The sequence below is a fragment of the Undibacterium sp. TC9W genome, from assembly GCF_049339865.1.
In the GTDB taxonomy this organism is placed as follows: domain Bacteria; phylum Pseudomonadota; class Gammaproteobacteria; order Burkholderiales; family Burkholderiaceae_D; genus Undibacterium.
In genome coordinates, this window is record NZ_JBMPPJ010000003.1 from 57,103 (window position 1) to 114,773 (window position 57,671).

The following is a 57,671-nucleotide window of genomic DNA, read 5'->3' on the forward strand; positions in this document are numbered from 1 at the left end:
GGCACACCAGACCGCAATATCTTTGTCTATGCAGCAGGTGGTTACTACTACCCCGGCCAGAACCACGACAAACTCAAGGATGAAATGCGCAGCTATATTGACCGTGGCTATACCGTGGTCAAGAAAAAGATAGGTGGAGCGTCGCTCGATGAAGACTTGCGCCGCATTGACTCCATCCTCAGTGTGCTCGGTGACGGGCAAAAACTAGCGGTCGATGCAAATGGCCGCTTTGACCTCGACACTGCCATAAAATACGCGAAGGCACTCTCGCAATACGACCTGTTCTGGTATGAGGAACCGGGTGACCCGCTGGATTTTGAATTGCAGGCCACGCTGCGCAATTACTACCCCAATCCCATGGCGACCGGAGAAGACCTGTTCTCGATGCAGGATGCCCGCAATCTCATACGCTATGGCGGCATGCGTGCTGACCGCGACTGGCTGCAATTCGATTGCGCCCTCAGCTATGGCCTCGTCGAATACCTGCGCACGCTCGATATGTTGCGCGAGCATGGCTGGTCAGCCAAACGCTGCATTCCCCATGGCGGCCACCAGATGTCGCTGAATATTGCTGCTGGCCTGGGCCTTGGTGGCAATGAATCCTACCCCGATCTGTTCCAGCCCTATGGCGGTTTCCCGGATGGTGTCAAGGTTGTCAACGGCCATATCCTGCTGCCAGAATTGCCAGGCATAGGCTTTGAAGGTAAGGCAGATTTGTATGCGCAGATGCGCAAGCTGGCGGAGTAATTGGCTTGCAAAATGATCAGCAATACCAGCGCCAGGCAGCCAGCATCTGACGGGCGTCCGCACTGCCAGCCAGCAATTCGTCCAGATCCAGAGTGACTTGCGCACGTGCGGCGGCTGTCAATTCATAGGTGTCATCAAAAGCCTGTTCATCCAGTTCGCGTATGGTATTCGCGACACAGGCGATGGCGGCAAAGGCTGTCAGCAAGTCTGGTGCAAACAGCTGGAAATCAGGCTTGCCACCGGCCAGGGCAAAATACACTTGCCCTGATATGGTATCGAGCATGAAGGGATTGCTGCCTTCGGTCGCCACCACCAGCCAGTGCTCTTGCCACTCAGGCAGACGCTGGCCGGTATTGCCATGCCAGCGATAGCAAGCCTGGCGGGACCACAGGTTTTTGAGCACAGGTATATCGACAGGATTACCACCCGCGTTCAGTGATAGACCAGTAGGCCCGACTTTTTCATGGACTATTTCACCCCATGGGCCTATCTGTTCATAAAGGCTGGCAACAATCACAGGCAGGGCTACTTCACCCTGCCAGTCACTTGCTGCTTGCGGGCGTAATTCTCCCCAGGGTGACAGCAAGTCACGCAAGACAGCAATAGTGATCGTGCCTATTTTGTCACCCCATCTTCCTTGAACATGGTTTTCAAACCACGCAAGGCCTGGCGTATGCGCGACTCATTTTCAATTAAGGCAAAGCGCACATATTCATCGCCATATTCACCAAAACCTATGCCGGGTGAAACGCAGAGCTTGGCTTTTTCCAGTACCTGTTTGGCAAATTCCAATGAACCCAGGTGACGATAATGCTCAGGGATGTTTGCCCAGATATACATTGATGCCTTTGGTTTCTCTACCATCCAGCCCAGTTCATGTAAGCCTTTGACAAGCACATCACGACGGCGCTGGTACTGGTCGCGTATCTCATTGACGCAAGTCTGGTCGCCCTCGAGTGCGGCAATCGCCGCCACCTGCACGGGCGTGAAGCTGCCATAGTCGTGGTAACTCTTGATACGGGCGAGTGCTGCGACCAGTTCCTTGTTACCTACCATGAAGCCTATGCGCCAGCCGGCCATGTTATAACTCTTGGACATCGTGAAAAATTCCACGGCTACGTCGCGTGCCCCGGGCACCTGCATGATGGACGGGGCTTTCCAGCCGTCGTAGGTGATGTCGGCATAGGCAAGATCATGCACCACCAGGATATTGTGTTCTTTGGCCAGCTTGACTACGCGCTCGAAAAATTCCAGCTCCACGCATTGCGCGGTCGGGTTCGATGGAAAGCCAAAGATCATCATCTTCGGCTTGGGATAAGTCTCGCGTATTGCTCTTTCGAGCTCGGCAAAAAAATCCACGCCAGGGCTCATGCGTATCGAACGTATATCGGCACCGGCGATCACTGCACCATAGATGTGGATAGGGTAGCTGGGATTGGGCACCAGCACGGTGTCGCCCTTGTCCAATGTCGCCAGCATCAGATGTGCCAGACCTTCTTTCGAACCTATGGTGACGATGGCTTCGCTATCAGGATTGATATCGACTTCGTAACGGCTCTTGTACCAGTGCGCAATAGCACGGCGCAAACGGGGTATGCCCTTGGAGGCAGAATAACCGTGGGTGTCAGGGCGTTGTGCCACTTCGACCAGTTTTTCTACGATGTGTGCAGGGGTTGCGCCATCGGGATTACCCATGGACATATCAATGATGTCTTCGCCACGACGGCGCGCAGCCATCTTCAGCTCGGCAGTGATATTGAATACGTAAGGGGGCAGGCGGTTGATACGAGCGAAAGAGAACTTTGTTGCAGGCACAGGCGCGCCTTCAACAGCAGAACCCCGGCCCGGCGGAGTAGTTGTATTTGTCATGATCTAAATTGTACGTAGCCCTTGTAGTCCATACAGACTGCAAGAACGGGCGCCCGGAACCGTCCGAGCGACGTTGAAGCGATTTGCCTCGCGTTTGATTGTAGCTAGCAATCTGGATTTCAGCAAGATGCGTTATGCTTGCTAAAACAAATTTGTCGCTATTCAATCAATTCGAAAAAAGTGGAGCCGTAACATGAACTTATTCCAGGAAGGCATATTGCAGGCAGTCCCTGTCCATGCCGTTTATCTCAGTCTGAATATCAAGGCAGGTGCTGATGCCGTAACTGTCAAGAAGGTAGTACGCGATCTTGCTGACAAGACCGATGGCCAGAATCTGGTCATCGGTTTCGGTGCCAGCCTCTTGCAGTTATTAGGCAGTGAGATCACAGGCATGAAAGAATTCCATGGCATAGAGGGTAGCCGCATGCGCCTGCCTGCGACACCTGCCGCATTGTGGTGCTGGTTGCGTCAGCATGAACGTGGCGACCTGGTGCGTCAATTGCATCAACTTCTGTCTTTGCTGGCACCGGCATTTGAAGTACAACAGCAGGTCGATGCCTTCAAATACAAGGAAGGCCGTGACCTCAGCGGTTATGAAGATGGTACCGAGAATCCGCATGGCGATGCAGCCATCGCTGCTGCTTTTGTGGCGGGTGATACGCCTGGTTTGGCAGGTTCGAGTTTTGTCGCCATCCAGCAATGGGCACACAAATTTGATCGTTTTGATGCCATGGCAACAGCAGATCAGGACAATGCCATAGGCCGTCGCCGCAGCGATAATGAAGAGCTTGAAGATGCGCCAGAATCTGCCCACGTCAAGCGTACTGCACAGGAGGATTTCACACCTGAGGCCTTCATGCTCAGGCGTTCCATGCCCTGGTCTGCACAGGACAAGGCCGGCTTATATTTTGTCGCCTTTGCCAATTCCTTCTACCCGTTTGAAGTGCAGTTGAAACGTATGTCGGGTGCAGAAGATGGTGTCACTGATGCCCTGTTCCAGTTCACCGTGCCGCAGACGGGCAGCTATTTCTGGTGCCCGCCCATGCAGGACGGCAAGCCAGATCTGCGCTTATTGAACCTCGTCTGACTCCGGCGCTTTTAACAAGGCGAGGAAGCCTTCCAGTGGCAAGGGTTTGGAGAAGTAATAACCCTGGAAGGCATAGCAATTATGCGCAATCAAAAATGCTCGCTGGGCACTGGTTTCCACCCCTTCGGCAATCACATTCAAACCTAGGTTAACGCCCAATGAAATAATCGCGCGGACGATGGTCGCATCGTTTTCATCGTGGCTGAGATCGCGCACAAAAGACTGGTCTATCTTCAACTGGTTCAGCGGCAGGCGTTGCAAATAGGCCAGTGAAGAATAGCCAGTGCCAAAATCATCCATGGAAAAAGCAATACCGAGCTTTTTCAATTCGTGCATTTTCTCGGTCGTGGCATCGACATTGTCGAGCACGGTACTCTCGGTGAGTTCTATCTTCAGGCGGGTTGGGTCTATCTTGTGACGCCGTATGATTTCGCTGAGGGTATCAACAAAATCGACTTGCTGGAATTGTTTGGCACTGACGTTGACCGCCAGGGTCAGGTGGCGGGTGTCCTTGCTGCTTTCCCATTGCTTGATCTGGGCACAGGCGGTTTCCAGTACCCATAAGCCGATAGGAATAATCAGGCCGGTTTCTTCTGCCAGCGGGATAAAGTCAGCCGGTGAAATAAAACCACGGTCAGGATGTATCCAGCGCAGCAGGGCTTCTGCACCGATGAGCTTGCCTTCGGAATTCACTTGTACCTGGTAATACAACTGGAATTGATTATTCGCCAGTGCCACGCGCAAATTCGATTCCAGCAGCATGCGCACTACGAGTATGGCTTGCATGGCCGGGTCAAAAAAGCGCACCGCATTGCGGCCTGCGGTCTTGGCTTCATACATGGCAGTATCGGCGCGCTTGAACAAATCCTTGACCGTGATATCGCCACCTTGGAACAGGCAGACACCTATACTGCTGGAACCATGATGTTCAAAGTCGGTGATCTGGTAAGGCTGGCTGAGTAACTGGCGTATTTTTTCGGCGATGCGGTCAGCCTGGCGCAGGGCATCTTCTTTTTCTATGCTCAGTTCTTCGAGCACCACGACAAATTCATCGCCACCGAGACGTGCGACGGTATCACTGTCACGCACGCAGGTTTGCAGGCGGCTGGCAGTTTCTATCAACAGCAGGTCACCCGCATCATGACCACGGGTATCGTTGAGGGTCTTGAAATTATCGAGGTCGATAAACAGGATGGCGCTATGATTGTCCTTGCGGTTGCTGACCGAGATCAGGTGTTGCAACCTGTCCATCAGCAAACGGCGGTTCGGTAATTGCGTCAGCGGATCATAAAAAGCCAGATTGCGTATCTCTGCTTCATAACCTTTGTGACGGCTGATGTCATTGAAAGAGCCTATGTAATTGCTGACTTCGCCACGGCTATCGGTGATCGCCGTCAGGGTCACCATTTGCGGATAGATTTCACCATTCTTGCGGCGACTCCATAGCTCGCCATGCCAGTAGCGGTGCTCTGCCAGTGAGAGATTGATCTGCTCAAAAAAATCCCTGTCCTGCTGTTTAGTCTTGTGCAGGGGCGGGCGTTTGCCTATCAGGTCTTCTGTCGTATAGCCAGAAATGCGGGTGAACGCCTGGTTCAGTCTCAGCATGATCCAGTTGGCGTCTGTAACGAAGATACCTTCCTGTGATTCAAAGGTGCAGGCAGCAATGCGCAAATCCTGTTCAGCCTGTTTGCGTTCGGTAATGTCGGTGATAAAGCAATGCCATAACATCGAGCCGCCGGGCTCAGGCTCTGGCAAGCCATCCAGATACAGCCAGCGCACCGTACCATCCTTGCGACGCATGCGAAACTCACTTTGCCAGGGAGCCAGGTTCCGCATGGCATCGCGTATCAGTTCGGTGCCCTTTTCTATATCCTGCGGGTCTATGCGTTCAAACAAATGCAGGGCATCGTCCCTGACTTCTTCATGCGTGACTTCAAGCATCTGCACAATGGCATCACTGGCAAAGGGAATGGCGGCACTATGGTCGGGTCGTATGCGGTATTGCAAGACCAGGCCGGGCAAGCGCGAGGCAACCTTGTTGATGCGTTGATAAGCTTCTTCTATTTGCCGGGTAGCGTCTATGCTTTCTGACTGCAGTGCAGTGATGATCAGGGTGATCAGCACCATGGTCGTCATATACGCCCACAGTATCAGCAGGTTGGCCTGGCCACCGTCATAGAAGGGCCCCATGCTGTGCGAGGTTGCCCAGGCCGAGAACAAAGACGTGATCAGCACTGCGCAAGAGGCACCGGTAATGCCAAAGCGCATGGCTGCCCAGATCATGATGCCCACCATGATGAAGGTCAGGTGCAGGTGGCTGTAGGGGGACGCAAAGATCAGCCAGTTGGCCAGTGCAAACAAGAGCAGAAAGCCAAAGATTTCCTTGCTCCGTCTGGAAAAGCCAGACAAGGATTTCAGTGAAAAAGACAACAACAGTGGTGCTGCCAGCAAGGCACCTACAGTGTCCCCTGCCCACCAGGTCAGCCAGACCGCCGCCGGATCAGCGTTCAGGCCATGCAGCCATAGCGTTAGCGTGCCGCCGCTTGCCGAGATGCACATGCCCAGCATGACAGCTATGCCAAAGCCAACGACATCGCGCCGCCGGGAAAAATCACGCCTGAAACCTTGCTTGCGCAATAGCCATTTGCTCAGTATTGGCCCCAGCGTATTGCCTACGGCAAGGCTGCCAGCTACCAGTACGCTAAAGCCTGCCGACATCTCCAGCAGCCAGGCGGCAAGAAACACGGCGACAGCAGCCAGCTTGCCATGGCGCAGCAAGCCAGTGATGGCGATGCCGGTTGGCAGCCAGATCAGGCTGACGCTGGGATTGACATAGGGGATGGACAAACCGACACGCCCGGCACCAAAGTAGGCAAGCATGATCAATAGAAAATGTCCCAGCCGTATTTCCTGGCGAAAATTTCTGGTATGGGCAAATTGCTCAGGCTTATACATGGATAAAGACTTTAAAAGACTTGAGCAATTATGCGGCAAAGCAAGACTGACGTTAGTTAACTTTTGATAAGTCAACATTCTTTGTCATTCGTCTAATCCTGACAAAAATACATCAAGACAGTCTCCCTTAATCTTAGATCAATATCCGCGCTCTTTCAATTTACCTTTGAATTTCAAATTTTGCCGAATTTTTACATCTTGAATTTTTACATCTTGTTTACGCCCCCCGTTTAAGTCTTTACGAATTTTTTACAAGCTTCTGACTATGCTTCACTGTGTAAAAACGAAGGAGTAAAGCATGGAATATCTGATGGAATTTTTATATCTCGCAGGCATGGGAATGTTCTTCCTGCTGATCTGGGCTTTGGTGCTGGCCTGCGACACTTTGGGAGCAAAAGCATGAATCCCTTCTACATCCTGGGCACGGTGGTGGCTGCCGCCCTGTTCGTCTATCTGATCGCAGCCTTGTTGAATGCCGAGGAGCTGTGATGACTACGCAAGCAATTGTTTTATTGGTATTGTTTCTTGGTGTGCTACTGCTCTTGTCTTATCCTTTGGGTCGCTACATCGCCAGGATAGCGGATGACAAGGCCACAGTACCTGGCATGGGCTGGTTGCGCTGGCTGGAAAAAGGCTTGTACCGTGTCGCAGGCGTTAAAGCAGAAGCAGGTATGGGCTGGAAGCAATTTGCTGTCGCCTTGCTGGTGTTTAATACCCTGGGCGCATTGCTGGTGTATGCAGTGCAACGCCTGCAAGTCTGGCTGCCTTTGAATCCGCAAAACATGGCGAATGTCAGCATGGATTCATCCTTCAATACCGCGGTCAGCTTTGTCGCCAATACCAACTGGCAAGGCTATACCGGTGAAGCAACCATGAGTTACCTGACCCAGATGCTGGTGCTGGCTGGGCAAAACTTCTTTTCCGCAGCGACCGGCATAGCAGTTGTGTTTGCGCTGATACGCGGTTTTTCCCGTCATTCAGCCACATCCATAGGTAATTTCTGGACTGATATCACTCGTTCCACCCTGTACCTGCTGTTGCCATTGTCGGTGATATTTGCCGTCTTCCTCATGGGCCAGGGCGTGATCCAGAATTTCTCTGGCTATAAAGATGTGCAGTTGATTGATCCTGTCACTTATAGCCAGCCCAAACTGGGGCCTGATGCGCAAGCTTTGAAAGATGACAAGGGAGCACCCGTCATGGAAACCCTGACGGCGACTACCCAAACCCTGCCCATGGGCCCGGTGGCTTCGCAAGAAGCGATCAAGATGCTGGGCACCAATGGTGGTGGCTTTTTCAATGCCAATTCGGCTCATCCTTATGAAAACCCCAGTTACCTGAGCAATTTCATGCAGATGATCGCCATCTTCCTGATACCTGCTGCGCTATGTTTTGCTTTTGGCCACATGGTCGGTGATATGCGCCAGGGTTGGGCGGTATTGACGGCAATGACGGTCTTGTTCGTGGCAATGACGCTGACAGTGATGTTGTCTGAGCAGCAGACTCACCCGGTGCTTGCTTCCATGAATATCGACCAGGCTACTTCAGCCCTGCAAGCCGGTGGCAATATGGAAGGCAAGGAAACCCGTTTCGGCATCAGCGCCTCCAGCCTGTTTGTGGCCGTGACGACGGCAGCGTCCTGCGGTGCAGTGAACGCCATGCATGATTCCCTCATGCCTATCGGCGGCCTGGTACCTATCGTACTCATGCAGTTTGGTGAAGTGGTGTTTGGTGGCGTAGGCAGTGGCCTGTACGGCATGTTGATCTTCGCGATATTGGCCGTGTTTATCGCTGGCCTGATGATAGGCCGCACTCCAGAATACCTGGGCAAGAAAATCCAGGCATTTGAAATGAAGATGACTTCCATCGCCATCCTGGTAACACCGGTATTGGTGCTGGCTGGCACAGCCATCGCGGTCATGTCGGAGGCAGGCAAGGCCGGTATTTTGAATCCAGGTGCCCATGGTTTTTCTGAAGTGCTGTATGCCTTCACTTCTGCTGCCAACAACAATGGCAGCGCCTTTGCCGGCTTGAGTGCGAATACGCCCTTCTACAACATCATGCTGGCGATCGCCATGTGGTTTGGCCGCTTTGCCATGATCGTGCCTGTGCTGGCGATAGCCGGTTCACTGGCAGGCAAGAAAAGGCTGGAAGCCAATGCCGGCACCATGCCCACCCATGGTCCCATGTTCATTGCCTTGCTGGTTGGTACGGTGGTGCTCATCAGTGTGCTCAATTATGTGCCTGCCCTGGCCTTGGGACCAGTGGTTGAACATCTGCAACTGATCGCGAAATAACGCACGAATTAATTTAAGCAGTCTGAGTGACAGCCGCATCTGGAATGCGCTTTCATTCAGACCCGCCAGTAGTTTAAGGGGATTAACATGTCTAGTACCAGTGTACAAAAGTCGATAGACAGCAAAGTCAATACAGCCGCCAAACCTGGCGCTGGACAAGCTGGCGACGCCACATCCAGCGGCAAGCCACGCTTGTCGCTATTTGATAGCAGCCTGATCATGCCTGCTGTCATCGATTCATTCAAAAAACTCAGCCCGCGCACGCAATTGCGCAGCCCGGTGATGTTTGTCGTGTATGTCGGCAGCATCATCACCAGCATGCTGTTCGTGCAATCCCTGATGGGTCAGGGCGAAGCCAGCCCTGGCTTTATCCTCGCCATTTCCATCTGGTTATGGTTCACCGTCCTGTTCGCCAATTTTGCCGAAGCACTGGCAGAAGGCCGCAGCAAGGCCCAGGCCGCTTCCCTGCGCGCATTGAAGCAAACCGTGATGGCAAAAAAACTGGCGATACCAAAACACGGCACCACCTGGCTGCCAGCACAGGCCAATGATTTGCGCAAGGGCGATGTGGTTCTGGTCGAGGCCAATGACGTTATCCCTATCGATGGCGAAGTCATAGAAGGTGTGGCGACGGTGGATGAAAGCGCCATCACCGGTGAGTCCGCTCCTGTGATACGTGAATCTGGCGGTGACTTTTCTGCCGTCACTGGTGGTACCCGCGTCTTGTCTGACTGGCTGGTAATGCGGGTGACATCCAACCCTGGTGAAGCCTTCATCGACCGCATGATTGCCATGGTAGAAGGTGCCAAACGTCAAAAGACCCCGAATGAAGTTGCCCTGACCATTTTACTGGTGGCCCTGACCATTATCTTCCTGGTGGTGACCGTGACTTTGCTGCCTTTCTCGCTGTTCAGCGTTGATGCCGCCAAGGCAGCGGGTTTTGCTTCTGCCCCTATCTCCATCACGGTGTTGATCGCTTTGCTGGTTTGCCTGATTCCCACCACCATAGGCGGCTTGCTGTCTGCGATTGGTGTGGCTGGCATGAGCCGCATGATGCAGGCGAATGTCATCGCCACATCTGGCCGTGCGGTTGAGGCTGCCGGTGACGTTGATGTGCTGATGCTGGATAAGACCGGCACAATCACTCTCGGCAACCGCCAGGCATCTGACTTTTTCCCTGCACCTGGCGTAACCCTGCCACAATTGGCAGACTCTGCCCAACTGGCTTCACTGGCTGATGAAACACCAGAAGGCCGCAGCATCGTTATCTTCGCCAAACAGCGCTATAACCTGCGTGAACGTGAAATGGCCAGCCTGAATGCGACTTTCGTGCAATTCACGGCCCAAACCCGCATGAGTGGTGTCGATATTGGCAACCGCCAGATACGCAAAGGCGCAGCAGATTCAGTCAAGAAATTCGTTGAATCCCTTGGCCGCCCCTTCCCTGCTGAACTCAGCAAAACTGTTGATGACATTTCACGCCGTGGCAGCACCCCATTGGTGGTCGTCGATGATGGCAAGGTCATGGGTGCGATAGAGCTCAAAGATATCGTCAAGGGCGGCATCAAGGAAAGGTTTGCCGAGCTGCGCCGCATGGGTATCAAGACCATCATGATTACCGGTGACAACAAGCTGACTGCAGCGGCGATTGCTGCCGAGGCCGGTGTCGATGACTTTTTGGCGGAGGCCACGCCAGAAGACAAGCTCAAGCTGATACGCAGTTACCAGGCTGAAGGCCGCCTGGTTGCCATGACGGGTGACGGTACCAATGATGCACCAGCACTGGCGCAGGCTGACGTTGCAGTAGCCATGGCATCCGGCACGCAGGCTGCAAAAGAGGCCGGCAATATGGTCGATCTGGATTCCAACCCTACCAAGTTGCTGGAAATCGTTGAAATAGGCAAACAGATGCTGATGACACGCGGTTCGTTGACGACGTTCTCGATTGCGAATGATATTGCCAAGTATTTTGCGATTATCCCGGCTGCCTTTGTCGCCACTTATCCACAGCTCAAGGCGCTGGATATCATGCACTTGACCAGTCCGTCATCGGCCATCATGTCTGCGGTGATCTTCAATGCCCTGATCATCGTTTTCCTGATCCCACTGGCTTTGAAGGGTGTGAAATACCGTGCCATCGGTGCATCGCTGCTGTTGCGTCGCAACCTGCTGATCTATGGCCTGGGTGGCATCATCTTGCCTTTTGTTGGCATCAAGCTCATTGATGTCATCCTGGCTGTGTTGCATCTTGCCTGAATTTATATCGCTCAATAAGGAATCATCATGAGTACTATTACAAACAATGACGCTGGTAGTTCAATTTTTCGTCCCGCCATCGTCCTGCTCGCCGGCTTGACACTGGTTGTTGGTGTCATCTACCCCTATGCGATGACAGGCCTGGGTAAAGTTATTTTTAGCAATCAGGCAGAAGGCAGCCTGGTCGTACAGGATGGCAAGACTGTCGGGTCTTCCCTGATAGGCCAGTCTTTTTCTTCACCAAAATATTTTTGGGGCAGGCCATCTGCCACTGGCCCTATGCCAAATAATGCGGGCGCATCCAGCGGCTCCAATTTTGGCCCTACCAATGTGGCGCAAATTGATGCCATCAAAGGCAGGGTTGAGGCATTGAAAGCGGCTGACCCTGGCAATACTGCAAAAATCCCTGTTGATTTGGTGACCGCATCGGCCAGTGGCCTTGATCCTGAAATCAGCCTGGCGGCTGCCAACTACCAACTGGCCAGGGTGGCACGCGAACGCAAGGTGCAAGAGTCGCAAGTCAAGGCTATCATAGACCAGTTGGCGCAACAGCCCACGCTGGGTTTGCTGGGTGAGGCCAGGGTCAATGTGCTGGCTTTGAATCTGGCACTGGACAAGCTGAGTAAATAATTCAAGATAAGAAGTAAAAAAAACCGATATGGCCACCAATAGCGAACAACGCCCTGACCCTGATGTCTTGCTTGCCCACGTGCAGGAGCAAGAACGCAGGGCCACGCGTGGCAAGCTGCGTATCTATTTCGGTGCGTCTGCTGGCGTGGGCAAGACCTACGCCATGCTGACTGCCGCCCGCAAGCTGGTGGCCGAGGGCCAGCAGGTATTAGTCGGCGTCATAGAAACCCATGGCCGTGACGAAACCGCAGCCCTGGTCGAAGGACTGGAAGTCTTGCCACCCAAGGCGATAGCCTACCGTGACAAGACCCTCTGTGAATTTGACATAGACACCGCGCTGGAGCGCCACCCGCCATTGATACTGATGGATGAACTTGCACATTCGAATGCTGCCGGTTCACGCCATCCCAAACGCTGGCAAGATGTGGATGAATTGCTGAGTGCCGGTATCGATGTGTACACCACCGTCAATGTCCAGCATCTGGAAAGCCTGAATGATGTGGTCGGTGGCATCACTGGCATACGCGTCAATGAAACTTTGCCCGACAAGGTGTTTGATGAAGCAGATGAAGTCGTACTGGTGGATATCCCGGCTGACGAATTGCTGGCCAGGCTCAAGTCTGGCCGCGTCTATAAGCTGCAACAGGCAGAACGCGCTGCCAAGAATTTTTTCCGTAAAGGCAATCTGATCGCCCTGCGCGAGCTGGCCCTGCGCCGCACCGCCGACAGGGTAGAAGATGATGTACAAGCCTATCGCATAGAAAAGTCCATCGGTACGATCTGGAAGACTGATGCCGCTCTGCTGGCCTGTCTAGGGCCACATGGTGATGCCGACCACCTGGTACGCAGTGCCGCCCGCCTGGCCAGCCAGATGAATGCAGAATGGCATGCAGTGTATGTAGAGACGCCGCAATTGCAAAGGCTGCCATCGGCGCAGCGTGAACGCATTTTGAAAACCCTGAAGCTGGCACAAGACCTGGGTGCGGTAACCGCCGTGTTGACCGGCAAAGATATTGCCCTGGCTATCGTGGATTATGCGCATAGTCATAATTTTTCACGCATCGTCCTGGGACGGAGTAAAGCAAGCAAATGGCGATTTGCATGGCATCAAACGACGCATCTGAATGATATCGCCGCCTATGCACCAGACCTGGACTTGATCGAAGTTGGCAACAGCCGGGCTGCAGCGACAGATAATGAGAATGAAAAAAATGCGGTATCTGGCAGCACTAGCGAGTTGCCCAGTCCACGCGTACCCGCACGGCACTGGCGTTATGTGTATGCTGTATTGGCCAGTATTACGACCGGCCTGATTGCTACGCCCTTATTTGAGGTGTTCAATCTGGTCAATATCGCCATGTTGTTTTTATTGACGGTGGTACTGGTTGCCGTGAAATTTGGGCGTGGCCCCTCGGTACTTTCCACCATAGTTGGTATCGCTGTATTCGATTTCTTTTTTGTGCCACCGCGTTTTTCTTTTGCGGTCAGCGATTTGCAGTATTTGATGACCTTTGCCGTCATGCTGCTGGTGGGGTTGATTACTGGTCACCTGACTGCTGATTTGCGTTACCAGGCCAGAGTCGCATCCCACAGGGAGTCGCGTGCGCGTGCGTTGTATGAATTCGCCCGCGACTTGTCAGGCGTGTTACTGGCAGAGCAAATTTCAGAAACCACACAGATCATCATACAAAGAGCCTTCCGTGCCCAGGCAACCCTGTTATTACCTGATGATACCGGTCGTTTGCTGCCACCCAGCAACACAGTGAGTGGTCTGGACATGGGTATCGCGCAATGGGCTTTCGACAAGGTAGAAGCAGCAGGCATAGGCACGGACACCCTGCCGGCCAGTAACTTCTTTTACCTGCCGCTGGTGGCACCCATGCGCACCCGTGGCTTGCTGGCGATACAGCCAGAGAACCGTCGCTGGATCATGATCCCTGAGCAAAGGCAGCAACTTGATACCTTCGCCGCCCTGGCAGCAATCGCACTCGAACGCGTGCACTATATCGAAGTCGCGCAAGATGCCCTGATCCATATGGAATCTGAACGCCTGCGCAATTCCCTGCTGGCGGCGCTGTCGCATGATTTGCGCACGCCGCTGACTTCGCTGGTAGGTATCTCGGAATCACTGGCCATGTCCAAACCCGCGCTGGCAGATGCACAACTGCATATGGCGCAAGCCCTTCGTGACGAGACCCTGCGCCTCAGCGCACTGGTGACTAACTTGCTCGACATGGCAAGAATAGAAAGTGGTGAAGTCAAACTGAATTTGCAATGGCAGACTTTTGAAGAAGTGGTCGGTACCTCCCTGCGCATCTGTAGTGCGCAATTGCAAACACATAAAGTGGAGACCAGACTGGAAGCCGCTTTGCCGCTCGTCAATTTTGATGCGGTGCTGATAGAGCGGGTATTGTGTAATTTATTGGAAAATGCCTGTAAATATACGCCAGCAAATTCTCTCATCACTATCTCGGCAGAACTGAATGGCAGCATGCTGGAAGCCAAGGTGTATGACAATGGGCCGGGTTTGCCAGCCGGGCGTGAAGAAGCCGTATTTGAAAAATTTACCCGTGGTGAACGCGAATCTGCCCTGCCCGGTGTTGGCCTGGGGCTGGCAATTTGCCGCGCCATTATCGCCGCCCACAAAGGCAGCATGCATGCTGGACATTCTCCTGACGGTGGAGCCTGCTTTGTCTTCACCTTGCCCCTGGGTACCCCACCGGCGATGCCGGACTTGGAAGAATAATCAGAAACAAAAAAATGAATATAAGCAACCAAGCAATGCCAGTTGCACTACTGGTGGAAGATGAGCCACAAATCCGCCGCTTCGTCCGCAATGCGCTGGAAGAGGAGGAATGGCAAGTCCATGAATCTGTCAACCTGCAACGCGGCCTGGTGGATGCTGGCACGCGCCAGCCTGATCTCATCATTCTTGACCTGGGTTTGCCAGATGGCGACGGCATCGATTTCATCCTGGATGTACGCAAATGGTCTAACGTACCCATCATCGTCTTGTCTGCCCGCGTCAGTGAACAAGACAAGATCAAGGCACTGGATGCCGGTGCTGACGATTATCTCAGCAAGCCTTTTGGTGTCGGTGAGTTACTGGCACGGGTACGCGCGACTTTCCGGCGTCAGCGTCAGCCTGGTGTCAATCTGGATGGCATAGTCCAGTTCGGTGATGTCAAGGTTGATATGAAAGCCCGCCTCGTCACCAAGGCCGGGGCGATGGTGAAGCTGACACCGACAGAATTCCGGCTGCTGATGGTGCTGGTCACCAATGTAGGCAGGGTTGTCACCAACCCGCAATTACTTCGCGAAGTATGGGGACCGAGCCATTCAGAAAGCGGCCATTACTTGCGCATCTACATGGGGCATTTGCGGCAGAAACTCGAAGATGATCCGGCGCAGCCGCGCTATCTGCTGACAGAGACGGCGATAGGTTACCGCCTGCTCTTACCTAGCTAAAACCATAGAAATATTTGAATAACCGGCAGCAGCCTTTGCTTGCCGGTGGGACTTTTGCATCCTTAAATTTTGCAAATAATTTTTTGAGAGGACTCAAATGAAAAAACTAGTCATGGCAGCAGCCATCAGCACCGTCTTTTTTGCCGGATACGCCAGCGCAGATGATGCCAAGCCTGAACATGAAGTCAGCTTCAATGCAGCAGTGACTTCAGACTACCGTTATCGCGGCATTTCACAAACACGCCTGCAGGCAGCATTGCAGGGTGGCGCTGACTATACCCATAACCCCAGCGGGTTTTATGCAGGTACATGGGCTTCGACCATCAAATGGACCAAGGATGCCGGCGGTGGTGGCGATGTAGAAATTGATTTGTATGCAGGCAAGCGCGGTGAAATTGCCAAGGACATCAGCTATGACGTCGGTGTACTCAGCTATGTTTATCCATCCAATGGCCTGGCTGTGAGCGCGAACACCACAGAAATTTATGGCCAGCTTTCTTACGGCCCGGCTTATGCCAAATATTCACACTCTGTGACTAACCTGTTCGGTTTTGCCGACAGTAAGAACAGTGGCTATCTGGACCTGGGTGCGAATGTGGAAATGGCCACCGGTCTGACACTGAACCTGCATGCCGGTCACCAGCAAGTCAAGAACAATGGCGCTTACAGTTATACAGACTGGAAGCTGGGCCTGACAAAAGACTTTGGTATCGTCACAGGTGCAGTAGCCGTCATCGGCACCAATGCCGGTGAAGTGGCTTATGCTTCACCAGCCAATGGCAAGTTCCTGGGCAAGACAGCGCTGGTAGTTACAGTCAGCAAGACGTTCTGAATAGGTACTGATTAAATTTGTAGGGTGCGCCATGCGCACCGTTTCCCTTGTCAAAAATGGTGCGCATGGCGCACCCTACAAAACTCAGGCCTCGTTTTTCAACTGGCTTTATTTTTGAATATGGAACAAGGCAATCACGGTAAATAGATCGCCCTGTAAAGCTGTGTCCTCGGCATATCATTTTCTGCATCGAGGTAAATAAATTTGATCTGCGAAAGTTGCTGCGACAACTGGCTGACAAATTTCTGGTTCTGCATGCAAGCGATTTTATCTATCGTGATCAACACTGGTAAATGCTTATTTTTACTGCGTGCCAGTCTGATGCATTTATAGAGTTTCGTCTGTTTTTCTTTATTCCATGTAGCCAGTTCTGTATGACATACCAACAGATCACAGCAGGATAAAGCAGTGGCTGCATCTGCATAAAATGGCTTGGGAATATCCATCACAATATCGTTAAAGTCCGCATGTCCATGCATCAGCTCTGTAGCCATGGCATCAGAAGAAAGAGAGCTGGGTCTTGCGCCAGACTTGATCTCCAGGCGCGACCATGCAATATTCTCAGCTTCTTTCCGGTACTGGTTAAGCTGTTTTCTTTCGCAATTTTGTTTTAGCAGTAACACGTCTCTGCCTGCATATGCCCGGCGCTCGGCCAGCCTGACGGCTGAGCTTGCAGTCGCTGATGCAAAATCTGCAGTGACTATCGCCAGTATCATGGCAGAAGCAATCCTAGCAGATTACTGACATGGAGAGAGGCTGTGGAAAATTGCGTATGTACACCAGACAGCAGGTCTTGTACTGCCAGCATGACCAATATCAAGGCCATCAACTTCTGCAAACTGATGAAGAGCAGTACATAGTTTTTTTGACGAGCCCACTGCAGTGCCGGAAGTGCAATTAATATCTGTATTAAGCTTATAAAGATAAGCATCAGTATGCATTCCATCAGCCAGCCATTTATGCTGGCTTGATATAGCATGAGTGAAGACAGCGACGCCGCAGCCACTAAACAAATAGAGATGTTAAAACCCTGTTCAGTTTCTTTATTCGCTGGCTTGATTCCCATGAATATGCAGATGGCAAATATCAGCAGTGCCAGTCCAGAAATCATTTGCAATCTCAGGCCTTCTATCTGCATATAGGCAAGCACAGCAAAGCCAGACAAAGTCATACTGCTGTATAAAGCCAGTGCAATTAACAGGCGTTTCATTGCATTCAGTGGCTGGCAAAAACCTTGCTGGATAATGCCTGCATGGCCTTGATCGTCATGGGATGGGCTGCAGGGTATTCACAGACTGACAAGCCATCCTGATACGCCTGATGAAAACTGCCACCGCAAAATAAGGGATAGGGAAATAATTCTGCAGCGTCCAGCTTATTGACAAAATCCTTTACCCTGTTCACTTTATCGACGGTAGCCTGTACGTCGCTGCAACTCATGACGACCAGGGTGCGCATGCGCGGGTTTTCTGCCTGAGCAGATTTTATGCGCGTGCTCAATTCATGCTCTTGCAATTGCTCCAGTTGATCAAGGGCTATTACTAGTATGGTGACATTGGCTGCCTGCAATGCACTGCGGCTACCCATGCAGTCGCGTGCTTCTGCATCAATGACGATATCCTGATAATGAAAGCCCAGATTTTCCAGTTCAGCCTGCATGCCTTTGCCGCTGACTCTGCGCACGGTTACTGGCGTACAGTCTGCCGTACGGCGGCGGGCGCGGTTCCAGTCCAGTGATGAATGACGGGCGTCGTTATCAAGCAAAATGAGTTTGCTACCTGACAGTGTACGCAAGGTAGCGAGATTGTCGGCCACGATGGATTTGGCGCAGTCTCCCGCGCCATGTGCAATAGTGATGATCATAGGTAATTTCTTTGTGCTTAGCGCACCATGCGCAGTGTACGGACATTGTTGATAACAGGGCCGGGCAAGCTCCTGGCTTTGACAGGCAAAGGCAAATCTGCCAATCTTTCCAGCTCATGCGCGAGTTTGATTTTTCCGGCGAGGGACATGGCTGTCATGGGCAAGCGCAGTTCTTCTTGTATCAGACCCTGCATCGCCAGTGCTGCCTTGACGGGTGCAGGATTGGATTCAGAAAACAGCAGGCGTATCAGATTCTGCATTTCAGCAAACAGAGCCTGTGCTTCGGGAAAATAATCAGCGCGCATGAGTTCATACAATTGCACGAACAGATCAGGTCGCACATGTGCCGCAGCAGAAATCGCGCCCTGGCCGCCCATGCTCAGTGTATCGAGCAACATGGCATCATCACCGCATAATACTTTCAGGTGACTGCAATTTACCAGGCCCATCATTTGCGTCAGATTGCCACTGCTCTCTTTGATAGCCACGATATTCTTTTGCTTTTCCAGTGCGATGACGGTGCTCAGGTCTATATTCACACCCGTCCTGGCGGGGACGTTATACAGGACGATATCTTTCTCAGTCGCTCTGGCAATGGTCTCAAAATGCAGGCGCACACCTTCTTGCGAAGGACGCAGATAAGACGGTGCGCTGACCAGAAATCCCTGCAGATGCTGGTCATCATAAGCATGCACTTTTTCTGCCAGCGAACGTGTATCGCTACCGCTGATACCCATCAGTACAGGACAAGAATTTTTCGTCACTTCCAGCACTGCAGTCAGCAACTGTTTTTGCTCACGCTCATTCAGTGTCGCCGCTTCGCCGGTAGTGCCACAGACCACCAGACCATGTATGCCTGCAGCCATCAATTGTGTGGCTAGTTGCTGTATTTTATCGAGCTCAGGCTTGCCATTTTTAAATGGCGTGACGAGTGGAACCCAGATGCCTTCGTGGATAGACATAGTGATCTCTTTAAAGATTTGAAGTTGTCGGCATGTCCAAAATTAGCTTGCCAGTAGCGGTGTGATTTTCCCGAATTCAGCTTGCGGCAAGGCGCGCATGATGTGGCTGATGATGATATCGACCGAGGACTTGCTCAGGCATAACCATACCTTCATCTTGCTGGCATGGTCTATCGGTTTGACGCGCATGAACAAGACCAGGTCACCACAGGATTTGAGGATCAGATGACGTAATTCAGTGATGCTGGCAGTATCAACCGTGATACGCATGACGAAATCATTTTGTATTAATTTCGCGGGTGTCTTGTAGGTGACCAGGGGTTGCTGCAGCGCATAGGCGCTTTTGCGTAGGCGATGATTTTCAAATAAAAACTTTTCGCGTTTACAGGATTTTAATACGTCTGAATAATTTTCAGAGGTGTGACCGGGATGATGATTCATCGTAATCTCGTGTTGTTTGACACAAAACAAGATTAGCAGCCAAGACGTAAAAATTCTCTAAAAAACTGGGGTGCAAATCGTAAACAGGATATAAATTCTTTGCACCCGTATCTTATTATTTTTTATTACTCTTTCGTCTCGCTCAGTAATTGCTTGAGGTTCATATGCAGGTTTTCTGCCTGTATGGGCTTGTGCATTAGTGTCAATGCAGCGGCCTTGGCGGCTTCTGACAATTGTGGTGAGATATTGCCTGTGATGAGTATGGCGGGTATTTGCAGATTGAATTCTTCACGCAGCTTGGCAATCAGGTCTATGCCGTTTTCATTGGAACCAAGACGGTAATCACAGATCAGCAAATCAGGAATCTTGATTTCTTCGCTGCATAGTGCCATCGCCTCTTTGCCGGACGTGGCGGTAATGACGCGGGCATCCCAGAGTTCCAGCAAGGCACGCATGGCTGTTAATATGCTCTCGTCATCATCAATGACGACGATCAGTGCTTGCAGCAGGGAAGCGCTGTTGCTGGCCTTGCTGCGGCCATGTTTGTCTGTTACATCCTGACTGGCAGCCAGAGGCAGGCTGATCGCAAATGTCGAGCCCTGGCCAGGCTGTGATTGCAATTTGATGGGGATGTTCAAAAGTCGTACCAGTCTTTGTACGATGGCCAGGCCCAGCCCCATGCCTGCGGTGCTGCGTCGGGATTCAGATGCTGACCCTACCTGGAAGAATTCTTCAAAGATGGTTTCCTGGTCATGTTTGGAAATACCTATGCCGGTATCTTCAACGGCAATCTGCAACTGCTGGTCAAACTCCAGGCACTTGACCACGACCTGGCCTTTTGGGGTGTAACGCAGGGCATTGGCAATCAGGTTGCGCATTATCTGTTCGACGAGGTCGGCATCGCTATTGACGATGGCCATGCTGTGGTGGATTTCAAAATGCAGGCTCTTGGCGATTGCCTGGGGAGTGAATTCCACATCGAGTTTTCCTAGTACTTCGGCAATCGCAAATTCCTGCAATTGCGGTTCGACGATTTGCGCATCCAGCCGTGACAAGTCGAGCAGATTCGCAAACATGTCATCCATGGTACGTGCGCAGTTTCTGAGATTGTTCACGACAGGGCGCACAGCGGCCGGCAGTTCAAAACTGAACAGGGCGCCGAGATAGAGATTCAGCGCATGCATGGGCTGGCGCAGATCATGGCTGGCAACGGCCAGAAATCGCGTCAGTTCGCTTTGTTGCGCTTCTTGCCGCTTGTTCACTTTCAGCAAGGTCTGGTTGATTTTTTCGAGTTCTTCTTTTTGCGCCTGTATTTCCGTAGTCCTGAGCCTGATTTCAGTTTCCAGTGCCCGCTTCTGGCGTTTCAGGGCGCGCACGTGCCAGGTGTAAGCCGCAGTAATGATAGCCAGTGCCAGCAGGGTCAGCGTCAGCCAGAACCAGATGTCTTGCCCGTGGGGTGGCGATACAAGTCCAGCGACAGGCGTGGCCGCACTGGCCACTTGCCAGGGGCAGAGCAGCATGGCAAAGACTGTTAGCAGGCGGTTGCGGAAATTAGCCATCTTGAGGGCATGTGGGGCAAATTAGATGAAATAAGTCTTCAGTATACAGTCTTGAGCAAAATTCCTGCCCTGAATGTAAAAAAGCCCCACATTGAATAACAATGTGGGGCTTTCCTGCGCTGTACAGCGGTTATTTTTAGTATAGCCAGAGCTTGTCGGCATCCAGTTGCAGATAATACTCACCCGGGCTCAGCTTGAAAGGTGAATACGCGCGCAAGCCGCCTTCTGTCTGACCAAACAGGCATTCCCAGCGGTCACCGAGATACATGCACGTCGTCAGCGGCAATTTGATGGCGTTCTCAGCCTGACTGTCAGTGATCCTGACTTTTTCAAGGCGGATGATGGCGGTCGCTTCTTCGCCTACATTCTTGCCACGCACTGTGGCTTTCAATGATGCACCATTGACACTGATGGTCGCAGTGTCGCCATTGCGCTGCACTACCTTGCCTTTGAGCTTGTTATTGCTGCCCATGAATTCAGCCGTGAACAGAGTATCAGGCGTTTCATACATGCTTTGCGGCGTACCCTGTTGTTCTATGACACCATTGTTCAATAACAGGATACGGTCAGATATCGCCATCGCCTCACCCTGGTCATGGGTGACCATCAGGGCCGACAGATTCAACCTGACAATCAGTTCACGCAAAAAGGCACGCGCTTCTTCACGCAGTTTGGCATCGAGGTTGGACAGGGGTTCATCCAGCAGGATGACGGGCGGGTTATATACCAGCGCACGGGCAATCGCCACGCGCTGTTGCTGGCCGCCTGACAATTGATGCGGGAAACGTTCACCCAGATGACCCAGGCCCAGTTGGCCCAGTACATCCTTGACCTTGTCATTGATTTCGCTGGTGCCCAGTTTGCGCAGCTTCAGGCCATAGGCGACATTGTCGAACACCGTCTTGTGTGGCCACAGCGCATAGGACTGGAATACCAGACCCAGGTTGCGCTGTTCTGCAGGTACTTCCAGGCCTTTGCTGCCATCAAAAATGGCACGTTCACCCAGGGTGATGGTGCCGGTCTTGGGTGACTCCAGTCCTGCCACGGCTCGCAACAAAGTGGTCTTGCCGCTGCCGGAAGGGCCCAGCAGGGCGACAACCTCGCCACGCTGCAAATTCATCGATACGCCTTTGAGAATGGGGTTGGCTGTCGCGCCGGAACCATATTCCAGGGTCAGATCTTGTACGCTTAATTCAGACATAGTGTGCTCTCGTATAATTTTTTAGGGCTATGTAATGTTTTGTTCTTGTCGCGCTATCAGTGGCTGGCTCAGTGACTCAGTTTCACGCCAAAGCGCAGAGCCAGGCCCAAACCGATGGCAACCAGGGTGATGTTGATAAAGGACAGCGCCGCTACCAGATCAACAGAACCGCCCGCCCACAGCGAAACGATCAATGCGCCGATGACCTCAGTACCCGGTGACAGCAGATACACGCCAGTTGAATATTCACGTTCAAAAATCAGGAAGACCATCAACCAGGCACCGAGCAAGCCAAACTTGACCAATGGCAGGGTTACGTCCCGTGTGACCTGGCCACGGCTGGCACCAACGGCACGTGCTGCTTCTTCGAGTTCAGGGCCAACTTGCAGCAGAGCAGTAGAAATCAGGCGCAAGCCATAGGCCATCCATACGACGGAATAAGCAATCCATACCGAGAAGATGGTCGAACGCAGAGCGCGCAATTGGGGGATCACATTTTCTATAAGCCAGACACAGAAGGCATTATCAAAACCCTTCAGGCCACCTTCCAGCCAGCTGGGTACAAACAGGAACACCCACAGGAAAGACAGGCCAGCCAGCAGACCAGGAATCGCACGTGGTACCAGCACGCTATAGTCAAGCAGGCGGGTAATGCCATCCGGTTTGCGGTGCATGGCCAGGGCGATACCGGCATAGCAAATCACGGCCAGCGCACCACCGATGATACCGATCAGCACAGTATTGAAAATACCGCGCATCAGCGAAGGTTGCTCAAGTATGTCCCTGAAATGCTGCAGCGTGATCACGTCAGCCAGTTTGACACCCTCACCCCAGTAAGAGACAAAGGCACGCAGGACGATGCCTGACAATGGCAAGACGATCGTGAAGATCAGCCAGGCTGCCAAAACAGCAAAGGCCAGCCATTTCCATTTACCCAGTGGCAGTGGTTTTTGGCGTGAACCCTTGCCCTTGATCGATACATATTTATTCGCTGACTTCAACAACCAGCGCTGTACCATCACCAGCGGCATGGTCACCGCGACCAGACATACAGCTGCTGCCGCCATCAGGTGATATGAAGGTGTGCCCAGTTTATTGGTCAGCTTGTACAAATAAGTCGCCAATACCAGATGGCCTTCAGGGTCACCCAGCACCAGCACCAGGCCGAACACTTCAAAACCAAGGAAGAACACCAGCACAGCAGCAAAGGCCAGCGCCGGCATGATCATTGGCAGGGACACATGCATGGCGACCTGGAAAGGCGAGGCACCTGCGACCCGTGCGGCTTCTTCGACGTCCGAGCCCAGGCTCTTCAGCGCAGCGGATGAATACAGATAGACGTGAGGCACGTGCGTCAGGCCAGCGATCAGGACTATGCTGAAGAAGGAATAAATGTTCCAGGGCTCAACGCCTGTCAACTGCTTGACCCACAGGGTATAAAAGCCCACCGGCCCCATGGAGACAACATAGCCAAAACCCATCACCATTGGTGAGACAAAGATAGGTACCAGCAACATTGGTTCTATCCAGCTACGGCCTGGCAAGTCGGTACGTATCATCAAAAAGGCTAGCAAGGCACCGAGCGGGACGGCAATGCCAGCCAGGCCAGAAGCCAGTATCAGGCCGTTCCAGAATGCCTGGCGAAAATCAGGATCATCAAAGATGAAGCGATACGAATCCAGACCCAGTTCTTTTACTGGCGAAAAGAAGGGGGCATTTAAAAAACTCTGGAACAGGATCAGTGACAGCGGCGTAAAAATCGCCAGCAGCGTCAGGGTCACAACCAGGCCACGCGGCCAGTTGAATTGCGACCACCGGCTGCGCGGAGGTAGACTCAGGGTGCTCATGCTTAGCCCAATATCAAGGGTTGAGATTCAATAGTAGTGTGGTTCGCCATACAGGCGGTGCGGGGAAAATATCCCGTAGGAAGAGCCGTTTGGCACCGTACAGCTTAAAACCGGCACGGTGCCCTCAGGCTTATTTTTTACCTGCTGTTTCTTTCCATTGTTTCAGGAAAGCGAGGCGTTTGTTTTGATCAAGATACTGCAACAACATGGGGTTGACCGGCAAAGGTTTGAGGCCGATACCAATGAGCTTTGCCAGGTCAGAGTAAGTGGTTTCACCCTTGACGTCAGCACGTATCGCATACAGCTTGGCTTCATTCGCAATCATGGTCTGGCCGCGTTTGGACAGGGTGTAATCCAGCCATAGCTTGGCCGCATTCGGATGCTTGGCTGCCTTGCTGATGAACATCACGCGTGACAGCACCAGGGTGTAATCTTTAGGGATTTGCACGCCTATCGACGGGTCTTTGGCAGCACGTACCAGGGCATACGAGCCGAGGATGTTATAACCGAGCAGGTTCTCGCCGGAAGACAGGCGTTCCAGCATGGTGCCGGTAGATGACTGCACGCGCACGCTGACATTGCCAAAGGCTTTCGCCAGTTCCCAGAACTCCTTGTTCTCACGGCTGTCCTGGGTAATGAACATGAAACCTACGCCAGATTTTTCGATGTCATAGGTAGTGACCTTGTTCTTGAATTTATCCAGCTTGCTATTGATGAGCTTGGCAAATTCGGCATGGGTTTTTGGTACTTCATCGGCTGTTACCAGGCGCTTGTTATAGACGAAGACCGCTGGTTCAAAAGTTGTGCCGTAAGCGGAATTGTTCCAGATCGCCCATTGTGGTATGCCGCTGATTTCTGGTGATGCATATTGCAGGCCATAACCGTCAGATACCAGCTTGGTCTGCAAATCCATGGCAGATGACCACATCAGGTCGGCGCTGTTGCCGCCTGCGGCCATTTCCGAGATATAGCGGTTATACACTTCGGTGGAATTCATGTCATTGTATTCAACCTGCACGTCCGGGTACATGCTGCGGAAATCCTTGATCAGCGGTTCCACGGCCTTGGTGTCGGTCGCGCTATAGATGACCAGTTTGCCTTCTTTTTTGGCTCCATCGACGATCTTGCTGTAGTCAGCGGGGTAACCGGCAGGTGCCTGCGCTTGCGCCGCAGTTTGCGCACTCAGCAGCACGCCGCCTGTAGCCAGTGCGATCATACTCTTGACGAAAAGTCTTTTTGTTTGCATTTGTCTTCTCCTGTTATTGTTTGTACTTTAGTACCAAGTGATAAGGGTTATAGGGTTTACTCATGACAGGGCACTAACGCACCATGCCAAATTCTTTTGCCTGCAGACGGTAATTATTGACGGCTTTCTGTATGTAAGCGGTCAGTTCCTTGCCTGTCATGGCGAAAGGAAACAGGCCGTGAATTTTTCTTTGTTCATCAAAGGCTGGGGTGTTCATCGCCTGCTGGAAATGCTCCACCCATTTCTGGTAATCGCGGTCGCTGACCTGCGGGCCCATATAGACGCCGCGTATGATGGGCCAGGTCACGTCGAAACCCTGTTCGCGCGCAGTAGGCACATTCGCTAGCGGGCCGGGCAGGCGGGCATCGGACAGCACCGCCAGCACACGTATCTTGTCATCCCGCGCATGCAGGCTGGCTTCCGATGCATCGCCTGATACTGCCTGTACATGGTCTGCCAGCAGAGCGGTGAAAGATTCGCCGCCGCCTTCAAACGCCACCAGGCGCATGCTCTTGGGGTCTATGCCTGCCTGTTTGCCAACCTGAGCCATTTTCAACCAGTCCTGGCTGCCGACAGTGCCACCGGCACCGATGGCGATATTTGCGGGCTTGCTCTTGATCGCATCCATCAGTTCGCGCAGATTCTTGTAGGGAGAATCCTTGCGTACCGCGATCATGCCGTAATCGGTACCGATAGCTGCGACCCAGCGTACATGGCTGGCATCGGATTTGCCAAACTTGCCTTCTGCCAGGTTCAGCAGCGAGCCGCCGGAATACGCAACCAGGGTATTCGCCTCGGCTTTTCTTTGGGTAATGATGGTGGTCCAGGCGATAGCGCCGACGCCGCCAGGCAGGTAATTGATCTGCATGGGCTGGCTCACGGTTGCCTGCTGTGCCAGCTTGCAGGTCAGGTCCATGCCTCCACCGGGTTTGGCCGGGACTATGCAGGTGGCTGCTTCATGCTTTTCTGCTGCTTCCGGCCTGGCGGCAAACCCCTGCAGGCTGGCGAGCAGGCTGCAGAGCAGGAAAGTCAGTTGGGCAGGCCGGATATGCATGTTAAGACCATAGGCTAAGGGTTACATGGATCATACCGAAATGAAACTTTCAGTAGGCTTTCACGAAATACTGGCATAGCTTATCTTAATATGATGCCATTTTTACCAACAATGGTCAGCTCTACAAAATGTGAGCCATCATGGTCCTTGGGACCATAGCTGACTTCCACCCCGCCCAGATCGACATTGCGCATGTTCTCCAGCGCCTGCAGCAGCTTTTTGGAATCTGGATTATTGCCAGCACGGCGCAAGGCTTCTGCCATTAATTTTGCAGCAACATAACCTTCCAGTACAGCATAGGACAAAGGCGGAGGATTTTTGGCCGATTTCAGTACTTTTTGCAGTTCTCTGACCACGGGTATACCTATGTCACGCGGATAAGGCATGACCTGCATGACGCCTATGCCACGTCCCTCTGCCCCCAGGGATTTGAAGAAATCATCAGAATTGACGTTCGACAGCATCAAAAATTGCGGTCTTTGCCCCAGTTTCTGCATTTGCCGTATGAAGTCGGCGCAGGCGGCTGGGGTACATGCCATTAACACCGCCTGTGGCGATGCGGCCGCGATACTGACAACGGCGGCATCGACTTTCATTTCTTTCCTGTCATATTTGGCGATGGCGGCGGCACGCATGCCGCGTTTTTCCAGGTTGCTGACAAAACCGTTCAGGCCATCTTTGCCAAAGCTGTCATCCTGGTGCAGGATGGCCAGTTTGCTGAGCTTGAGTTCCGCCAGCGAAGCAACCATCTTGGCCGCCTCATCCTGATAGCTGGCACGCAGGTTGAATACCTGGGCATGCAGCGGCTGGTGCAGGCTTTGCGCACCGGAGAAAGGCGCAATCAGCGGGATCGAATGCTTTTCCAGCAGCGGCAGTATGGCTTCTATGGTAGGTGTGCTGCGGTAGCCAAACAGGGCTATCGCATGGTCTTCATTGATGAGTTTCAGGGTATTTTCTTTGGTTAGCGCCGGATCGCGTTTGTCGTCATAGCTGATGAATTCTATGCTTTTTCCATGGATGCCACCCTTGCCGTTCAGCGCATCAAAATACAGTTGCGCCCCTTCGCGGTTCTCTTTTCCGGTGGCCTGGCCGGATAATTCTACGGACTGGCCGATGACGATTTTACCGTCTGCACTGGCGAGGGCGGGACAGATCAAACAGGCGAGCAGGAAGAAACTGAGGCGTAAGGGCATCATGATGGTAGTCTCCGGAATTTTTTTTGTAAGGGAGCATAGAGCCGGGGAGCTTTCAGTTTGCTTGCAGTGAAGGGGCTTTTGGGAGATTTGTGATGCGAGAATATTCAAGCTTTGTGTGCATTGGGATAATCTTATTAATGTCATTCCTGCGTGCTTTTGGTAGGAATCTAGTGGCGTTCATCGTATGCCGTATTGCTCGTTACATGACGTACTTTGACAAAAACGTTTGCCCTCCGTAGATACAAGCCGGGTCTCGGCCCGGCAGCCGAAATACTTTCTTTGCGTCGCCAAAGTAAGTATTCAAAGAAAGGCGACCCAGGCGTCGTCGCCCCCTAGAGGGGGTTCCCGTTTGTGCAGTACAAAAAATGGGAAGGCCCGAAACTCGCTTCAGCCTTGCTCTCAGGAACATGCGCTTGCAAGCGCATGCCGTTACGCAGGCGGACAGCATGCTGTCCGAAACCCCTGCTACACCTCAAACAGCGGTCCTTCTTTTTCCATTTTCTGTACCGCACAAACGGCGCCTACACATGGGAACTGCTAACGTCAAAAACAACATCAACCCCAAAGTCAAACCCAACAGCAACGCCATTACGTCCACTCGTTAGAAAATTACCTAAAAAACAATCTCACCAATACAAACAGCATTGTTATTTTGACCTTTCATTCCCACATAGACCGTCCTTTTCTTGTCATAAATAGTCACACAGATAGTGACGCCTTTGAGTCAGGCTGGTAGCCTAGCGTGTATCCGGAGCAAACAGGCTGTGTATGCGCATACTATTAGTTGAAGACCATATCGAGTTGTCCCACTGGCTGGCCAAGGCGCTGAGGGACGCCCACCTGACCGTGGAAACCGCCATGAACGGGGCAGATGCCGATGCGCTCCTGCATACCCAGGAATATGCGCTGGTCATTTTGGATCTGAGCTTGCCAAAAATGGATGGCATGGAGGTGTTGAAGCGCATGCGTGCGCGTGGCAGCAAGACGCCAGTGCTGATTTTGACAGCCCGTGGCGGCCTCAATGACAGGGTGCAGGGTTTGAATTCGGGTGCGGATGATTATCTGCCCAAGCCATTTGAGCTGGCTGAACTCGAAGCGCGCGTCAAAGCCCTGTTGCGCCGCGCCCAGGGTAATGAGGCCGTGACCCTGACTTGTGGTGCCCTGAGTTTTGACACCGTCACGCGGCAGTTTCATTATGAAGGCCAGCCCTTGTCACTGACGCCGCGAGAATATGCGGTGCTGGAAACCCTGATCAGCCGCCCTGGTCAGGCTGTATCCAAGGACAAGCTGTTCGATGAAGTGTTTGCCCTTGATGATGACGCCAATCTCGATGCCATAGAAATTTATATCCACCGCCTGCGCAAGAAACTGGATACCGTCAGCACAGGCAAAGTTGTCATCGTTACCCTGCGTGGCATAGGTTATCTGCTGGAAGCACGCTGATGGAGCGGCCTTACCGACTGGGGAGTTTGCGCGGCCAGTTCTTGCGCTGGCTCTTGATACCCCTGGTCTTGCTGGTAGCGCTAAATGCATTTTCGGTTTACCGCAATGCCCTTGATGCAGCTGATCTGGCTTACGACCGCTCCTTGCTGTCGTCGGCCAGGGCACTGGCAGAGAGGGTGCAGATTGTCGATGGCAAGGTGGTGGCGAACGTACCCTATGTGGCCTTAGACAGTTTTGAAACCGATACCCTGGGGCGTTTGTATTACAAGGTCACCGGCGTCAATGGCGAGTTTGTTTCTGGTTATGAAGACTTGCCGGATTTGCCCAAAAATGTGCCGCGTTCAGAGATCTACCCTGCCCTCGTGCATTTCTTCCATGCGGATTATCAGGACCAGCCTGTGCGCATCGCCGCCCTGCATCAGCCTGTGTATGACGACCAGATGCGCGGTATTGCCCTCATCGAAGTCGGTGAAACCCTGGACGCACGGCGCGGCCTGTCACGTAAAATCCTCATCGATACCCTGCTGCGCCAGGCTGCGCTGGTGCTGGCGGTGGCACTCATGGTCTGGGTGGCTTTGCGCTTTGTCCTGGCCCCCATCATGCAATTGCGTGCCGACGTGGAGGCGCGTGAGCCGACTGATTTATCAGGCTTTGACCCGAATGTCGTGCACAAGGAAATACGTCCGCTGGTGAATGCCATGAATGCCTATATGGAAAGGCTGCAGACCCTGATCAACGGGCAAAAACGCTTCATCGCCGATGCTTCACACCAACTGCGCACACCACTGACGGTATTGAAAACCCAGGCCGAGCTGGCGCTGCGTGAAAACGATGTAGCCGCCATGCGCCAGATCGTCGCCAGCATTGCCCAGACTACCGATGCCACCGTCCATCTGGCAAACCGCCTGCTGACACTGGCGCGTACTGGCCATGGTGCGGCAGCGGCAGAGCTGGATGACATCTTGCTCAACCAGCTCGCGCAAGATGTCTGCCTGGAACTGGCTATGCCTGCCGTGCGCAAGCAACTGGATCTGGCGCTGGAGGCTGATCAGGCTGTGCCTTACCGTGGCAATACGCTGTTGCTGCATGAAATGCTCAGCAACCTGCTCGACAATGCCATACGCTATACGCCAGAAGGTGGCCGCATCGTGCTGCATGTATACCAGCAGGATGGCCAGGCGCATATCGATATCCAGGATACCGGGCCGGGCATCACAGAGGCCGAGCGTGAAAAAGTATTCGAACCCTTTTACCGCGCCTCTGCCAGCTCGGTTGCCAATCCCGGCGGCACCGGCCTGGGGCTGTGCATAGTGCATGACATTGTCAAGCTGCATGGCGGCGAGATCAGCCTCGACAATGCCAGCCTGAATACACTAGCCACATCTGAAACACCGGGCCTGCGTGTGCATATCCGTTTCCCGCTGATAGCCTGACTGGTGTAGCATACTCGGTAGTAGTATAAGAAGGATACGCAGAGACTTCATCAACATCGCGAAGGAGCATTTTCATGGCAGATACTCCCCCACTGAAGATAGTGCAAGGCACGGCTTTGAACGATCAGCAGAAAAAAGACCTGCTGCATCGTCTGGCCAGAGTGGAAGGGCAATTGCGCGGCGTGCAAAAACTCATCGCCAAAGCAGCCGTACCCGCTGATTGCGAGGCAGTAGCGCAACAGATGTCCGCCGCCCGCAAGGCGCTCGACCGTTCTTTTGTGACCTTGCTGACCAGTGCCGTTGTCACCCATGCAGAAAAGGCCGAGACGACGGAAGAAGCCGTCGCCAGTACCCGGCGCCTGGCGTCCTTGCTGGAAAAATTCGCCTGATGCCGGACTAAACCTGCATCAGTCACCACATGTCCATCCTGGCAAAAGTAGTAGCGGGCAAGTATATGTGCGGGCTCTGGCAGCCTGTGCGTCTGGGTGTGCGTTTGCTGTTCTTGTCTTCTGTTTTGTTGATTGTCACTCCTGGCTCAGCGACAGAAGCAGCAAAGCAGGACAAACTGGTCTTGCTGATACGTGAGTTGCGTAATGAAGCTGGTGACATCGTTCCGATACGCGATGAAATCCGGCAGTTGCTGAATTATTTTGAGCACCATCTGCAAATCAAATTTGAAATTCGCCGTTATCCGTGGACGCGCCTGCTGGTGAATGCAAAAAACGGCGAAGGCATTATCTTTGGTCTTTCAAAAAACCGTGAACGCCTGCAGACCTACCAATTTTCCGAAGTCATTTATGCAAACTATGTCTGGCTGGTCACGCGCAGTGATTCCAGCTTTAGCTATAACAGCATGCTGGACCTGAAAGGCAAGACCGTCGGTGTCATACGCGGCACCAGCTACGGTGATGAGTTTGATAGCCAGCGCAATGTCTTGTTCCAGGTTGAAGAAGACGTAGGTTCACACGGTGCGCGCCTCAAAAAACTCATCAATAAAAGAATGGATGTGATGATCTTTGGTGACCGTCGTGCCCAGGCAGATGAAGTCGAACAATTATTGATACGCATACTGCGCAAAGAATCCAGCAGCGGTGACAAGACCCTGGAGCACGGCTTCAAGGTCTTGCCCAAGCCCATGCTGGTCGATGAATTACATTTCGCTGCGGCTGGTGTGCAGTATGAAAAATGGATACGTAAGCTCAATGCAGCGATACTGGCAGGCAGGAAATCTGGCGAGATCAGCCGCATACTGATCAGCGATAAATGAGTGCATGCAAGCGCCCGCCTATCAAATTGAGGAAATGAATGTGCAAGTTTCAATGTTTGAAAGTATCTGCCGTAATCTGCCAGCTATATTTAACTCGGTCAACATCAGCATACAGATGCTGGAATCTGTATCACGGCCAAATTTTCATTGCAGTCTCAACTACCTTAAGTAATTTGTCGCGCGTTGCACCATCTCTTGCCAGTGTTGACATGCCTTGAATAATGGACATGGTGAGTGCCGCCAGTCCGTCGGCATCTGTTTCAGCAGGCATTTGCTTGCTTTTTATGGAACCCGTAATCTTCTCCCGGAGTTGTGTTTCTATTCCATGCCGGATTTTTGCCAACTCCACTTTGACGTCATCGGCGGCAACCGAGCAACTGATCGCCGAACTTGCCAACAGGCAGCCAGCGGGGGTGTCCTTGCCAGTGAATCCGATTGCTGCTGCGTTCAGTAAACCCAGTGCGGCCTCACGTCCTGTGGCAGCTTCATTGATAATTGTCCCGGACGTCACTGGCCCTGATAAGTAAAGGGCGACGGCATTTAAGAATAATCCCTTCTTGTCGCCGAATGCAGAGTAGATGCTTGACGGAGTTACCTCCAAGGCTGTGGTCAAGTCGTTCAATGAGGTCGCTTCGTAACCGTGCTGCCAGAACAGCATCATGGCTTTTTGCAATGCTATGTCCCGGTCAAATGATAATGGCCGGCCTTTCTTGCGGGAAGTCATTTTCATATATTTGTAGCGATCACTAGTAAATTAATTGCATTCTTGAGAAATCCGGGCTATGATTTTCCTATCAATCACTCGGAAAGTAAAGTTATGCCACTCACAGACTACCGCACTCTTGGGCGTTCTGGCCTTGTCGTCAGCCCATTTTGCCTGGGGAGCATGACTTTTGGCACTGCACGCTGGGGTTCCGGTGAAGAGGCATCTCGTGCCGTATTCAATGCTTATGTAGAAGCCGGGGGTAACTTCATTGATACTGCAGATGTCTATTCAAGTGGCCGTAGTGAAGAGATGCTCGGCAGGTTTATTCAAGAGCAATCACTACGAGACCGTGTTGTGCTTGCGACCAAGTCAGGTTTTGCAGATGGGCATGGGCCCCATGCTGGAGGCAATGGGGCAAAGCACATACACACTGCCCTTGAGGGATCGTTGCGGCGCTTGCGCACTGATTATATCGATATGTATTGGATACACGTTTGGGATTCTGTCACACCGGCAGAAGAGTTGCTTGAGACTATGGCTGCACTTGTCCGTTCAGGCAAAATTCGATATTGGGGCTTGTCTAACACGCCAGCCTGGTATATCGCCAAACTGGCGACGCTGGCACAAGTGCGGGGTGTGCCTGGTCCGATTGCGCTGCAATACTTTTATTCGCTTGCTAACCGTGACATCGAAGATGAGTATATGCCGATGGCTGCGGAATTTGGCATGGGTATAGTGCCATGGAGTCCGCTTGCATTTGGTCTGCTGACCGGGAAATACGACCGTACTGTCGTTGAAGCTTCTGCACCCAGAGCCGGAGGATTGCCACGAGAGGCAGCTAAAGAAGGTGAGCAGAGAGCAGAGGGGGACAAGCGGCTGGATGGTACCAACCCTTTCGGTGATACCCTCTTCACCGATAAAAATTGGGAAATTGTGAACACGTTGAAGAGGCTTGCCACCGAAACCGGATTGAGTTCCACGCAAATCGCCTTATCCTGGATAACGGGCCAGCGTAGCGTGACATCAACTTTAATGGGAGTAAGCCGCGTAGAGCAGGTATCTGCTAACGCAGCAGCCTTGGAAGTCGTCTTGTCACCGGAACATAGAAAAGCGCTTGATGAAGTCAGTGCACCTGACCCAAAAATGCTTTACAGCCTTTTTACTCCCTTGCTTCGCCAGCATGCTGTCTTTGGCGGCAGCACAGTGCGTGCCTGGCTCTGATGAAGCATGACGTCAGACTGAAATACTGGAGATGTCGGGTTTTGGAGTGCAATCCAATTTATCACGCTCAATGAAGACTTCTCTAATCCGGTGCAAGGTGTGATTGAGTTCCCAGTAAGCTCCCGACCCAGGCCAAATGATTGAGATCGGAACTTCGCATATCTCAAGCTGCCAGATGTCGCGCCTGTCTTTGCGGCAAAGCCCTCGCCACGACTTCCCTGGCAGCCTCTTTCCTGGTCTGTCTTTGCGGTGCTGATGGATCAGCTTTGTTGCCTTGCCTGTGTATGGCTAGACCGGCGTAGTCCTGGGATGCCGCTGCCTGCACTGCTTCACTGCTTACGCCATGTACCTCCAGCAACCAGTTGTTGACGAGTGCGGCCAGTTTGTCGAGAGCAATGCGGTGTGTTGCATCGGTATTGACGAACAACCAGTCTGATAAGGCCATGAAGTTTTCAAAGGGCGTGTCTGCCAGTATCAATGGCAGGCTGTATGAAAAACGTCCTGAGTTGGCGATCATGTCCCAGTAGCGGGCAAAGCGTATCAGCCTTTGCATGTCGCCAAAGGCAATGTCCTTGTTGGCCAGGATGGTGTAAGGCGGTTGCGGATCAAACGCCAGTTGGTAGGCTTCTGTGTGGCGGATAATCGGTGTGCCGCGCAGGCGTTTCAAGATGCCGAACTGTATCTCATGTGGCCCCAGGGCCACCAGCTTGTTAAAGCCAGCGGCAAAACTCTGCATGGTTTCACCCGGCAGGCCAGCGATCAAATCCACATGCAAATGTGCGTGTGAATGCTCACACAGCCAGCGTATGTTCTCGGCGGCTTTTTCATTATTTTGTTTGCGGCTGATGAGGGCCTGCACGTCGGTATTAAAACTTTGTATGCCTATCTCAAATTGCAGACTGCCTTCAGGGAATTTTTGTATGCCTTCTTTCAGGGCATCCGGCAAATGATCTGGCACCACTTCAAAATGGGCGAATACCGGGTCATGCGGTGCTGCTTCGAGTTTATCGAGAAAGAACTGCATGATCTTCAAGCTGGTTTTGATATTCAGGTTGAACGTACGATCGACAAATTTGAACAGGCGTGCACCACGCTGATACAGCACTTCCATCTCTTGCAGGAACTGGTCTATATCAAACGGCCAGGCTGTCTTGTCGAGTGCCGACAGGCAGAATTCGCATTTGAAAGGGCAACCGCGTGAAGCCTCCACATACAGGGTGCGGTGACGGATGTCCTGATCGCTATACAGATGGTAAGGCAATTGTATGTCGGCCATAGCTGGTTGCAGGCCCGCATGCACTTTCATCAGTGGTTGCGGACCGTGCAGGATTTGTTGGCACAGCGCAGGGAAGCTGACATCGCCCCACCCGGTAATCACATAGTCAGCCAGGCGTATGATTTCCTGGTCGCCAGTTTCGTGCGATACCTCGGGGCCGCCGAGTATCACGACGACATCAGGTGCGACGCGTTTCAGAACAGCGACAATTTGCGTGATTTCAACGACATTCCAGATATACACACCAAAGCCGACGATGAATTTTTCACCGGGCTGGCGCAATGCCAAAATTCTTTCGACAATATCGGTACTGCGCCCACCGGTGACAAATTCCTGTATCCGCGTGACTGGCTGCAGCTCGCCCATATTCGCAAGCAAATAACGCAAGCCCAGTGAAGCATGGGTATAGCGGGCGTTCAGGGTGGTCAGCAGGATGGTCATGGTGCGAAAAGGCGGGAGCAGCTAAAAGTAGCTATTGTACGCCTCAACGGCAGACATCCTGCCATGATTACTGCCCATTGCTGCGCGACGCCAGACGGTCGCGCATATGCTGGTGAAGAAACTTACTTATCTGGCACTGTATGCCTCAGACCTGATTCAGCTATAAATTCGGTCTGTAAATTCAGCCTGTATAGATACTACTTGTGTGCAATTACTAATTACTACTGATGACAGCATCAGACTCAGTCAGTCAGGGCAGCAGTCAACATCACGATAGTTGCCAGTATTTGAGCAAAAACGATAGCGGTGATCATGTTTATTTCCTTGGATGATTAAAAACAAGTTCATGATACTGGCTGGAAACTTGTTAATCCAATCACATGATCAGATGTCTGTTATATGAAATATGAATGTCATTGTTAAGTAATATTTCCAATTCACATGGATGTAATATAAGATCCTTAGCTCACGGCAAAGCGCATATTCGTCTGTATCGCCTCTAACTATAGATTTGCAGTCTGAGCTTTTTCCATCCTTGTCTCTTCGCTTTCGCATGTCGTGCAGGATAGTGCCAGCACTTGTCCAGGCTATCTAAGTCATCCAGTCAGCCCTCTTACACGCCGTTTTCGACATCAAATTCTCCGACGAAAAAAACGTTGAAGAGGTGTTTTTGACACTTCAATCTCCGTTTCCTGCATTTCGTCGCATGCCCCTCGCGGATTGACAACGCAAGCTCTAAAGTACACACATCAACCAACCACAAAGAGGAAAACGAAATGAAAAACACCATCAACAGCACATTCAAATCTGGCCTGATTCTTTCTGCAGCATTGCTGACAGGCGCACTGGCAATCACTGCTGCTTTTACTCAAGGTAAAGCAGAAGCAAGCATGAATGTTGCCAGCGTAACGATCTCTGCAAAACGTATGACTGAAGAGCAAAAAATGGCGTATGACGCCACACAAAACGCAATGCAAACTGTGTTGATCAGCGCTAAAAGAATGACTAATGAAGAAAAACTGGCGATGGATGAAGCTGAAAAATTCCAGCGTCAGCAAGTGGCACAAAAAGCCGCTCGCAAAAATATTCAGGGCTGATCAGCATGTGTTTTTTGCGCGATAACAATCGCCAGAAACGCGCGGGATGCCAGAGTCTGCAAGCGGTTTTTTATTGACGACAGCCCGTTTTTAAAACAAAGATTTTCGACTGCAGTACCGATCTTCAGGAAGTTTTTGTTTTGAAAATGGGCCAGGGAAATAAATACTAGGCCTCATCCTTTTCCTGTACGTGCAGCGCCGTAAAACAGCGCTGCATTTCTGCGTCTGCAGCCAGACGCAGGTCTTCATCGTCGTCACTGATGACAGCGGCATTCACCAGCAATCTGATTTTGCTGATGTCGCCCGCTTGCTTCAACACCAGGCCCAGATCCTGTAATGGGCCATCATGGCTGACCTGGTCTTTCAGAGCTTGCATGACAGCATCAGGAAAATCCCATTCTTTGGCAATTCGGTAAGACAGGATATGTGCCATGTGTAAAAAGCGCAGGCGAAATTCTGTCGCTAGCGGCATGACCGGTGCCACCATGATCTGATCAAGGCTGCGAAACGCAATGATCAGGCCGATGTTTTGCACCAGACCGGTCAGGTAGGCATGAAAGCCATCAAGCCCGCGCTCCTGCGCCAGCAGGCGGCAAGCCTGCGCACATTTTTCTGACTGTTCCCAGATCAGCGGTGCAACCACGCAAGTGATACGGCCAGACTGCAGTTGTATCAGCGGCCTGAAAGCCGTGCGCGCCACCAGTAGGCGCAGTCCATTGATGCCGAGCAGGCGTATCGCATTATCGAGGCTGCTGATCTTGTCTGCCGGGCTGTAATAAGAGCTGTTCACTTCAGAGATGATCTCGGCGACCAGGCTCACATCCCTGCCGATATGGCTGGCCAGTTCATCACCAGAGACATTTTCATTGCGCAGGCTCTTCAACAACTGCGGCAGCACGCTGGGCACGCGCGGGATATGGCGGGCATCGCTAAAGTCTGCCCTGACCAGGCGTTCCAGTGCAATCAGCAGTGGCTTATCTGCGCCATGCTGTACCTGCTTGCCATAAGCACCGAGCAGCCACGGGTAAAACCGTGAATCGACATCAAAGCCAGCTTGCCAGGCCCCTTCTTCGGCGACAATATCTTCAGGTGCGCTGAAGACAGTGGCTGCCTGCAGTGCTTCTGCATCAGCAGCAGAACCTATGCCCAGCCGCCGCCATAAACTGCGCAGCAAGCCTAACACCCTGCCTCCTGCTGGCAGTGGCAAACTAAAACGAAGGGGGACAGCAAGACAGTCGCCATCATGTCTGAAGCACTCCTGTAGTGGTTGCCTGCTATATTCGCATAAACCCGGTCTTGCATGCACGCCTGCAACACGTACTTGCCCCGATAATGTTACTTTGCTTTACAAGTTGTTGCATAAATAGACTAGTGCAACAAGCGCCGGATTTTCTAAGATAGGGGCTTAAACTGGTACTGACCTGATGATACGGAGTTTCATGATGCCCAAGCCTGCCGATATGACCACCCTGCCCCGCTACGCCTTGCGAGCGACAGCCGTTTGCCTGGGCTTCCTGCTCGCCTTGCCCCTGATTGCTTCGACTGCTGCCACCGCTGGCACCCTGCGCGACAAAATCATGGAAAGACGGCAGGAAAGAAAAGAGCAGCGGGCAGAGCAGGTGGCTGAAAAAAATGAGATGACTGAGGCAGAAACCACAGACCTGGCACCGCAAGGCCTGCCAGCCGGCACCAAAGTCCTGCGTGATATCGCCTATGGCAGTGACAAGCGCCAGACCATGGATGTTTATCTGCCAGCGAATGCAACTAATCTGAAATCCATGCCTGTCATTTTCATGGTACATGGCGGTGCCTGGAAGATAGGCAGCAAAACCGCGCGTGGCGTGGTCGAGAACAAGGCAGCACACTGGCTGCCCCAGGGCTATATATTCGTCTCCATCAATTACCGCATGTTGCCCGACATTAAACCGCTGGAACAGGCTGACGATGTCGCCAAAGCCCTGGCAACAGCGCAAAACAAGGCGGCAGAATGGGGTGGATCTGGCAAGCGCTTCATCATCATGGGCCATTCCGCCGGGGCGCACCTGGTTGCCCTGCTGGCCAGCAACCCGTCCATCGCCGCCCGGGCAGGTGCCTCTGCCTGGCTGGCGACTATTGCGCTGGACAGTGCTGCCTACGACATCGACAAGATCATGGGACAAAAGCATTACCGCTTTTATGATGAAGCCTTTGGCTCTGATCCCGCTTACTGGCAGGCCAGCTCACCCACCCTGCAATTGAAACAATCCGCAGCCCCGTTCGTGGCCGTGTGCTCCAGCCTCAGACCAGACAAACCCTGCGCCCAGGCGGGTGTGTTCATCGACAAGGCCAGGTCACTGGGTATGCAGGCCATGTTGCTGCCGCAAAGCCTGAGTCATGCTGACATCAATAAGAATCTCGGACTGGATAGTGCGTATACCACCGCTGTAGATAATTTCATCAAGCCGCTCGTTGCGGCGCAGACCAGTCCATGACAAGCAAGATCAAACGCGGTGACATTTACTGGGCCAGCCCTGATGAAGAACGCAGTACCGTCGCTGGCCTGGCGCATCCGCATGTGATCGTACAGGATGATGTCTTCAATCAGTCGCGCATCACCACCACTGTCATATGCGCCCTGACCAGCAATCTGAAGCGCGTGACCGAACCGGGTAATGTCATACTGGAATTGGGCGAAGCTGGTCTGGATAAACAAAGTGTGGTCGTGGTATCGCAGATATCTTCCATCCCTAAAAATCAGCTCGGCGAGTTCATAGGTCATTTGTCTGATGAGCGGGTCATGCAGATACTGGCTGGTATCAGGTTTCAGCAAAAGACTTTTTTTGAAGCCTGATTCTGAACCTGGTGCAAAAATATAAAAGGCTCAGCAATGGCTTATGACCTCGTAGTTGGCAAAAGCAGCAAAGTAAAAGACGCACCGGATATCGTAGGTGGGATCGAGTTTGATGAATTGCCGCAGATTGCCCGTTTATTGAAAAGGGTAGATATTTCTTTTTTACACCGCATTTCCAATCTCTTCGAAGACCAGGCATTTTCTGAAGATGAAATAGAACAGGCTTTCAGCTCTCTGTTGCCTTTGCTGCTACTCGACTTGCAAGCAGGTGAAAGGCAATTCCTGCAAAAACTGATTTCTGTCCTGACTTATGCAAAATGGAAGCAATCATGTCTGTATTGCGTTGCAGATTGATTTTCTTGCCTTATTAGGACTGGTATCGTCCTAATTGCAAGATATGCTGACTCCATCGTATTTACACACATTCGTAGTCATGGAGAACAGCAATGCTTACCTCATCAGATACTACAAGTCTGGACAAGTCCATTATGGCCGCTGAGTGCTGCAATATCGTGGAATTGCGCCAGTATGTGACTTACCCAGGCAAACGGGATGCACTGATCTCACTGTTTGAGAAGCACTTCATAGAAAGCCAGGAAGAAGCCGGCATATGTGTGCTCGGTCAGTTCCGCGATATTAACGATCCCTATCGTTATACCTGGTTGCGTGGCTTTCCCAATATGGACGCACGCAAGCAGGCGTTGACGGATTTTTATTCAGGCAAGACCTGGCAGGCTTACCGCAATGAAGCCAATGCGACCTTGTACGATAACGACGATGTGCTGTTGCTGCGCCCTGCCTCCGCTGGCAGTGGTTTCAGGCTGTGTTCGTGTACCAGGCCTGCGCCGGATAGTACTGCTCCACGTAGCGGCTTCGTCGTAGCAACGGTTTACCATTTCGCGCAGGAAGTGACGTCAGACTTCATCAACAAATTCAATGAGCGCTTGATGCCCATGTTTGAGCTCCATGGGGCACATATCATGGGACGTTTTGTCACAGAAAAAAGCCACAATACCTTTGAGCGCCTGCCCGTGCGTGAGAATGTGAATGTGTTTGTCTGGTTTGCTTCCTACCCTGACCGTGCAGCCTATGAAGCCTATATGGCAAGGCTGGCGGGGGATGCGCTATGGCGCGATAAGGCATTTGCTGACTTGTATAAGTCATTACAAGGCTGGCCTGAGATCATCATGCTGGAACCTGCATCACGTTCGCTTTTGCCTTGATGCCTGATTTTTGCAAATTTGCACATAGCTGGATTAATATGTGCTCACTCTTATTGTCAACGGCATATTGTGATGGTCTTTCTTGCATTTACACGTCAGGGTCTTGATGAATTGATCGCGTTAAATAACGCATCTTCGGTATCTGTCTGGTGTGGCAGTAATGTCCTGACAGAAGCAGAATACGATGATATGTCAGGCATGAATATTTCCCGCTTCGTCTATCCATTGGCAAGCCCTGCTGATGTAGACTTTTCAAGCGCGCTGGAAACGATTGCAGATCATCATCCAGGAGAAAAAATCTGGGTAGAGAATCTGTAATAAACTCTCATTATTGGGGCTGGTAATGCACCCCACCCGCCAGATCAACTTCTGCTGTCTTTTCATGCAGGTTCCTGTATAAGCTGCGCAAGAGACTGCCTTCTTCGTCATCCTGCCCCAGGTGCCAGAACATGGCTCCAGCCAGCTTGTATTTCTTCAGGTAGGCGACTTTATAAGCGAATGATTGTTCATCGTCATAGCTGATAAAGATTTTCTTGTCCGCGTTATAAATCCACGGCACCTTGGTCTCTTTACTGAAATAGGATTTGTAACCGAGATTGGCAGCCAGCAGTTTTTTGATTTCAGCATAGCCAGGCGTGCGTGGGTCCTTGCGGGCCGTACAGGCATCGCAGCCTGTGAGTAGCGCCGGGTCGCCTGTATAGACATCGCCTGCCAGTGTCTGATGGCTTTGATACAGGCCATGGTTTTCCCCGGCTTCTACCGCAAAGTAGGCGCGGCCATAAAATGGCAGGCCCAGCACAAGTTTGCTGGCAGGTACGCCGGCACGCAGGTATTGCTGCACCGTCGCATCCACCGTCAATGCCATAGTTGCAGGGAAGCGTCTTTCCAGTTCTGTCAGCGATAACGCTGGTTTGAATGCCAGCTTGCGCAAGGGGTTGTCATACATATGCTCAGGTGCGTCGCCAAACAGGTGGGCATTGTGATTGGTCTGCTTTTCCCAGGCACCATTGAAGTCATAACTCATGAGATTGACATAATCAACCTGTGCTGCAATCTGTGGCAGTTGCAGATAAGTGCGCGCCATACTGAAAGCACCACCGGCCACGGCAATAGAAAGTTGATTACTCTGTTTGGCGCGCTTCAGTTGCAGGCGCATTTCCTTGAGCAGGGCGACAAAATTCTGCGCGTCTTCTGCACGTGGATATTCCCAGTCGAGGTCCAGGCCATCGAAGCCATATTCACGCATGAAAGCCACGCAGGATTGCGCGAGTTTCTTGCGGCCTTCAACTGTCGCAGCGGCCTGGCGGTAACGCGCTACCGTGGGACTGTCATCATTGGTATAAGCCCAGCCACCTATGGAAAACTGCAAGCGCAAATTAGGATTATATTTTTTGAGGCCTTGCAATTCGCGAAATATCTTGCCCGCTGCCTGCAGGTTGATTCCTTCTTCCAGCGCACATTTGCCATCTTCGCTAAGCGTCAGGAACGAGAAATTCAAATGCGTGAGCATGCGTGCTTTTTCTGGCGTGATCGCAGCAACAGGGAATGCGGTTTTGCCCTCGTCATAATGATTGATATCATCTTTGCCCAGTGCGTAATATGCCATGACCACTGGCTTGCCTGCATCCTTTGCCTGAACGGCAGGCGTGGAACATAAGACCAGTATGCCGGACAGGCATGACAGTAAGAGACGTGATGGGAGTTTGGCGATTTTCATGCGCATAGCATGCAAGCAGAGGAAAAACAGGTCAACAGGTTTTTATTCCATCCCGATTTGGAACATACCACTTGTGCTTACCGCTTCTGGGGCAGACATACCAGTCCCCTGGAATACCAGACTGGTATGGCATACTGTAGCCCTGATTTCAAAGAAAGCCGCATCATGACAACAGAAGAAAGACTCATAGACCTGGAAATACGCCTGACCCGTCAGGATGATCTGGTCGATACTCTGAACACCCAGGTATACCGCCAGCAAAAGAAAATCGATGAACTTGAAGCGCTGTGCGCAGCGATGGCCGCACGTTTACGGGAAGTGGCAGTGGCTGCCAGCCAGCGTACTGCGGTGGTGGATGAGAGACCACCGCATTATTGAGAATGCGTGAAGTGAGTGAATCAATCAGGCACTTTGGTACTTGATAAAGATAAGCTGCAATCTCAAATTCGTCGCTCCAGCGCAGGCTGGAGTCTAGTGGCGTTCATCGCATACCGTGGTTTAACTGGCATGCGATGAACGCCACCCTGCGTCACACCAGCAAATCCGCCAGACTACGCGCAATCACTTTTGTTGCACGCCTCAAATCTTCCAGATTCAAACGCTCATCTGCCCGCTTGGCATGTGACTCCAGCACAGTACGCGGCCCCGCACCATAGATAACCCCTGGTACGCCCACTTCCGAGAACAAACGCACATCGGTATACAAAGGCGTACCCAGTGCAGGAATGGCTTCACCAAATACTGCACTACCATGTTTTTGTATCGCTTCGACCAGCGGTGTATTACCCGGCAATGGGCGCATGGAATTCGCCAGCAGTATGCGTTTTACGTCAACGCTGATGCCGGGCAGTTCAGCCGCAGTATCGCTGATGACTTTACGCAAAGTCGCTTCGACTTCTGCCGGATTTTCTTCCGGTATCATGCGGCGGTCGAGTTTGAAGGTCACGCGGCCAGGGATGACATTGGTATTGGTGCCACCCTCTATCGTCCCCACATTCAGGTAAGGGTGGGTGATGCCTTCTACTTTCGAGGTGACCTGTTTATACAGCGTGTTTTGCGCATACAGGGCATTCAAAATCTTGACAGCGGCCTGCAAGGCATCGACACCTGAGTCAGGGATTGCTGCGTGGGCCATCTTGCCATGTACGGTCACTTCCATTTGCAGGCAACCATTGTGTGCCGTGATGACCTGGTAAGAAAAACCTGCTGCAATCATCAGGTCAGGCTTGATCAGATTGTGCTTGAGCATCCAGCCCGGGCCGACTTCGCCACCAAATTCTTCATCATAGGTAAATAACAACTCCAGCGTACCCGCCTTTGGTTTGGCAACCGCTTCGAGGGCGCGCAAGGCAAAGGTGTAAGTCGAAAAATCACATTTGCTGACAGCTGTGGCACGGCCATAGATATTACCGTTTTCTATTTCACCACCATAAGGGTTCTTGGTCCAGCCTTCACCCGGTGGCACCACATCGCCATGGGCATTCAGCAGCACAGTCTTGCCTGGGCCGTACTGGCGGCGTACCAGCAGATTCGTGATGCTTTGCAGGCCAGCGTCTTTGACTTCGCTATCTGGCACTACATGTTTTTCTGCGCTGATGCCCATGTCTTGCAAGAGATCTGCAGTACGTTCTGCATGCGGGGTATTATTACCGGGTGGCGTGTCGGTAGGAACACGTATCAGTTCTTGCAGGAACTTGACCTGCTCGTCAAAGTGCGCATCTACCCAGGCGTCGAGTTGTTCGTAGTTGTTCATGTCTTGTACTTTCTAAATTTTTATTGGCTTACTTGGCACCAGCCTGGAACCAGGCGCCGACGACTGCACGTTCTTCTTCCGTCATTTGCGTCATATTCCCTATAGGCATGGCCTTGAGTTGCACTGCCTGCATATTGACCTTTACCGCATTCTGTCTGATCAGTTCTGGTGTATCGAGCTTGATACCGGCAGGTGCTGTGGCAAAGCCAGGCTGGCTAGGTGTGGCCGCATGGCAGGACACGCAACGCTGGTTGATGATGCCCTGCACTTTGGTGAACTGGGCCTTGTCTGCTTCTGCTGCCGACAAGGCCGGGTCAGGCGCTGCCACTTTGGCTGGTGGCTTGGGGGCAATCGCAATCGCCACGGCCAGTAACAATGTCACGCCAGCCGCAGGATAAGCCCAGTTGGTAATGCCCTTGTGACGCAGGTTGAAGAAGTGACGTATCAGTACACCCGCCGCCATGATGGTCGCCAGCACCAGCCAGTTGTATTCATGGTTATAGGTCATTGCATAGTGGTTGCTGATCATGATGAACAGCACAGGCAGGGTGAAATAATTATTGTGTACGCTGCGCTGCTTGGCTTTCTGGCCGTGAATAGGATCAGGCGATTTACCCTGTTGCATGGCTTCGACCAATTTGCGCTGGCCGGGGATGATGAGCATCAACACATTACCCACCATCATCGTGCCTATCATGGCGCCGACGTGGATGTAGGCAGCGCGGCCACTGAGGAACTTCGACAACACAAATGCCGCCGCCACAATGAATACAAACATGGTGATGCCCAGCAGGCCTTCACGCTTGCCCAGCGGTGAGCGGCACAGCAAGTCATACACAGTCCAGCCCACCAGCAGCGTGCCCAGGCCTATGCCTATGGCTTGCCAGCTCGTCAAATCAGCGACTGACTTGTCTATCATCATCGCCGAAGCATTGAAGTAATAGACGATGAACAACATCGCAAAGCCAGACAGCCAGGTCGCATAGGCTTCCCATTTGAACCAGTGCAATTCTTCTGGTAATTCTTTGGGGGCGATCAGGTATTTTTGCGGGTTATAAAAGCCGCCGCCATGCACAGCCCACAATTCACCGGAGACGCCCTTGTTGGCCAGTTCAGAACCAGGTTTGGGCGGGCGGATATTATTGTCCAGCCAGACGAAGTAAAAGGATGCACCTATCCAGGCGATGCCCGTAATCAGGTGCAGCCAGCGGACGATCAGGTTCAGCCACTCAGTGCCATACGCAAGTAAAAAAGCTTCCATGTTTTCTCTCATGTTAGAAGCTCGTCTGCCTCCGCGGGCTCTTCAGACGAGAGGGGTAGAAAAATACCCCAAAGTGGTCGCGAACCGAAGCTCCGCTGCGACCAGGTGTTATTGAGGAATATACATTCCTATCATTCACGATGTCAGTGCTAAAAAACCACAAACTGTATCTATCTGCTGCAAATGTCTCCCATTACCGCAGTTAGACCAAGGGCAGGTAATGTTGGATCATGAAAGTCCAGCATTAATAGCAAAAAACTTGGTGAAGTCTGCCAACGATAAACTTATTCCCTACAAACTTCATTGAAAACGAAGTATATTAAAAATACAGATTTCGATATACGTTTGAAGACAGGCATCAGCATGGCACAACTACCCAATCATCTCGACCTGCATCTGATACGCATTTTGTATCTTTTGCTCAGTGAGAAAAACGTCTCCCGCGTGGCTTTGAAGCTTAACCAGCCGCAGCCTTCGATCTCTGCCTCGCTACGCAAATTGCGTGAGCTGACTGGCGATCAATTGCTGGTGCGCGGTGGCCGCGGCATGGTGCCTACCCCTCATGGTGAAACCCTGCTCAAGCCTGCCAAGCGCATACTTGATGAAACTGAGTTGTTGTTTGAACGCAAAGTCCCCTTCGTCGCCCAGCAAGAGAGCAAGACCTTCCACATCGCCGCCCCAGATTCCCTGCATGTGCAATTCCTGCCCAGCGTGGTAGAGCGCCTGCGCCGTGAATCACCCAAAAGCCGCATCGTCATTCATGGCCTGGGGGCCGAAGTCGATTATGTACGCCACCTGTCTGACGGTGACCTCGATCTGGTCATCGCCAACTGGGATGAACCGCCGCAGCACCTGCATCTGTCAAAACTGTTTGAAGACCCCATCGTCTGCGCCATGCGTGCCGACAGCCCCTATGCCAAGCGCACCGGCACTGACGAGATGACGCTGGAAGATTACCTGAGCCTGCCCCATGTCGCGCCTTCGCAACTCCTGTCCGGTTACCACGGCGTCATCGACGCCCATCTGGAACGCCAGCACCTGCGCCGCAATGTCGTGGTCGAGTCGGCCTACTTTGGCCTCATGCCGCATATGCTGACACAGTCGGACATGGTGCTGACGACAGGCAAGCAATACCTGAGCTTTTATGAGAAAAGCCTGCAACTCAAGTCTTTTTCCATTCCCATCAAATTCCCGCCACTGCGCTTTTACCAGCTCTGGCATGAGCGCGTGCATCATTCACCAGAACACAGATGGCTGCGTGAGCAGATCGCCCAGGCAGCCAAGTCTTTGATGTCCAAATAATCCTGAGTTATGCAGGGGTTTAGCTACCCCTGTAAGTCGAGTACGCCCAGGGCGATACTACCAGCGGCACATGGTAATTCTGGCTGGCATCGGCCACCCCAAAAGCCAGGGTCACGCGGTCTATGAATTTGGGGCTGGGCAGATCTACGCCCTGCTTGTCGAAATAATCACCTGCTGCAAATACCAGCTCATACAGGCCAACCTTGAGACTGTCACCTTCTAGCAGGGGCGCGTTGCAGCGGCCATCATGGTTGGTGGTCTCGGTCTTCAGCAGGGTTTTCTCGCCTGCATTGACTGCATATAACTCCACCTGCACACCCACGCCGGGTTTGCCAACGGTGATATCCAGCACATGTGTACTGAGCTTTCCCATACTGATCTCCTATATTGATGACTTGAAATGCGCTATCAGCCAGATCTTATACTGCCAGCAGTCTATCAATATACTATCGAAGATATACAGATCATGAAGACAGCAGCACATTGCAGGCCAGAATTGGGCTTAAGCTTCATCATCATGCCGGGACAATACCGGTCACATTAATGAATACGTACAAATAACAGGCACAACGCCTGAGCAATTATGACGACAACTCTGGACCACCTGAACAACTGTAGCACGCAAGACTTTGTGCATACCCTGCACGGTATCTATGAACATTCACCCTGGATACCCGAGCGGGCAGCCGCCAGCCGCCCCTTTGCCAGCATCACGGCGCTCAAGCTGGCCTTGCAAACCGTGGTCAGTCAGGCGACAGAGGCAGAACAATTGGGCCTGATCCGTGCCCATCCTGAGCTGGCAGGCAAGGCAGCCATCGCCGGAGAGTTAACGGCAGAGTCAACAGGGGAACAGGCCAAGGCGGGTCTGACCAATTGCAGCCCTGAAGAATTCGCAATACTGCACAAGCTCAATGCTGACTACAACAGCAAGTTTGGCTTTCCGTTCATCCTCGCCGTCAAAGGGCCGGATGGCAAGGGTTTTACGCGGGAAGCCATCATCGCCACCTTCCAGCGCCGCTTCAAAAACCAGCGCGCAGATGAACTGGCAGAATCCCTGCGTCAGATAGGCCGAATTGCTGAGCTGCGTCTGAATGACTTGCTCGAACACACCCTGCAATTTGGCAACACCATCATGCAATGGTCAGAAACCCTGGCCGCCTGGAGCGATGATGAAGATGGCCTAACCTGTGCCTACATGACACCCGCGCATCAAAAAACCGCAGAGCAACTGGCCGCCTGGATGCGCGAGGCGGGCATGCATGTGCATATTGATGCGGTGGGCAATGTGGTAGGCCGCTACCTGTCTGATGCAACGGATGCCAAGACCCTGCTGACCGGCTCCCACTATGACACCGTCTGCAATGGCGGCAAATACGATGGCCGTGAAGGCATCTTGCTACCCATCGCCATCGTCAAGCACCTCAACGAGACAAATGAAAAACTGCCTTTCAACTTCGAGATCATAGGCTTTTCTGAAGAAGAAGGCGTGCGCTTCAAAAGCACTTTCCTGGGCAGTAACGCCGTCATTGGCCAGTTTGACCTGAACTTACTGGACAAGACAGATGCAGACGGCATAAGCATGCGCGATGCACTGAGTGCTGCCGGGCATGATGTCAAGAATATCCCTGCCATAGCGCGTGACCCTGCACAGATACTGGGCTATGTAGAAGTGCATATAGAACAGGGCCCGGTCTTGCTGGGCCGTGACCTTCCCGTGGGCATCGTCACTTCCATCGCCGGCAGTTGCCGTTATCAGGTACAACTCAAAGGGGTTGCCAGCCACGCCGGCACCACACCCATGAGCATGCGCAAGGATGCTGCCGCTGCCGCCGCAGAAATCATTTTCTATGTAGAACAGCGTTGCGCCAATGGCACGTCCCTGGTAGGGACAGTGGGCCAGTTACAGGTACCGCATGGTTCGGTCAATGTCATACCCGGCTCCTGCAATCTGTCGCTCGATATCCGCGCCGCTGACGATGCCACCCGCGATGCTGCGGTGAATGACATCCTGGCAAAGATAGAAGCCATCTGCCAGCAGCGCAATATTGAAGTGAATATAGTCAAAGCTGTATCCGCCCCGGCAGCACCCTGCGCCCCATGGTTGATGCAACAACTGGCGGCAGCTACGCAAAGAGCGGGTTTGCCAGCCTTTGAATTGCCATCAGGCGCAGGCCATGATGCCATGGCAATAGCCAAAATGACCGATGTGGCCATGCTGTTCACGCGCTGCGGCAACGGCGGCATCAGCCACAACCCGCTGGAAACCATGAGCGCTGACGACGCAGAAGTCTCGGCACAAATCTTGCTCGATTTTTTAAGGAATTTTAAAGAAAAACTTTAAGTCCGAAAAGCTCACCACAGAGACACAGAGTCACAGAGAGAAGCAAGAGGAAGATCAAGAGAATTTTTTTGAAGGCTAATGGATTCTTTAAGATTTTCCCTGTGCATCTCTGTGTCTCCGTGCCTCTGTGTTGAGAGGTCTAGTTTTTCAGTTCAACAAACCAGGATTTCTGGCGCCACTTTCAGTATTGCCTGCTTCAGCTTCGCAATGAAGACCTGATGCAGGACCAAGACTGAGCTTGAGCCTGCTGCCATGTTTGCGCTTGATAACGCTGCATGGTTTGAGGCGACGCAAGAATATGCTTTCACTAGCATTTTTTTACGACGCAGATCAATCCTGACGACATGTCTTCTTCCAGTTCATGGAGGTTGCACTTCGTCAGGCAGCAGTAAAAAGCGCAGTCGGACTATATGTTTCGGCTGTATTTGTAGCCGCTTTTCCTGACGATACCATCGTCATGAAGGCAAACCAGGAGTCTTGCACATGATGCATTTCCCCCTCATCCCGATTACCAGTCGCTTAAATTTTTAGCAGCTCAGTATGTGCATTTCCAGCCATCACTGAGAATAGGTTCCGTCAGAGAACCCGGCAGTGATGTGGCAAACAACCAAACCATCAAGCAAGGAAGAGACGATGCAAACAGCGATACACCCGGTAGATGAAAAGCTACCAGCAGCAAAATTATTCACTCTGGGCATACAGCACGTGTTGGTGATGTATGCCGGGGCGATAGCCGTGCCTCTCATCATCGGCGGTGCCCTGCACCTACCCAAAGACCAGATAGCTTTCCTCATAAATGCCGATTTATTTTGTTGCGGCCTGGTGACCCTGATACAGGCACTGGGCATCTGGAAGTTTGGCATACGCATGCCTGTCATGATGGGCGTCACCTTTGCGGCAGTAGGCCCCATGGTGGCAATGGCGGGTAACCCCAGCCTGGGCATACTCAGTATCTATGGGGCGGTCATCGCCTCCGGTATTTTTGGTCTCATCATTACTCCCTTCATGAGCCGGGCTGTCAGGTTTTTCCCGCCTGTGGTCACCGGCACCATCATCACCGTCATAGGCATTACCCTCATGCGCGTGGGTATCAACTGGGCAGCGGGCGGGCAGCCAATGATCTTTGATGCGGCGAGCAAATCCATGCAGCCCAATCCCAATTATGGTGCACCTGAAAACCTGGCGATTGCCTTCTTCGTGCTGGTCTCCATCATGCTAATGACGCGTTATCTGCGCGGCTTTTTGGGCAATATCTCGGTCTTGCTGGGCATGGTGCTGGGTTTTGTCGTCTCGCTGGTATTGGGCAAGGTCAGTTTTGATGGTCTGGGTGAAGCTGGCTGGTTTGCCTTCATTATGCCCTTCCAGTATGGCATGCCGACCTTTGACCTGGGTGCCATCATAGGTATGTGCCTGGTCATGATAGTCACCATGGTGGAATCAACGGGCATGTTCCTCGCCCTGTCTGATCTTACCGGCAAGCGCATTAGCAATGAAGAACTGGCGAATGGTTTGCGGGCTGACAGCCTTGGCACAGTCATAGGCGGTGTCTTTAATACCTTCCCTTACACCTCGTTTTCACAAAACATAGGCCTGGTGGGTGTCACTGGAGTGCGCAGCCGTTACGTCTGTGCGGCTGCAGGTATGATCCTGGTGGCGTTTGGCATGTTCCCCAAAATGGCGCATGTGGCGGCATCGATACCCGTGTATGTACTTGGCGGTGCAGGCATAGTCATGTTTGGCATGGTGGCCGCCACCGGTATCAAGATACTCGGCAATGCCGGGCTTAATCACCAGCGCCACAACCTGTTCATCGTTGCTGTCAGCATAGGGGCAGGCATGATCCCTCTGGTGGCACCGCAGTTTTTCTCGCATTTGCCGCATTGGCTGGGCACGATAGTCGATAGCGGCATCTTGCTGGCTACCATTGCAGCAGTAGCGCTCAATCTGTTTTTCAACGGTCAGGGTGCTGAGTCTGAAGCCAAGGCATTTGCCATGGCGGCGGCCCATAGTTCTGATCATTAATTTTATCCGTTATTTTATTTGTTATGACCAGCTTACTTATCAAAAATGCCCGCGTCGTCGTCACCATGGACGACACGCGCCGTGAAATCAGCAATGGTGCGATATACATCATCGGCAATGTCATCGCTGAGGTGGGTGCAAGTGCAGATTTGCCGCAAACTGCCGATGAGGTCATTGATGCGGCTGACCATGTCGTCATGCCCGGTCTCATCAATACCCATCACCATATGTACCAGAGCCTGACCCGCGTCATACCTGCGGCGCAAAATGGTGAGTTGTTCAACTGGCTGACCAACCTCTACCCTATCTGGGCCAATCTGACACCTGAGATGGTGCAGGTATCGACCCAGGCTGCGATGGCAGAGCTGATACTATCTGGCTGCACCACCAGCAGCGACCATCTCTATATCTATCCAAATGGCTGCCAGCTTGATCACAGCCTGCAGGCAGCGCAAGAGATAGGCATGCGCTTTCATGCGGCGCGTGGCTCCATGAGTGTGGGCCAGTCAAAAGGCGGCCTGCCGCCAGACCGTGTGGTGGAGGACGAGGCCAGCATATTGCGCGACACTCAGCGCCTGATAGAGACTTATCATGATAGCAGCCGCCACGCCATGCAACGCATCGTCGTGGCGCCGTGCTCACCATTTTCTGTCTCACGCGATCTCATGCGTGAATCAGCAACACTGGCGCGCAGCTTTGGCGTCTCGCTGCATACCCACCTGGCAGAAAACGCCAATGACATCGCTTACAGCCGCGAAAAATTCAATATGACCCCGGCACAATATGCCGAAGACTGCGGCTGGGTAGGTCATGATGTCTGGCATGCCCACTGTGTGCAGTTGGATGATGATGGCATCTACATGTTCGCTCGCACAGGCACTGGCATTGCGCATTGCCCCTGCTCGAATATGCGCCTGGCCTCGGGCATTGCACCGATACGCAAGATGCTCGATGCCGGTGTCAGTGTCGGCCTGGGTGTAGATGGTTGCGCCTCGAATGACTCCGGCCACATGCTGGGCGAAGTCAGGCAAGCCATGCTCTTGCAACGCGTGGGCTTTGGTCCCGACGCCATGACTGCCAGACATGCTCTGGAAGTGGCGACCCTGGGTGGTGCCAGGGTACTCAACCGCGACGACATAGGCGCACTTAAACCCGGCATGTCGGCAGACATTGTCATGTTCAGCTTGAAGCAAATAGGTTATGCCGGTGCCTGGCATGACCCGGTTGCGGCGCTGGTCTTTTGCACGCCTTCAGATGTGGCTTACAGCATCATCAATGGTCGTGTTGTGGTACGTGATGGTCAAATAACTTCTATAGATTTACCAGTAGTGATGGAAAGACATAATCGTCTTGCCCATCAATTGGCTGAAGCAGCACGTTAAAGACGACTGAGTGAATCGAAAACATCGCTCAATTCATCCAACAATTTGATTTGCTACAGAAATGTGAAGAAAGGCACATCTTTTATCCTGCCGCAGGTGCGTTTATCGCTAAAATCATGCGCTTGTCGCAAGCAAGCCATGAGCGCATTTTTCTCTGGCAAAGTGACAACATGACATGTCGTCATGCACAGGAGAAAACATGAAACCAGGATTTATTCTTTTATCTGTACTTGCCGCTACATCTTTGTATGCGCTGGCCGCAGAATCGGTAGAAAAATTGGCAGAGCCATGGGTACTGGCCGGTAAAACCCCAAAATCCTACCAGATCGGTATAGACCGCAACCAGACCATCAGCGGCAAAGGCAGCAAGTTCATCCGTTATGAAAGCGGCGAAGAAAAAAGCTGGGGAACCCTGATGCAGATGATAGGTGCGGAACAGTACCGTAACAAACGCGTACGTTTCCAGGCCAGGGTAAAAACCAAAGATGTTGATAACTGGGCTGGTTTGTGGATGCGCGTGGACACACCTTCACGGGACGAGAGCCCTTTCTACAATAGTGAAGACAAACCTATCAAGGGCACGACAGACTGGCAATTGCGTAGCGTGGTGCTGGACGTGCCTGCAGATGCCCAAGCCATCGCTTTTGGTGTCATTGACGAAGGTAAGGGACAGGTCTGGCTGGATGATTTGAAACTGGAAGTGGTAGGCAAGGATGTGCCGGTAGATCAAATGAAGCCAGTCAAACCCTTGCCGACTGCCCCCAGTCTATGAATCTGGTTTTACTGAATACCCTGGCTACAGCAGGCAAACGCCTGCTGTGGGTCAGGCCGCCTGAAACAAAAAGTTCCAGCATTTCTGAAAGTGATGCAGCATCTGCCGTGTTTGATATGCTGGGCTTTTCCACGCGACAGTTCTTGCTGAGCATAGGCATGCTGGCGAGTGTGATTTTGTTGGCGATGCAATGGCAGGCACAGACCTGGCTGGGATTGTTTGCTTTGCTGACTTTCCCTTTATGCATGTCGGCATGGATACTGCTGCTCAGCCTGCGGTTGTTTCGCAAATGCCGCAACTGGCTGTGGATATGGTGCTGTCTGTCCTCACTTGCAGTGTTAACAGCCTGGCTTGCAGTCACGGCATACCAATGGTGGATAACCGAGCATGAATTGCATGGTCTGAATACCTTGCAGGCTTTCGCCAGCTCGTTCGCGTTTTCCGGTGGATTGCTGGGGCTGCCTTTGTGGCGTGTACAGACAAAATCACGAGACCTGCAGATCGCCAATTTAAAACAACTGGCGCTGACGGCAGAACTGAAAGCACTTCAAGCCCAGGTCGAACCTCATTTCTTATACAATACCCTGGCCAACAGTCGTTATCTGGCACGCCATGATCCAGAAAAAGCTGTGCAGATGCTGGACCACCTGATCGCCTATCTGCAAAGTGCCTTGCCAGATTTACGCAGCCCCATGTCTACCTTGGAAAGAGAGTTTGAACTGGCAGAGCATTACCTGGCATTGATGGCCATACGTTTTGGCGAACGTTTGAGTTTTCAGATGCATTTTTCATCAAGTTTAACTAACGCAATTTTACCGCCCATGATGTTGATGTCACTGGTGGAAAACGCCGTGCAACATGGCGTTGAATGCCAGCCAGGGCAAGTGAAAATCATGCTGCAGGCGCACGAGCAGGCAGGAAGGCTGTATGTCACAGTTAGCGACGATGGCGCAGGACTGGAACAAAAAGTGCTGGGTAGCGGCGTAGGTTTGCGCAATCTGCGCCAGCGCCTGCATGCCCTGTATGGCGACAAGGCAAGCTTTGAATTGCGTATGGAAGCCCACCAGCTCACCGTGGCAGAACTTATTTTACCACTGCATTTGCCACCGAATTTGCACTCTGAACTGACCCATGAATAATCCCGACAGAAAACCACGCTTGCTGATTGCAGATGATGAGCCCTTGCTCATGGCAGAATTGCGCGAATCGTTGGCCTTGCTATGGCCGGAAGCCGAAATCGTGGCTGAAGCCAGTGATGGTTTTGAGGCACTCAGGCTGGCCAGAGAAATGTCGCCGGATGTGGCGTTTCTGGATATACGCATGCCAGGTTTGAATGGCCTGGAAGTCGCCAAGGCTTTTGCGGCCCGCACCCATGTCGTATTTGTCACGGCATTTCAGGAACATGCCATCGCCGCATTTGAAGAAGGCGCACTGGACTATGTCGTCAAACCCAGCAGCCCCGCAAGGCTGGCACGCACTATCACCCGCGTGCGTGAACGCCTGGGTACGCCACCGCCTGATTTGAGCAGCTTCATGCAAAAGATACATGACAAGCCACCAAAGAAAGCACAGTCTCCAGCCTGGTTGCAGGCAGCGGTTGGCAACACCATACACTTTATCGATCTCAGTGAAGTCATCTATTTTTGTGCCGAGCTGAAATACACGCGGGTAGTAACAGACAAAATAGAAGCGCATATACGCACCCCTTTGAAAGAACTGGCAGATACGTTGGAAGAGGCAGGTTTCTGGCAAATCCACCGCGCTTATCTGGTCGCCGTCAAACGCATTGCCAGCGTCAACCGCGACGCCGATGCAGCATTGTGGCTAAGCCTGCGCGAACATGATGCTCGCTTGCCTGTGAGCCAGCGTTATCAATACAGGTTCAAGGGCATGTGAATTGATGAACTCCCACTCCATTCTGCTATAGTCTCAAAAAATCCCCTTAATACTGACGTGAACTCAGGTCTATCCTCCCCCTTTATTCATAAGTGCAAAAACAGATTCCATTAAATCCAGCTGAAATTACAGAACTGCAAAAGCAGTTTTCCCATTCTCTGACGCTAGGCACAGGCAGGGCGATGTTGCTCTTGAAAGCGCACCCGCAAATAGATTTCTCTGCGCAGATACTCGCTGCCACTGTCGATAACCTCGCCTATGACAGACAATGTGAAGGCAGCAGGGCCGTATATCTGTACAGCCTGATCTGGCGGTCACGGCAAAAAGAGGAGCTGATTCGTACTATCATCAAAAAATTCAGCGTCAAAAAACGCAATGACTATGGCATGGATCAGTTAAGCGATCTCGTCCTGTTTTTCCATCAGGCTGGCATAGCCGGAGCGAAAGAGGCTTTGTTAAACAGGTTTGAAAAAACTTTCAGCAATGGCTATGAGCTGTATACTAGAGGTGTGTTGCTGGAAATTGAAGGCATGGCAGGCCTGATCATGGCTGCTGAAAAAGTGGGACAACTCCCAGAACATGAAAGAGCAGATTACGAAGACCGCTGGCGCGTCGATGACTTTCAAGAGATGAACAAGTCTGTCGATGTCTATGCAGAATTGGCCAAGGCAGCAGAGACAAATCCAGCGATCAAAAATTACCTTGATCTGATCTTGTCTGCTGAACCCAGGGAAAAATACAGGCGTAGTAAAACTATTCCTTATACAGTGGCAGAAATTGAAGAACTGATTGATGAAGCAGGTCGCTTTCCCCGCTTTTGGGCCTCGCACATTTCAGGAATGACACAGGCAGATATAGAACAAGTCGCCAGGAATTTTCTTTCCGAAAAAGACGGTAACAGAAAATACAAATACCTCCCCTTTTTTTATCAAACAAAATTCCCTTTTGATTACGGGTTTCTGCTGAAGTTGGCAAGCGGCAGGAACGTGAAGAAAAATCGCCGCATAATGCATGCAGTGAATGCCCTCAGTCATTTCAAAGGCGATGATATCCGTGCACTTGCATTAAAAAGATTTGCCAGTGAAAAGACACCCTGGGATTACTTGAAACTGCTGATCAATAATTATCAAGCAGGCGATGCGAAAAATTTACTTGAGATCATACAACGTTCAGACAATGTTCATCACATACATGACCTGGTAGCAGGTATCGTTGACGTTTTTGACGCGAATCCGGATAAGGAATGCAAGGCACCACTGGAAGCGATGTATTACAACATGAATTGTGCAATACATAGACGGAATGTGATAGATCTGTTAAATAGAAATGGGGTCTTGTCGGAGGAAATCGTGGAAGAACTTGCCTATGATACCGATGAGGACTTACGAAAATTATCCCGTAGCATAAAACGTTCTCGCTCCAAAATGAAGAGCTAACGATGCTGATTTATGAGTATTTTATGACTTTAAGATTTTGAAAAAAGTTTACTTAAACCAGAACAAAATTTAATCCTGCATGGTGAAAAATAATTATCCAGATTTATCTGAAATTGCAGAACTACAAAAGTTGTTTCTCCATTCCCTGAACCTGGGAACAGGAAGGGCGATGCTGCTGATGAAGGGGTATCCGCAGCTGGATTTTTCCAAAGAACTCATTGCCGCATCCGCTAGAAATCTCGCAAATGATGCTCCATCTGAAGGCAGCAGAGCTGATTATTTGTATTTATTGATCAGACGTGCCAAGAACAGGGCCTTGATAGAAAAAGCCTTGCTGCAAAGACTTAAAAATAAAAAATCTGGAGCATGCAATCTGGATCAATTATGTGGTCTCGCGCTGTATTTCTATCGGGATGGGAATCTTCATGCCAGAGAAATTTTTCTTGAACGATTCGACAAATCTTTTCATGACGATTATGAGTTTTGTGGTGAAGAGCAAATTTTGAAGATGGATGGATTGCAGGGCTTGTTCAAGCTGGCTGACAAGATAGGCAGGCTGCCTGAAGATGAATGGCCATGGTATGAGTATCGCTGGAATATAGATGATTTTCAAAAGGCCAATCCTGAACTGGATGTGTTTGCAGAATTTGAAAATGTAGCTAAAGAGAACCCGTACATCCATAATTATTTCAAATTAATATCTTCAATTGCACCCTTCAAGCGTATTCGCAGAAAAATACCTTCAGCTTATACAGTGAAAGATATAGAAGAGCTTATCAATCGTCCAAGCAAGCGCGTCGGGTTTAATCGCGACCGTACGCTGAGGATGCCACAGCACGAGATAATTGCCGTTGCCAGGAACTTTCTTGACGAAAAGGACAAGCTCAGAAAATTCAGATACCTGCGATTTTTTTATGCGACCAGATTTCCTTTTGATTATGCGCCTTTGCTAAAAATTGCGAGCGGTAAAAAAAATCATCAGACTATGGCAGTGAATAATGCAGTGCTCGCGCTTAGCCATTTTTCTGGCGCTGACATACGTGCCCTGGCCTTGAAAAAAATGCAGGAAGAGCGTATCCCTTGTGAGTACCTGCATCTGCTCGTCAGTAACTATCAGGCCGGGGATGCTGAAATGTTAGTGGAAATAATAGGGCGAGCAAAGAACTTTGATGAAGTGCATTTGCTGGTACAAGGCATCATCGCCATATTCAAGGCCAATCCCGTGGCTGATAGCAAGGCACCACTGGAAGCCATGTATTACAACATGAATTGTGGAATGCACAGACGGGACTTGGTAGAACTGCTGAACGACAATAAAGTGCTGTCTGATGAAATTTTGGAA

51 protein-coding genes (2 of these 51 only partly in view) are annotated in these 57,671 nt (G+C 51.9%); 30 read left to right on the forward strand and 21 right to left on the reverse strand.

Annotated elements, in window-relative coordinates:
- On the forward strand, positions 1–747 hold the 3' portion of the coding sequence (locus ACO0LN_RS04470) for a mandelate racemase/muconate lactonizing enzyme family protein (protein ID WP_422971368.1). Its footprint begins 420 nt before the window's first position; the window shows 747 of its 1,167 coding nt (coding positions 421–1,167); the start codon falls outside the window, past its left edge; it ends in the stop codon at positions 745–747.
- A gap of 16 nt (positions 748–763) precedes the next feature.
- Here the strand turns inward: ACO0LN_RS04470 and ACO0LN_RS04475 are convergent, their stop codons facing one another.
- Both ACO0LN_RS04475 and alaC read right to left on the reverse strand, forming a co-directional pair.
- A complete protein-coding gene (locus ACO0LN_RS04475) occupies positions 764–1,342 on the reverse strand; it encodes a hypothetical protein (RefSeq protein ID WP_422971370.1) in 579 nt (192 codons plus the stop codon).
- 20 nt (positions 1,343–1,362) lie between these two features.
- Positions 1,363–2,616 (reverse strand): alanine transaminase, encoded by a 1,254-nt coding sequence (gene alaC / locus ACO0LN_RS04480; RefSeq protein WP_422971372.1) that lies wholly within the window; start codon positions 2,614–2,616, stop codon positions 1,363–1,365.
- 193 nt (positions 2,617–2,809) lie between these two features.
- Between alaC and ACO0LN_RS04485 the strand changes: the two genes are divergently transcribed.
- The gene (locus ACO0LN_RS04485; protein WP_422971374.1) at positions 2,810–3,703 is read left to right on the forward strand and encodes a Dyp-type peroxidase; all 894 of its coding nucleotides are present in this window, start codon (positions 2,810–2,812) and stop codon (positions 3,701–3,703) included.
- On the opposite strand, the gene ACO0LN_RS04490 is transcribed toward ACO0LN_RS04485, so the two are convergent.
- Entirely contained in the window at positions 3,686–6,658 is a 2,973-nt protein-coding gene (locus tag ACO0LN_RS04490; RefSeq protein WP_422971376.1) for a bifunctional diguanylate cyclase/phosphodiesterase, read from the reverse strand. The genes ACO0LN_RS04485 and ACO0LN_RS04490 overlap by 18 nt on opposite strands.
- Before the next feature lie 399 nt (positions 6,659–7,057).
- On the opposite strand from ACO0LN_RS04490, the gene kdpF reads away from it, so the two are divergent.
- The 7 genes from kdpF (at position 7,058) to ACO0LN_RS04525 (ending at position 16,141) form a co-directional block, all read left to right on the forward strand.
- Positions 7,058–7,147, forward strand: a complete 90-nt coding sequence (kdpF, locus tag ACO0LN_RS04495; protein WP_110254457.1) for a K(+)-transporting ATPase subunit F — start codon at positions 7,058–7,060, stop codon at positions 7,145–7,147.
- Positions 7,147–8,955 carry a potassium-transporting ATPase subunit KdpA gene (kdpA, locus tag ACO0LN_RS04500; RefSeq protein WP_422971379.1) on the forward strand — a complete coding sequence of 603 codons (1,809 nt, stop codon included), beginning with the start codon at positions 7,147–7,149 and terminating at the stop codon, positions 8,953–8,955. Before kdpF ends, kdpA begins: the two co-directional genes overlap by 1 nt.
- Positions 8,956–9,042: 87 nt before the next feature.
- Positions 9,043–11,211: a potassium-transporting ATPase subunit KdpB gene (gene kdpB / locus ACO0LN_RS04505; RefSeq protein ID WP_422971381.1), complete on the forward strand. Its 2,169-nt coding sequence runs from the start codon at positions 9,043–9,045 to the stop codon at positions 11,209–11,211.
- A gap of 27 nt (positions 11,212–11,238) precedes the next feature.
- Positions 11,239–11,841 carry a potassium-transporting ATPase subunit KdpC gene (gene kdpC / locus ACO0LN_RS04510; protein WP_422971383.1) on the forward strand — a complete coding sequence of 201 codons (603 nt, stop codon included), beginning with the start codon at positions 11,239–11,241 and terminating at the stop codon, positions 11,839–11,841.
- A gap of 28 nt (positions 11,842–11,869) precedes the next feature.
- A complete protein-coding gene (kdpD, locus tag ACO0LN_RS04515; RefSeq protein WP_422971385.1) occupies positions 11,870–14,587 on the forward strand; it encodes a two-component system sensor histidine kinase KdpD in 2,718 nt (905 codons plus the stop codon).
- A 35-nt stretch (positions 14,588–14,622) separates the two neighbouring features.
- Entirely contained in the window at positions 14,623–15,309 is a 687-nt protein-coding gene (gene kdpE, locus ACO0LN_RS04520) for a two-component system response regulator KdpE (protein WP_422971387.1), read from the forward strand.
- Positions 15,310–15,406: 97 nt separating this feature from the next.
- The gene (locus ACO0LN_RS04525; protein ID WP_422971389.1) at positions 15,407–16,141 is read left to right on the forward strand and encodes a TorF family putative porin; all 735 of its coding nucleotides are present in this window, start codon (positions 15,407–15,409) and stop codon (positions 16,139–16,141) included.
- Between the two features lie 134 nt (positions 16,142–16,275).
- Here ACO0LN_RS04525 and ACO0LN_RS04530 read toward each other — a convergent pair whose 3' ends face one another.
- The 11 genes from ACO0LN_RS04530 to ACO0LN_RS04580 all read right to left on the reverse strand — a co-directional run bounded on the left by ACO0LN_RS04530 (position 16,276) and on the right by ACO0LN_RS04580 (position 27,510).
- On the reverse strand, positions 16,276–16,857 hold the full coding sequence (locus ACO0LN_RS04530) for a hypothetical protein (protein ID WP_422971391.1): 582 nt from the start codon (positions 16,855–16,857) through the stop codon (positions 16,276–16,278).
- Positions 16,854–17,306 carry a hypothetical protein gene (locus ACO0LN_RS04535; protein ID WP_422971393.1) on the reverse strand — a complete coding sequence of 151 codons (453 nt, stop codon included), beginning with the start codon at positions 17,304–17,306 and terminating at the stop codon, positions 16,854–16,856. Before ACO0LN_RS04535 ends, ACO0LN_RS04530 begins: the two co-directional genes overlap by 4 nt.
- A gap of 50 nt (positions 17,307–17,356) precedes the next feature.
- The gene (locus tag ACO0LN_RS04540; RefSeq protein WP_162061479.1) at positions 17,357–18,004 is read right to left on the reverse strand and encodes a hypothetical protein; all 648 of its coding nucleotides are present in this window, start codon (positions 18,002–18,004) and stop codon (positions 17,357–17,359) included.
- 17 nt (positions 18,005–18,021) lie between these two features.
- The gene (dapA, locus tag ACO0LN_RS04545; RefSeq protein WP_422971395.1) at positions 18,022–18,966 is read right to left on the reverse strand and encodes a 4-hydroxy-tetrahydrodipicolinate synthase; all 945 of its coding nucleotides are present in this window, start codon (positions 18,964–18,966) and stop codon (positions 18,022–18,024) included.
- A 42-nt stretch (positions 18,967–19,008) separates the two neighbouring features.
- Positions 19,009–19,407, reverse strand: a complete 399-nt coding sequence (locus ACO0LN_RS04550; protein WP_422971397.1) for a hypothetical protein — start codon at positions 19,405–19,407, stop codon at positions 19,009–19,011.
- Between the two features lie 125 nt (positions 19,408–19,532).
- On the reverse strand, positions 19,533–20,966 hold the full coding sequence (locus ACO0LN_RS04555; protein WP_422971399.1) for a hybrid sensor histidine kinase/response regulator: 1,434 nt from the start codon (positions 20,964–20,966) through the stop codon (positions 19,533–19,535).
- Positions 20,967–21,102: 136 nt separating this feature from the next.
- A complete protein-coding gene (locus ACO0LN_RS04560) occupies positions 21,103–22,167 on the reverse strand; it encodes an ABC transporter ATP-binding protein (RefSeq protein WP_422971401.1) in 1,065 nt (354 codons plus the stop codon).
- A 68-nt stretch (positions 22,168–22,235) separates the two neighbouring features.
- Complete coding sequence (locus ACO0LN_RS04565; protein WP_422971403.1) at positions 22,236–24,014, reverse strand: ABC transporter permease; 1,779 nt, start codon at positions 24,012–24,014, stop codon at positions 22,236–22,238.
- Between the two features lie 130 nt (positions 24,015–24,144).
- The gene (locus ACO0LN_RS04570; RefSeq protein ID WP_422971875.1) at positions 24,145–25,230 is read right to left on the reverse strand and encodes an ABC transporter substrate-binding protein; all 1,086 of its coding nucleotides are present in this window, start codon (positions 25,228–25,230) and stop codon (positions 24,145–24,147) included.
- Positions 25,231–25,333: 103 nt separating this feature from the next.
- Complete coding sequence (locus ACO0LN_RS04575; protein WP_422971405.1) at positions 25,334–26,314, reverse strand: Bug family tripartite tricarboxylate transporter substrate binding protein; 981 nt, start codon at positions 26,312–26,314, stop codon at positions 25,334–25,336.
- A gap of 80 nt (positions 26,315–26,394) precedes the next feature.
- Positions 26,395–27,510, reverse strand: a complete 1,116-nt coding sequence (locus tag ACO0LN_RS04580; RefSeq protein ID WP_422971407.1) for an ABC transporter substrate-binding protein — start codon at positions 27,508–27,510, stop codon at positions 26,395–26,397.
- A gap of 768 nt (positions 27,511–28,278) precedes the next feature.
- On the opposite strand from ACO0LN_RS04580, the gene ACO0LN_RS04585 reads away from it, so the two are divergent.
- The 4 genes from ACO0LN_RS04585 to ACO0LN_RS04600 all read left to right on the forward strand — a co-directional run bounded on the left by ACO0LN_RS04585 (position 28,279) and on the right by ACO0LN_RS04600 (position 31,653).
- The gene (locus ACO0LN_RS04585) at positions 28,279–28,953 is read left to right on the forward strand and encodes a response regulator (RefSeq protein ID WP_422953873.1); all 675 of its coding nucleotides are present in this window, start codon (positions 28,279–28,281) and stop codon (positions 28,951–28,953) included.
- Positions 28,953–30,386 carry a sensor histidine kinase gene (locus ACO0LN_RS04590; RefSeq protein WP_422971409.1) on the forward strand — a complete coding sequence of 478 codons (1,434 nt, stop codon included), beginning with the start codon at positions 28,953–28,955 and terminating at the stop codon, positions 30,384–30,386. The genes ACO0LN_RS04585 and ACO0LN_RS04590 overlap by 1 nt, the downstream gene beginning before the upstream one ends.
- Before the next feature lie 74 nt (positions 30,387–30,460).
- Complete coding sequence (locus tag ACO0LN_RS04595) at positions 30,461–30,775, forward strand: metal-sensitive transcriptional regulator (RefSeq protein WP_162044126.1); 315 nt, start codon at positions 30,461–30,463, stop codon at positions 30,773–30,775.
- A 29-nt stretch (positions 30,776–30,804) separates the two neighbouring features.
- Complete coding sequence (locus ACO0LN_RS04600) at positions 30,805–31,653, forward strand: substrate-binding periplasmic protein (protein ID WP_422971411.1); 849 nt, start codon at positions 30,805–30,807, stop codon at positions 31,651–31,653.
- Positions 31,654–31,783: 130 nt separating this feature from the next.
- On the opposite strand, the gene ACO0LN_RS04605 is transcribed toward ACO0LN_RS04600, so the two are convergent.
- Positions 31,784–32,383: a TetR/AcrR family transcriptional regulator gene (locus ACO0LN_RS04605; RefSeq protein ID WP_422971413.1), complete on the reverse strand. Its 600-nt coding sequence runs from the start codon at positions 32,381–32,383 to the stop codon at positions 31,784–31,786.
- 87 nt (positions 32,384–32,470) lie between these two features.
- Between ACO0LN_RS04605 and ACO0LN_RS04610 the strand changes: the two genes are divergently transcribed.
- A complete protein-coding gene (locus ACO0LN_RS04610; RefSeq protein ID WP_422971415.1) occupies positions 32,471–33,580 on the forward strand; it encodes an aldo/keto reductase in 1,110 nt (369 codons plus the stop codon).
- 163 nt (positions 33,581–33,743) lie between these two features.
- Here ACO0LN_RS04610 and ACO0LN_RS04615 read toward each other — a convergent pair whose 3' ends face one another.
- On the reverse strand, positions 33,744–35,297 hold the full coding sequence (locus ACO0LN_RS04615) for a DUF4080 domain-containing protein (protein ID WP_422971417.1): 1,554 nt from the start codon (positions 35,295–35,297) through the stop codon (positions 33,744–33,746).
- Positions 35,298–36,073: 776 nt separating this feature from the next.
- On the opposite strand from ACO0LN_RS04615, the gene ACO0LN_RS04620 reads away from it, so the two are divergent.
- A complete protein-coding gene (locus tag ACO0LN_RS04620) occupies positions 36,074–36,394 on the forward strand; it encodes a hypothetical protein (protein ID WP_422971419.1) in 321 nt (106 codons plus the stop codon).
- Positions 36,395–36,560: 166 nt separating this feature from the next.
- Here ACO0LN_RS04620 and ACO0LN_RS04625 read toward each other — a convergent pair whose 3' ends face one another.
- Positions 36,561–37,577 (reverse strand): HDOD domain-containing protein, encoded by a 1,017-nt coding sequence (locus ACO0LN_RS04625; RefSeq protein ID WP_422971421.1) that lies wholly within the window; start codon positions 37,575–37,577, stop codon positions 36,561–36,563.
- Positions 37,578–37,836: 259 nt separating this feature from the next.
- Here ACO0LN_RS04625 and ACO0LN_RS04630 point away from each other — a divergent pair, with 259 nt between their 5' ends.
- The 5 genes from ACO0LN_RS04630 to ACO0LN_RS04650 all read left to right on the forward strand — a co-directional run bounded on the left by ACO0LN_RS04630 (position 37,837) and on the right by ACO0LN_RS04650 (position 40,765).
- The gene (locus ACO0LN_RS04630) at positions 37,837–38,865 is read left to right on the forward strand and encodes an alpha/beta hydrolase (RefSeq protein ID WP_422971423.1); all 1,029 of its coding nucleotides are present in this window, start codon (positions 37,837–37,839) and stop codon (positions 38,863–38,865) included.
- Complete coding sequence (locus ACO0LN_RS04635; protein ID WP_422971424.1) at positions 38,862–39,224, forward strand: type II toxin-antitoxin system PemK/MazF family toxin; 363 nt, start codon at positions 38,862–38,864, stop codon at positions 39,222–39,224. Before ACO0LN_RS04630 ends, ACO0LN_RS04635 begins: the two co-directional genes overlap by 4 nt.
- A 36-nt stretch (positions 39,225–39,260) precedes the next feature.
- Complete coding sequence (locus ACO0LN_RS04640) at positions 39,261–39,578, forward strand: hypothetical protein (RefSeq protein WP_422971426.1); 318 nt, start codon at positions 39,261–39,263, stop codon at positions 39,576–39,578.
- A gap of 92 nt (positions 39,579–39,670) precedes the next feature.
- A complete protein-coding gene (locus tag ACO0LN_RS04645) occupies positions 39,671–40,447 on the forward strand; it encodes an NIPSNAP family protein (protein WP_422971428.1) in 777 nt (258 codons plus the stop codon).
- A 72-nt stretch (positions 40,448–40,519) separates the two neighbouring features.
- Positions 40,520–40,765: a hypothetical protein gene (locus ACO0LN_RS04650; protein WP_422971430.1), complete on the forward strand. Its 246-nt coding sequence runs from the start codon at positions 40,520–40,522 to the stop codon at positions 40,763–40,765.
- Positions 40,766–40,775: 10 nt separating this feature from the next.
- Here ACO0LN_RS04650 and ACO0LN_RS04655 read toward each other — a convergent pair whose 3' ends face one another.
- The gene (locus ACO0LN_RS04655; protein WP_422971432.1) at positions 40,776–42,164 is read right to left on the reverse strand and encodes a glycoside hydrolase family 18 protein; all 1,389 of its coding nucleotides are present in this window, start codon (positions 42,162–42,164) and stop codon (positions 40,776–40,778) included.
- Between the two features lie 9 nt (positions 42,165–42,173).
- On the opposite strand from ACO0LN_RS04655, the gene ACO0LN_RS04660 reads away from it, so the two are divergent.
- Entirely contained in the window at positions 42,174–42,542 is a 369-nt protein-coding gene (locus ACO0LN_RS04660; RefSeq protein WP_422971434.1) for a SlyX family protein, read from the forward strand.
- 151 nt (positions 42,543–42,693) lie between these two features.
- Here ACO0LN_RS04660 and ACO0LN_RS04665 read toward each other — a convergent pair whose 3' ends face one another.
- Both ACO0LN_RS04665 and ACO0LN_RS04670 read right to left on the reverse strand, forming a co-directional pair.
- Positions 42,694–43,917, reverse strand: a complete 1,224-nt coding sequence (locus tag ACO0LN_RS04665; protein WP_422971436.1) for a M20 family metallopeptidase — start codon at positions 43,915–43,917, stop codon at positions 42,694–42,696.
- 28 nt (positions 43,918–43,945) lie between these two features.
- Entirely contained in the window at positions 43,946–45,178 is a 1,233-nt protein-coding gene (locus tag ACO0LN_RS04670) for a urate hydroxylase PuuD (RefSeq protein ID WP_422971438.1), read from the reverse strand.
- A gap of 363 nt (positions 45,179–45,541) precedes the next feature.
- On the opposite strand from ACO0LN_RS04670, the gene ACO0LN_RS04675 reads away from it, so the two are divergent.
- Positions 45,542–46,480 carry a LysR family transcriptional regulator gene (locus ACO0LN_RS04675; protein ID WP_422971440.1) on the forward strand — a complete coding sequence of 313 codons (939 nt, stop codon included), beginning with the start codon at positions 45,542–45,544 and terminating at the stop codon, positions 46,478–46,480.
- A 19-nt stretch (positions 46,481–46,499) separates the two neighbouring features.
- Here ACO0LN_RS04675 and uraH read toward each other — a convergent pair whose 3' ends face one another.
- Complete coding sequence (gene uraH, locus ACO0LN_RS04680; RefSeq protein WP_422971442.1) at positions 46,500–46,853, reverse strand: hydroxyisourate hydrolase; 354 nt, start codon at positions 46,851–46,853, stop codon at positions 46,500–46,502.
- Between the two features lie 210 nt (positions 46,854–47,063).
- Between uraH and ACO0LN_RS04685 the strand changes: the two genes are divergently transcribed.
- The 8 genes from ACO0LN_RS04685 to ACO0LN_RS04720 form a co-directional block, all read left to right on the forward strand.
- Complete coding sequence (locus tag ACO0LN_RS04685) at positions 47,064–48,821, forward strand: allantoate amidohydrolase (RefSeq protein ID WP_422971444.1); 1,758 nt, start codon at positions 47,064–47,066, stop codon at positions 48,819–48,821.
- 633 nt (positions 48,822–49,454) lie between these two features.
- A complete protein-coding gene (locus ACO0LN_RS04690) occupies positions 49,455–50,843 on the forward strand; it encodes a nucleobase:cation symporter-2 family protein (protein WP_422971446.1) in 1,389 nt (462 codons plus the stop codon).
- 23 nt (positions 50,844–50,866) lie between these two features.
- Positions 50,867–52,225, forward strand: a complete 1,359-nt coding sequence (locus ACO0LN_RS04695; RefSeq protein ID WP_422971448.1) for an 8-oxoguanine deaminase — start codon at positions 50,867–50,869, stop codon at positions 52,223–52,225.
- 199 nt (positions 52,226–52,424) lie between these two features.
- Entirely contained in the window at positions 52,425–52,997 is a 573-nt protein-coding gene (locus tag ACO0LN_RS04700) for a transcriptional regulator (RefSeq protein WP_422971450.1), read from the forward strand.
- Positions 52,994–54,136, forward strand: coding sequence for a sensor histidine kinase (locus ACO0LN_RS04705; protein WP_422971452.1), 1,143 nt, complete (start codon positions 52,994–52,996; stop codon positions 54,134–54,136). Before ACO0LN_RS04700 ends, ACO0LN_RS04705 begins: the two co-directional genes overlap by 4 nt.
- Positions 54,129–54,893 (forward strand): LytR/AlgR family response regulator transcription factor, encoded by a 765-nt coding sequence (locus tag ACO0LN_RS04710; protein ID WP_422971454.1) that lies wholly within the window; start codon positions 54,129–54,131, stop codon positions 54,891–54,893. Before ACO0LN_RS04705 ends, ACO0LN_RS04710 begins: the two co-directional genes overlap by 8 nt.
- A gap of 386 nt (positions 54,894–55,279) precedes the next feature.
- Positions 55,280–56,329 (forward strand): hypothetical protein, encoded by a 1,050-nt coding sequence (locus ACO0LN_RS04715; protein ID WP_422971456.1) that lies wholly within the window; start codon positions 55,280–55,282, stop codon positions 56,327–56,329.
- A 79-nt stretch (positions 56,330–56,408) separates the two neighbouring features.
- A protein-coding gene (locus tag ACO0LN_RS04720) for a hypothetical protein (protein WP_422971458.1) crosses the window boundary here: on the forward strand, positions 56,409–57,671 show its 5' portion. It continues 99 nt past the right edge of the window; the window shows 1,263 of its 1,362 coding nt (coding positions 1–1,263); it begins with the start codon at positions 56,409–56,411; its stop codon lies off the right edge, out of view.

Coding starts and splice junctions, on each gene's coding strand:
- kdpF (WP_110254457.1), top strand. CDS start 7,058: ATGAATCCCTTCTACATCCTGGGCACGGTGGTGGCTGCCGCCCTGTTC.
- ACO0LN_RS04490 (WP_422971376.1), bottom strand. CDS start 6,658: ATGTATAAGCCTGAGCAATTTGCCCATACCAGAAATTTTCGCCAGGAA.
- uraH (WP_422971442.1), bottom strand. CDS start 46,853: ATGGGAAAGCTCAGTACACATGTGCTGGATATCACCGTTGGCAAACCC.
- ACO0LN_RS04695 (WP_422971448.1), top strand. CDS start 50,867: ATGACCAGCTTACTTATCAAAAATGCCCGCGTCGTCGTCACCATGGAC.
- dapA (WP_422971395.1), bottom strand. CDS start 18,966: ATGTCTATCCACGAAGGCATCTGGGTTCCACTCGTCACGCCATTTAAA.
- ACO0LN_RS04530 (WP_422971391.1), bottom strand. CDS start 16,857: ATGATACTGGCGATAGTCACTGCAGATTTTGCATCAGCGACTGCAAGC.
- alaC (WP_422971372.1), bottom strand. CDS start 2,616: ATGACAAATACAACTACTCCGCCGGGCCGGGGTTCTGCTGTTGAAGGC.
- ACO0LN_RS04560 (WP_422971401.1), bottom strand. CDS start 22,167: ATGTCTGAATTAAGCGTACAAGATCTGACCCTGGAATATGGTTCCGGC.
- ACO0LN_RS04595 (WP_162044126.1), top strand. CDS start 30,461: ATGGCAGATACTCCCCCACTGAAGATAGTGCAAGGCACGGCTTTGAAC.
- ACO0LN_RS04590 (WP_422971409.1), top strand. CDS start 28,953: ATGGAGCGGCCTTACCGACTGGGGAGTTTGCGCGGCCAGTTCTTGCGC.
- ACO0LN_RS04690 (WP_422971446.1), top strand. CDS start 49,455: ATGCAAACAGCGATACACCCGGTAGATGAAAAGCTACCAGCAGCAAAA.
- ACO0LN_RS04710 (WP_422971454.1), top strand. CDS start 54,129: ATGAATAATCCCGACAGAAAACCACGCTTGCTGATTGCAGATGATGAG.
- ACO0LN_RS04635 (WP_422971424.1), top strand. CDS start 38,862: ATGACAAGCAAGATCAAACGCGGTGACATTTACTGGGCCAGCCCTGAT.
- ACO0LN_RS04485 (WP_422971374.1), top strand. CDS start 2,810: ATGAACTTATTCCAGGAAGGCATATTGCAGGCAGTCCCTGTCCATGCC.
- ACO0LN_RS04525 (WP_422971389.1), top strand. CDS start 15,407: ATGAAAAAACTAGTCATGGCAGCAGCCATCAGCACCGTCTTTTTTGCC.
- ACO0LN_RS04600 (WP_422971411.1), top strand. CDS start 30,805: ATGTCCATCCTGGCAAAAGTAGTAGCGGGCAAGTATATGTGCGGGCTC.
- kdpD (WP_422971385.1), top strand. CDS start 11,870: ATGGCCACCAATAGCGAACAACGCCCTGACCCTGATGTCTTGCTTGCC.
- ACO0LN_RS04605 (WP_422971413.1), bottom strand. CDS start 32,383: ATGAAAATGACTTCCCGCAAGAAAGGCCGGCCATTATCATTTGACCGG.
- ACO0LN_RS04670 (WP_422971438.1), bottom strand. CDS start 45,178: ATGGAAGCTTTTTTACTTGCGTATGGCACTGAGTGGCTGAACCTGATC.
- ACO0LN_RS04660 (WP_422971434.1), top strand. CDS start 42,174: ATGCAAGCAGAGGAAAAACAGGTCAACAGGTTTTTATTCCATCCCGAT.
- kdpE (WP_422971387.1), top strand. CDS start 14,623: ATGCCAGTTGCACTACTGGTGGAAGATGAGCCACAAATCCGCCGCTTC.
- ACO0LN_RS04565 (WP_422971403.1), bottom strand. CDS start 24,014: ATGAGCACCCTGAGTCTACCTCCGCGCAGCCGGTGGTCGCAATTCAAC.
- ACO0LN_RS04630 (WP_422971423.1), top strand. CDS start 37,837: ATGCCCAAGCCTGCCGATATGACCACCCTGCCCCGCTACGCCTTGCGA.
- ACO0LN_RS04640 (WP_422971426.1), top strand. CDS start 39,261: ATGGCTTATGACCTCGTAGTTGGCAAAAGCAGCAAAGTAAAAGACGCA.
- kdpA (WP_422971379.1), top strand. CDS start 7,147: ATGACTACGCAAGCAATTGTTTTATTGGTATTGTTTCTTGGTGTGCTA.
- ACO0LN_RS04665 (WP_422971436.1), bottom strand. CDS start 43,917: ATGAACAACTACGAACAACTCGACGCCTGGGTAGATGCGCACTTTGAC.
- ACO0LN_RS04540 (WP_162061479.1), bottom strand. CDS start 18,004: ATGATCATCACTATTGCACATGGCGCGGGAGACTGCGCCAAATCCATC.
- ACO0LN_RS04610 (WP_422971415.1), top strand. CDS start 32,471: ATGCCACTCACAGACTACCGCACTCTTGGGCGTTCTGGCCTTGTCGTC.
- ACO0LN_RS04645 (WP_422971428.1), top strand. CDS start 39,671: ATGCTTACCTCATCAGATACTACAAGTCTGGACAAGTCCATTATGGCC.
- kdpC (WP_422971383.1), top strand. CDS start 11,239: ATGAGTACTATTACAAACAATGACGCTGGTAGTTCAATTTTTCGTCCC.
- ACO0LN_RS04650 (WP_422971430.1), top strand. CDS start 40,520: ATGGTCTTTCTTGCATTTACACGTCAGGGTCTTGATGAATTGATCGCG.
- ACO0LN_RS04715 (WP_422971456.1), top strand. CDS start 55,280: ATGGATCAGTTAAGCGATCTCGTCCTGTTTTTCCATCAGGCTGGCATA.
- kdpB (WP_422971381.1), top strand. CDS start 9,043: ATGTCTAGTACCAGTGTACAAAAGTCGATAGACAGCAAAGTCAATACA.
- ACO0LN_RS04575 (WP_422971405.1), bottom strand. CDS start 26,314: ATGCATATCCGGCCTGCCCAACTGACTTTCCTGCTCTGCAGCCTGCTC.
- ACO0LN_RS04555 (WP_422971399.1), bottom strand. CDS start 20,966: ATGGCTAATTTCCGCAACCGCCTGCTAACAGTCTTTGCCATGCTGCTC.
- ACO0LN_RS04685 (WP_422971444.1), top strand. CDS start 47,064: ATGACGACAACTCTGGACCACCTGAACAACTGTAGCACGCAAGACTTT.
- ACO0LN_RS04580 (WP_422971407.1), bottom strand. CDS start 27,510: ATGATGCCCTTACGCCTCAGTTTCTTCCTGCTCGCCTGTTTGATCTGT.
- ACO0LN_RS04615 (WP_422971417.1), bottom strand. CDS start 35,297: ATGACCATCCTGCTGACCACCCTGAACGCCCGCTATACCCATGCTTCA.
- ACO0LN_RS04705 (WP_422971452.1), top strand. CDS start 52,994: ATGAATCTGGTTTTACTGAATACCCTGGCTACAGCAGGCAAACGCCTG.
- ACO0LN_RS04570 (WP_422971875.1), bottom strand. CDS start 25,230: ATGATCGCACTGGCTACAGGCGGCGTGCTGCTGAGTGCGCAAACTGCG.
- ACO0LN_RS04585 (WP_422953873.1), top strand. CDS start 28,279: ATGCGCATACTATTAGTTGAAGACCATATCGAGTTGTCCCACTGGCTG.
- ACO0LN_RS04655 (WP_422971432.1), bottom strand. CDS start 42,164: ATGAAAATCGCCAAACTCCCATCACGTCTCTTACTGTCATGCCTGTCC.
- ACO0LN_RS04700 (WP_422971450.1), top strand. CDS start 52,425: ATGAAACCAGGATTTATTCTTTTATCTGTACTTGCCGCTACATCTTTG.
- ACO0LN_RS04620 (WP_422971419.1), top strand. CDS start 36,074: ATGAAAAACACCATCAACAGCACATTCAAATCTGGCCTGATTCTTTCT.
- ACO0LN_RS04675 (WP_422971440.1), top strand. CDS start 45,542: ATGGCACAACTACCCAATCATCTCGACCTGCATCTGATACGCATTTTG.
- ACO0LN_RS04550 (WP_422971397.1), bottom strand. CDS start 19,407: ATGAATCATCATCCCGGTCACACCTCTGAAAATTATTCAGACGTATTA.